At 72.6% G+C, this 56,068-nt stretch carries 55 protein-coding genes, 2 pseudogenes and 1 riboswitch (1 of these 58 cut by a window edge); of the genes and pseudogenes, 49 read left to right on the forward strand and 8 right to left on the reverse strand.

Features of this window, described 5'->3' with window-relative positions:
• The first annotated feature begins 201 nt into the window (after positions 1–201).
• The 11 genes from mihF (at position 202) to ACWD5O_RS23290 (ending at position 11,500) form a co-directional block, all read left to right on the forward strand.
• Complete coding sequence (gene mihF / locus ACWD5O_RS23240; RefSeq protein ID WP_030335662.1) at positions 202–519, forward strand: integration host factor, actinobacterial type; 318 nt, start codon at positions 202–204, stop codon at positions 517–519.
• Positions 520–544: 25 nt separating this feature from the next.
• Entirely contained in the window at positions 545–1,078 is a 534-nt protein-coding gene (locus ACWD5O_RS23245) for a nucleoside/nucleotide kinase family protein (protein ID WP_354964241.1), read from the forward strand.
• A gap of 64 nt (positions 1,079–1,142) precedes the next feature.
• Positions 1,143–1,406, forward strand: a complete 264-nt coding sequence (gene rpoZ, locus ACWD5O_RS23250) for a DNA-directed RNA polymerase subunit omega (RefSeq protein ID WP_030335666.1) — start codon at positions 1,143–1,145, stop codon at positions 1,404–1,406.
• Between the two features lie 14 nt (positions 1,407–1,420).
• Entirely contained in the window at positions 1,421–2,629 is a 1,209-nt protein-coding gene (gene coaBC / locus ACWD5O_RS23255; protein WP_450086539.1) for a bifunctional phosphopantothenoylcysteine decarboxylase/phosphopantothenate--cysteine ligase CoaBC, read from the forward strand.
• An 87-nt stretch (positions 2,630–2,716) separates the two neighbouring features.
• The gene (gene metK / locus ACWD5O_RS23260) at positions 2,717–3,910 is read left to right on the forward strand and encodes a methionine adenosyltransferase (RefSeq protein ID WP_450086540.1); all 1,194 of its coding nucleotides are present in this window, start codon (positions 2,717–2,719) and stop codon (positions 3,908–3,910) included.
• A 59-nt stretch (positions 3,911–3,969) separates the two neighbouring features.
• A complete protein-coding gene (locus ACWD5O_RS23265; protein ID WP_354964243.1) occupies positions 3,970–5,886 on the forward strand; it encodes a primosomal protein N' in 1,917 nt (638 codons plus the stop codon).
• 245 nt (positions 5,887–6,131) lie between these two features.
• Positions 6,132–7,115 (forward strand): AAA family ATPase, encoded by a 984-nt coding sequence (locus ACWD5O_RS23270; protein WP_450086541.1) that lies wholly within the window; start codon positions 6,132–6,134, stop codon positions 7,113–7,115.
• 144 nt (positions 7,116–7,259) lie between these two features.
• The gene (locus ACWD5O_RS23275) at positions 7,260–8,528 is read left to right on the forward strand and encodes a cytochrome P450 (protein ID WP_450086542.1); all 1,269 of its coding nucleotides are present in this window, start codon (positions 7,260–7,262) and stop codon (positions 8,526–8,528) included.
• 46 nt (positions 8,529–8,574) lie between these two features.
• Positions 8,575–9,135, forward strand: coding sequence for a peptide deformylase (gene def, locus ACWD5O_RS23280; RefSeq protein ID WP_450086543.1), 561 nt, complete (start codon positions 8,575–8,577; stop codon positions 9,133–9,135).
• 5 nt (positions 9,136–9,140) lie between these two features.
• On the forward strand, positions 9,141–10,067 hold the full coding sequence (fmt, locus tag ACWD5O_RS23285) for a methionyl-tRNA formyltransferase (protein ID WP_450086585.1): 927 nt from the start codon (positions 9,141–9,143) through the stop codon (positions 10,065–10,067).
• Positions 10,064–11,500 carry an RsmB/NOP family class I SAM-dependent RNA methyltransferase gene (locus ACWD5O_RS23290; protein WP_450086544.1) on the forward strand — a complete coding sequence of 479 codons (1,437 nt, stop codon included), beginning with the start codon at positions 10,064–10,066 and terminating at the stop codon, positions 11,498–11,500. The genes fmt and ACWD5O_RS23290 overlap by 4 nt, the downstream gene beginning before the upstream one ends.
• An 81-nt stretch (positions 11,501–11,581) precedes the next feature.
• Here ACWD5O_RS23290 and ACWD5O_RS23295 read toward each other — a convergent pair whose 3' ends face one another.
• Together ACWD5O_RS23295 and ACWD5O_RS23300 are read right to left on the reverse strand one after the other, a co-directional pair.
• A complete protein-coding gene (locus tag ACWD5O_RS23295; protein ID WP_450086545.1) occupies positions 11,582–12,472 on the reverse strand; it encodes a septum formation family protein in 891 nt (296 codons plus the stop codon).
• 85 nt (positions 12,473–12,557) lie between these two features.
• Complete coding sequence (locus ACWD5O_RS23300) at positions 12,558–13,448, reverse strand: septum formation family protein (RefSeq protein WP_450086546.1); 891 nt, start codon at positions 13,446–13,448, stop codon at positions 12,558–12,560.
• A 253-nt stretch (positions 13,449–13,701) separates the two neighbouring features.
• Here ACWD5O_RS23300 and rpe point away from each other — a divergent pair, with 253 nt between their 5' ends.
• The 17 genes from rpe to ACWD5O_RS23385 all read left to right on the forward strand — a co-directional run bounded on the left by rpe (position 13,702) and on the right by ACWD5O_RS23385 (position 28,651).
• Positions 13,702–14,382, forward strand: coding sequence for a ribulose-phosphate 3-epimerase (gene rpe, locus ACWD5O_RS23305; protein ID WP_354964249.1), 681 nt, complete (start codon positions 13,702–13,704; stop codon positions 14,380–14,382).
• 1 nt (position 14,383) lies between these two features.
• Positions 14,384–15,340, forward strand: a complete 957-nt coding sequence (locus ACWD5O_RS23310; RefSeq protein WP_354964250.1) for a response regulator — start codon at positions 14,384–14,386, stop codon at positions 15,338–15,340.
• A gap of 78 nt (positions 15,341–15,418) precedes the next feature.
• A riboswitch (FMN riboswitch) is annotated at positions 15,419–15,589 on the forward strand.
• A gap of 164 nt (positions 15,590–15,753) precedes the next feature.
• Positions 15,754–16,815: a bifunctional diaminohydroxyphosphoribosylaminopyrimidine deaminase/5-amino-6-(5-phosphoribosylamino)uracil reductase RibD gene (gene ribD / locus ACWD5O_RS23315; RefSeq protein ID WP_354964251.1), complete on the forward strand. Its 1,062-nt coding sequence runs from the start codon at positions 15,754–15,756 to the stop codon at positions 16,813–16,815.
• Between the two features lies 1 nt (position 16,816).
• A complete protein-coding gene (locus ACWD5O_RS23320; protein ID WP_354964252.1) occupies positions 16,817–17,461 on the forward strand; it encodes a riboflavin synthase in 645 nt (214 codons plus the stop codon).
• Entirely contained in the window at positions 17,461–18,150 is a 690-nt protein-coding gene (gene pnuC, locus ACWD5O_RS23325) for a nicotinamide riboside transporter PnuC (protein ID WP_450086547.1), read from the forward strand. Before ACWD5O_RS23320 ends, pnuC begins: the two co-directional genes overlap by 1 nt.
• Entirely contained in the window at positions 18,147–19,412 is a 1,266-nt protein-coding gene (locus ACWD5O_RS23330) for a bifunctional 3,4-dihydroxy-2-butanone-4-phosphate synthase/GTP cyclohydrolase II (protein WP_450086548.1), read from the forward strand. The genes pnuC and ACWD5O_RS23330 overlap by 4 nt, the downstream gene beginning before the upstream one ends.
• A 2-nt stretch (positions 19,413–19,414) precedes the next feature.
• The gene (ribH, locus tag ACWD5O_RS23335; RefSeq protein WP_354964339.1) at positions 19,415–19,912 is read left to right on the forward strand and encodes a 6,7-dimethyl-8-ribityllumazine synthase; all 498 of its coding nucleotides are present in this window, start codon (positions 19,415–19,417) and stop codon (positions 19,910–19,912) included.
• A gap of 26 nt (positions 19,913–19,938) precedes the next feature.
• On the forward strand, positions 19,939–20,202 hold the full coding sequence (locus ACWD5O_RS23340) for a phosphoribosyl-ATP diphosphatase (RefSeq protein ID WP_089016570.1): 264 nt from the start codon (positions 19,939–19,941) through the stop codon (positions 20,200–20,202).
• A gap of 46 nt (positions 20,203–20,248) precedes the next feature.
• A complete protein-coding gene (gene hisG / locus ACWD5O_RS23345) occupies positions 20,249–21,094 on the forward strand; it encodes an ATP phosphoribosyltransferase (RefSeq protein ID WP_354964255.1) in 846 nt (281 codons plus the stop codon).
• A 61-nt stretch (positions 21,095–21,155) separates the two neighbouring features.
• The gene (locus ACWD5O_RS23350) at positions 21,156–21,629 is read left to right on the forward strand and encodes a PH domain-containing protein (RefSeq protein ID WP_450086549.1); all 474 of its coding nucleotides are present in this window, start codon (positions 21,156–21,158) and stop codon (positions 21,627–21,629) included.
• Between the two features lie 383 nt (positions 21,630–22,012).
• Entirely contained in the window at positions 22,013–22,663 is a 651-nt protein-coding gene (gene infC, locus ACWD5O_RS23355) for a translation initiation factor IF-3 (RefSeq protein ID WP_354964257.1), read from the forward strand.
• A gap of 20 nt (positions 22,664–22,683) precedes the next feature.
• Complete coding sequence (gene rpmI / locus ACWD5O_RS23360) at positions 22,684–22,878, forward strand: 50S ribosomal protein L35 (protein WP_354964258.1); 195 nt, start codon at positions 22,684–22,686, stop codon at positions 22,876–22,878.
• 32 nt (positions 22,879–22,910) lie between these two features.
• The gene (gene rplT / locus ACWD5O_RS23365) at positions 22,911–23,303 is read left to right on the forward strand and encodes a 50S ribosomal protein L20 (RefSeq protein WP_030335718.1); all 393 of its coding nucleotides are present in this window, start codon (positions 22,911–22,913) and stop codon (positions 23,301–23,303) included.
• 83 nt (positions 23,304–23,386) lie between these two features.
• Complete coding sequence (locus ACWD5O_RS23370) at positions 23,387–24,184, forward strand: TrmH family RNA methyltransferase (protein ID WP_450086550.1); 798 nt, start codon at positions 23,387–23,389, stop codon at positions 24,182–24,184.
• 215 nt (positions 24,185–24,399) lie between these two features.
• Entirely contained in the window at positions 24,400–25,467 is a 1,068-nt protein-coding gene (gene pheS / locus ACWD5O_RS23375) for a phenylalanine--tRNA ligase subunit alpha (protein ID WP_450086551.1), read from the forward strand.
• Between the two features lie 40 nt (positions 25,468–25,507).
• Positions 25,508–28,054 carry a phenylalanine--tRNA ligase subunit beta gene (gene pheT, locus ACWD5O_RS23380; protein ID WP_450086552.1) on the forward strand — a complete coding sequence of 849 codons (2,547 nt, stop codon included), beginning with the start codon at positions 25,508–25,510 and terminating at the stop codon, positions 28,052–28,054.
• A gap of 9 nt (positions 28,055–28,063) precedes the next feature.
• A complete protein-coding gene (locus tag ACWD5O_RS23385; RefSeq protein ID WP_450086553.1) occupies positions 28,064–28,651 on the forward strand; it encodes a S26 family signal peptidase in 588 nt (195 codons plus the stop codon).
• Here ACWD5O_RS23385 and ACWD5O_RS23390 read toward each other — a convergent pair.
• Positions 28,601–28,981: an AfsR/SARP family transcriptional regulator gene (locus tag ACWD5O_RS23390; protein WP_450086554.1), complete on the reverse strand. Its 381-nt coding sequence runs from the start codon at positions 28,979–28,981 to the stop codon at positions 28,601–28,603. The two genes, ACWD5O_RS23385 and ACWD5O_RS23390, sit on opposite strands and share 51 nt — an antisense overlap.
• A 328-nt stretch (positions 28,982–29,309) precedes the next feature.
• On the opposite strand from ACWD5O_RS23390, the gene ACWD5O_RS23395 reads away from it, so the two are divergent.
• From ACWD5O_RS23395 to argH, 11 genes are all read left to right on the forward strand, one after another.
• Positions 29,310–30,521, forward strand: a complete 1,212-nt coding sequence (locus tag ACWD5O_RS23395; protein WP_354964263.1) for a nucleotide sugar dehydrogenase — start codon at positions 29,310–29,312, stop codon at positions 30,519–30,521.
• Positions 30,518–31,312, forward strand: coding sequence for a glycosyltransferase family 2 protein (locus ACWD5O_RS23400; RefSeq protein ID WP_354964264.1), 795 nt, complete (start codon positions 30,518–30,520; stop codon positions 31,310–31,312). The genes ACWD5O_RS23395 and ACWD5O_RS23400 overlap by 4 nt, the downstream gene beginning before the upstream one ends.
• 8 nt (positions 31,313–31,320) lie before the next feature.
• Positions 31,321–32,346, forward strand: coding sequence for an NAD-dependent epimerase/dehydratase family protein (locus ACWD5O_RS23405; RefSeq protein WP_354964265.1), 1,026 nt, complete (start codon positions 31,321–31,323; stop codon positions 32,344–32,346).
• A gap of 173 nt (positions 32,347–32,519) precedes the next feature.
• Positions 32,520–33,521: an N-acetyl-gamma-glutamyl-phosphate reductase gene (argC, locus tag ACWD5O_RS23410; RefSeq protein WP_450086555.1), complete on the forward strand. Its 1,002-nt coding sequence runs from the start codon at positions 32,520–32,522 to the stop codon at positions 33,519–33,521.
• 55 nt (positions 33,522–33,576) lie between these two features.
• Positions 33,577–34,749 carry a bifunctional glutamate N-acetyltransferase/amino-acid acetyltransferase ArgJ gene (argJ, locus tag ACWD5O_RS23415; protein ID WP_450086556.1) on the forward strand — a complete coding sequence of 391 codons (1,173 nt, stop codon included), beginning with the start codon at positions 33,577–33,579 and terminating at the stop codon, positions 34,747–34,749.
• Positions 34,746–35,687: an acetylglutamate kinase gene (argB, locus tag ACWD5O_RS23420; RefSeq protein ID WP_450086557.1), complete on the forward strand. Its 942-nt coding sequence runs from the start codon at positions 34,746–34,748 to the stop codon at positions 35,685–35,687. The genes argJ and argB overlap by 4 nt, the downstream gene beginning before the upstream one ends.
• Positions 35,684–36,955: an acetylornithine transaminase gene (locus ACWD5O_RS23425; RefSeq protein WP_450086558.1), complete on the forward strand. Its 1,272-nt coding sequence runs from the start codon at positions 35,684–35,686 to the stop codon at positions 36,953–36,955. Before argB ends, ACWD5O_RS23425 begins: the two co-directional genes overlap by 4 nt.
• Positions 36,952–37,899: an ornithine carbamoyltransferase gene (argF, locus tag ACWD5O_RS23430; protein ID WP_450086559.1), complete on the forward strand. Its 948-nt coding sequence runs from the start codon at positions 36,952–36,954 to the stop codon at positions 37,897–37,899. Before ACWD5O_RS23425 ends, argF begins: the two co-directional genes overlap by 4 nt.
• Entirely contained in the window at positions 37,896–38,411 is a 516-nt protein-coding gene (locus tag ACWD5O_RS23435; protein ID WP_450086560.1) for an arginine repressor, read from the forward strand. The genes argF and ACWD5O_RS23435 overlap by 4 nt, the downstream gene beginning before the upstream one ends.
• Positions 38,408–39,619 (forward strand): argininosuccinate synthase, encoded by a 1,212-nt coding sequence (locus ACWD5O_RS23440; RefSeq protein ID WP_387325634.1) that lies wholly within the window; start codon positions 38,408–38,410, stop codon positions 39,617–39,619. The genes ACWD5O_RS23435 and ACWD5O_RS23440 overlap by 4 nt, the downstream gene beginning before the upstream one ends.
• An 8-nt stretch (positions 39,620–39,627) precedes the next feature.
• Entirely contained in the window at positions 39,628–41,091 is a 1,464-nt protein-coding gene (gene argH, locus ACWD5O_RS23445; RefSeq protein WP_354964272.1) for an argininosuccinate lyase, read from the forward strand.
• 46 nt (positions 41,092–41,137) lie between these two features.
• Here argH and ACWD5O_RS23450 read toward each other — a convergent pair whose 3' ends face one another.
• Positions 41,138–41,491, reverse strand: a complete 354-nt coding sequence (locus tag ACWD5O_RS23450; RefSeq protein WP_210917209.1) for an MmcQ/YjbR family DNA-binding protein — start codon at positions 41,489–41,491, stop codon at positions 41,138–41,140.
• A 102-nt stretch (positions 41,492–41,593) separates the two neighbouring features.
• Positions 41,594–42,019 (reverse strand): DNA-binding protein, encoded by a 426-nt coding sequence (locus ACWD5O_RS23455; protein WP_450086561.1) that lies wholly within the window; start codon positions 42,017–42,019, stop codon positions 41,594–41,596.
• A 99-nt stretch (positions 42,020–42,118) separates the two neighbouring features.
• Between ACWD5O_RS23455 and ACWD5O_RS23460 the strand changes: the two genes are divergently transcribed.
• The 3 genes from ACWD5O_RS23460 (at position 42,119) to ACWD5O_RS23470 (ending at position 44,202) form a co-directional block, all read left to right on the forward strand.
• The gene (locus tag ACWD5O_RS23460; RefSeq protein WP_450086562.1) at positions 42,119–42,754 is read left to right on the forward strand and encodes a DNA-3-methyladenine glycosylase; all 636 of its coding nucleotides are present in this window, start codon (positions 42,119–42,121) and stop codon (positions 42,752–42,754) included.
• An 85-nt stretch (positions 42,755–42,839) separates the two neighbouring features.
• Positions 42,840–43,925, forward strand: coding sequence for a WD40/YVTN/BNR-like repeat-containing protein (locus ACWD5O_RS23465; RefSeq protein WP_354964276.1), 1,086 nt, complete (start codon positions 42,840–42,842; stop codon positions 43,923–43,925).
• A gap of 10 nt (positions 43,926–43,935) precedes the next feature.
• Positions 43,936–44,202, forward strand: a complete 267-nt coding sequence (locus ACWD5O_RS23470) for a ubiquitin-like small modifier protein 1 (protein ID WP_450086563.1) — start codon at positions 43,936–43,938, stop codon at positions 44,200–44,202.
• A 16-nt stretch (positions 44,203–44,218) separates the two neighbouring features.
• Here the strand turns inward: ACWD5O_RS23470 and ACWD5O_RS23475 are convergent.
• A pseudogene (locus ACWD5O_RS23475) lies at positions 44,219–44,479 on the reverse strand (DUF3224 domain-containing protein); the annotation flags it as partial.
• Between the two features lie 209 nt (positions 44,480–44,688).
• On the opposite strand from ACWD5O_RS23475, the gene ACWD5O_RS23480 reads away from it, so the two are divergent.
• A complete protein-coding gene (locus ACWD5O_RS23480) occupies positions 44,689–45,828 on the forward strand; it encodes an LLM class flavin-dependent oxidoreductase (protein ID WP_450086564.1) in 1,140 nt (379 codons plus the stop codon).
• Positions 45,825–46,523 carry an FMN reductase gene (locus tag ACWD5O_RS23485; protein WP_450086565.1) on the forward strand — a complete coding sequence of 233 codons (699 nt, stop codon included), beginning with the start codon at positions 45,825–45,827 and terminating at the stop codon, positions 46,521–46,523. Before ACWD5O_RS23480 ends, ACWD5O_RS23485 begins: the two co-directional genes overlap by 4 nt.
• Here the strand turns inward: ACWD5O_RS23485 and ACWD5O_RS23490 are convergent.
• Positions 46,453–47,334: a universal stress protein gene (locus ACWD5O_RS23490; RefSeq protein WP_450086566.1), complete on the reverse strand. Its 882-nt coding sequence runs from the start codon at positions 47,332–47,334 to the stop codon at positions 46,453–46,455. The genes ACWD5O_RS23485 and ACWD5O_RS23490 overlap by 71 nt on opposite strands.
• 312 nt (positions 47,335–47,646) lie before the next feature.
• Here ACWD5O_RS23490 and ACWD5O_RS23495 point away from each other — a divergent pair, with 312 nt between their 5' ends.
• Positions 47,647–48,108, forward strand: a complete 462-nt coding sequence (locus ACWD5O_RS23495; RefSeq protein ID WP_450086567.1) for a cyclic nucleotide-binding domain-containing protein — start codon at positions 47,647–47,649, stop codon at positions 48,106–48,108.
• 75 nt (positions 48,109–48,183) lie between these two features.
• On the forward strand, positions 48,184–48,684 hold the full coding sequence (locus ACWD5O_RS23500) for a GNAT family N-acetyltransferase (RefSeq protein WP_450086568.1): 501 nt from the start codon (positions 48,184–48,186) through the stop codon (positions 48,682–48,684).
• Between the two features lie 196 nt (positions 48,685–48,880).
• On the opposite strand, the pseudogene ACWD5O_RS23505 reads toward ACWD5O_RS23500, so the two are convergent.
• A pseudogene (locus ACWD5O_RS23505) lies at positions 48,881–49,048 on the reverse strand (hypothetical protein); the annotation flags it as partial.
• A gap of 174 nt (positions 49,049–49,222) precedes the next feature.
• On the opposite strand from ACWD5O_RS23505, the gene ACWD5O_RS23510 reads away from it, so the two are divergent.
• From ACWD5O_RS23510 to ACWD5O_RS23520, 3 genes are all read left to right on the forward strand, one after another.
• Positions 49,223–52,177 (forward strand): ATP-binding protein, encoded by a 2,955-nt coding sequence (locus ACWD5O_RS23510; RefSeq protein ID WP_450086569.1) that lies wholly within the window; start codon positions 49,223–49,225, stop codon positions 52,175–52,177.
• An 80-nt stretch (positions 52,178–52,257) separates the two neighbouring features.
• A complete protein-coding gene (locus ACWD5O_RS23515; RefSeq protein WP_450086570.1) occupies positions 52,258–52,419 on the forward strand; it encodes a hypothetical protein in 162 nt (53 codons plus the stop codon).
• A 14-nt stretch (positions 52,420–52,433) separates the two neighbouring features.
• Positions 52,434–56,068: the 5' portion of a S8 family serine peptidase gene (locus tag ACWD5O_RS23520; protein WP_450086571.1), read on the forward strand. Its footprint extends 2,554 nt past the window's final position; only the first 3,635 of its 6,189 coding nucleotides appear in the window; its start codon is at positions 52,434–52,436; the stop codon falls past the right edge of the window.

A 56,068-nucleotide genomic window follows, 5' to 3' on the forward strand; every position in this document is an offset into this window, starting at 1 on the left:
CCACTCCGGGCTAACTGCCGTGATCACCTGCACCCCCGGCATCCTGCCCGATCGTCCTCAACAGACAGACGCCAGGGTTACGAGACATCCCTTAGTTTTCCCCGCGCTGGGAACCATGGACCCCTTGGTTCACAGCGACACCACGTTTCACAGATGCGGCGGTGCGCCCCGCCCGCCGCGATAGGGACCTGAGGAGAACTGGTGCCGCTCCCGTCACTGACCCCCGAACAACGCGCTGCCGCGCTCGAGAAGGCCGCGGAGATCCGCAAGGCCCGTGCTCAGCTGAAGGAGCAGCTCAAGCAGGGCAAGACCACCCTCGGTGCTGTCCTCGAGCGCGCCGAGAGCGACGATGTCGTTGGCAAGCTCAAGGTGTCGGCCGTCCTGCAGGCCATGCCGGGCATCGGCAAGATCCGGGCTACCCAGATCATGGAGAAGCTCAAGATCGCCGACAGCCGTCGCCTGCGTGGCCTCGGCGAGCAGCAGCGCAAGGCACTGCTTGGAGAGTTCGCCGCCAACTGAACCTGGCAGCGTGTAGAAACAAGCAGTGAGCACGGATGACGAGGCGCGCCCGGCGGCTCGGCTCACTGTCCTGGCTGGACCTTCGGGTTCCGGCAGGGAGAGTGTCGTCGAGCTCGTCCGGGCGCGTTCTCCGTCCGTGTGGATCCCGGTGCAGGCGACCACCCGGCCGCGCCGGGAGCGGGAGATCGACGGGGAGGACCGGGTCTTCCTCGCTCCCGCCGAGTTCGACCGCCGGGTGGCCGCCGGCGAGCTGCTGGAGTGGTCCCGGATGGGCCCGCACTGTCGGGGCACCCCGTACCCACCGCTGCGCGCCCGGCTCGACGCGGGGCAGCCGGTGCTCCTCCCGCTCGACCTGACCGGCGCCCAACTGGTCCGGGCGCGACTGCCCGACGCGCGGCTGGTGCTGCTGAGCCCGCCCGGTCACCGACCCGACGCCGCCGTGGCGGCGACCTTCGAGCACGCCCTGACCCACGACCTCACCGATCGGGTGGTCGTCGAGCTGGTAGGCTTACTCGGTTCTTCTTATCCGGATCCGGCCTGGTCGCCTGTACGCGGCTGATGGCCGGCCGCCGTTGAGACTCAGCACCGCGTCCGCGCGGCTCGAAAGACGCAGAGGTTAATTCGTGGGATCCATCGCCAACCCCGAAGGCATCACCAACCCGCCGATCGACGAGCTCCTCGAGAAGACGACGTCGAAGTACGCGCTGGTCATCTTCGCCGCCAAGCGCGCGCGCCAGGTCAACGCCTACTACAGCCAGCTCGGCGAGGGCCTGCTGGAGTACGTCGGCCCGCTCGTCGAGACCACCCCCCAGGAGAAGCCCCTCTCCATCGCCATGCGCGAGATCAACTCGGGCCTGCTCACCGCTGAGCCGACCGACCAGCCGTAAGCCCCCACGCGTCGATGTCCGCCGGGATCGTCCTCGGGGTCGGCGGCGGCATCGCCGCCTACAAGGCCTGCGAGCTGCTGCGACTCTTCACCGAATCGGGTCACCGGGTTCGCGTCGTGCCGACCGCGTCGGCGCTCCGCTTCGTCGGAGCGCCGACCTGGGCAGCTCTCTCCGGTCAGCCGGTCGCCGACGACGTCTGGTCCGACGTGCACGAGGTGCCGCACGTGCGGCTCGGCCAGCAGGCCGACCTGGTGGTGGTCGCGCCGACCACCGCCGACCTGCTCGCCAAGGCCGCCCACGGGCTCGCCGACGACCTGCTGACCAACACGCTGCTGACCGCGCGCTGCCCGGTGGTGCTGGCTCCGGCCATGCACACCGAGATGTGGGAGCACCCGGCCACCGTGGCCAACGTCGCCACGCTGCGCGCCCGCGGTGTCCGGGTCATCGAGCCGGCCGTCGGCCGGCTCGCCGGCGTCGACACCGGCAAGGGCCGGCTGCCCGACCCGGCGGAGATCTTCGCGGTCGCGCGTCGGGTCCTGGCCCGGGGTGGGCCGGCACCCGCCGACCTGGCCGGCCGCCGGGTGGTGGTCACCGCGGGGGGCACCCGCGAGCCGCTGGACCCGGTCCGGTTCCTCGGCAACCGATCGTCCGGCAAGCAGGGCTACGCGTTCGCCCGGGCGGCCGTCGCCCGGGGCGCCCGGGTCACCCTGATCGCGGCCAACGTCTCCCTCGCCGACCCGGCCGGAGTCGACCTGGTCCGGGTGGGCAGCACCGGCGAGCTGCGGGAGGCGACGCTGAAGGCGGCCGTCGACGCCGACGCGGTGGTGATGGCGGCGGCTCCGGCCGATTTCCGGCCGGCGGCGTACGCGCCTGGCAAAATCAAGAAGTCGGACGACGGCGTCGCGCCCACCATCGAGCTCGTCACGAACCCGGACATCGCGGCAGAGCTCGGCCAGCGCAAACGACCGGAGCAGGTGCTGGTGGTGTTCGCCGCCGAGACCGGCGACGCGGAGGCCAACGGCCGGGCGAAACTCGCCCGGAAGCGGGCCGACCTGATCGTGGTCAACGAGGTCGGCGTGGACAAGGTCTTCGGCGCCGACACCAACACGGTGACGGTCATCGGCGCGGACGGCTCGGTCAGCCGGCTGCCCGAGCAGGCCAAGGAGGATGTGGCCGACTCCGTCTGGGATCTCGTCGTGGCGCGGCTGGCCGGCCGCTCCTGACGGGTGGAACAGGGCGCGACCGATCCCGACACCCACCGCAGCGGTGACTAGACTGCCGCGGAACGACCTCACACGCTTAGGAGTGCCGTGACACGCCGCCTCTTCACGTCCGAATCGGTCACGGAAGGCCACCCGGACAAGATCGCCGACCAGATCAGCGATGGCATCCTCGACGCGTTGCTCGCCGAGGATCCGCAGAGCCGGGTCGCGGTGGAGACCATGATCACCACCGGGCAGGTGCACATCGCCGGTGAGGTGACCACCAAGGCGTACGCCGACATCCCGACGATCGTCCGCCGGACCATCCTCGACATCGGGTACGACTCGTCGAAGAAGGGTTTCGACGGCGCCTCCTGCGGGGTCAGCGTCTCCATCGGCGCGCAGTCCGAGGACATCGCGCAGGGCGTTGACAACGCCTTCGAGCTGCGCACCGGAGCCTCGGAGAGCGCACTGGACGCGCAGGGCGCCGGGGACCAGGGCATGATGTTCGGCTTCGCGTGCTCGGAGACGCCCGAGCTGATGCCGCTGCCCATCGCGCTGGCACACCGACTGGCCCGCCGGCTGGCCGCGGTGCGCAAGGACGGCACCATCCCGTACCTGCGCCCGGACGGCAAGACCCAGGTGACCATCGAGTACGAGGGGCTGCGTCCGGTCCGGCTCAACACCGTGGTCGTGTCCAGCCAGCACGCCGCGGACATCTCGCTGGAGTCGCTGCTCACCCCGGACGTGCGCGACCACGTCATCGCACCGGAGCTGGAGAGCCTCGGTCTGGACACCGACGGCTACCGGCTGCTGGTCAACCCGACCGGCCGGTTCGAGATCGGCGGCCCGATGGGTGACGCCGGGCTGACCGGTCGCAAGATCATCGTCGACACCTACGGCGGGTACGCCCGGCACGGCGGTGGCGCGTTCTCCGGCAAGGACCCGTCCAAGGTGGACCGCTCGGCCGCGTACGCGATGCGCTGGGTGGCCAAGAACGTGGTCGCCGCCGGCCTGGCCGAGCGGTGCGAGGCCCAGGTCGCGTACGCCATCGGCAAGGCGCACCCGGTGAGCCTGTTCATCGAGACGTTCGGCACCGAGACCGTGCCGGTCGCCTCGATCGAGAAGGCCGTCACCGAGGTGTTCGACCTGCGCCCGGCCGCGATCATTCGGGACCTCAACCTGCTCCGCCCGATCTACCAGCAGACCGCCGCGTACGGCCACTTCGGCCGCGAGCTGCCGGACCTGACCTGGGAGAGCACCGACCGGGCCGCCGACCTCAAGTCGGCCGCGGGAGCCTGACCGCCACCAAGCGCAGCGACCGGCGACCCGCGGAAGGGTCGCCGGTCGCACGCGTCTGTGTGGATGTCCCGCTGGCTCACCTGGACCGGCCGTTCGACTACCTGGTGCCGGCCGAGCTGGACGCCTTGGCGGTGCCCGGCACCCGGGTGAAGGTGCGCTTCGCGGGGCAGCTCGTCGACGGCTGGCTGCTGTCCCGCGCCGACGACTCAGGGCACACCGGCCGGCTCGCCTACCTGGAGAAGGTGGTCTCTCCGGAGCCGGTGCTGGCGCCCGAGGTCGCCCGCCTGGCCCGTGCGGTCGCCGACCGGTACGCGGGCAGCCTCGCCGACGTGCTCCGGCTCGCCGTGCCACCCCGGCACGCCCGGGTCGAGAAGGAGGCCCACGGCGATCAGACCAGCACGCCGGCCTCCTCCGACGAGCCCGCCCTCGACCCGCGCGGGTGGCGGGACTACCCGACCGGTCCGGCTCTCCTGCGCGCGCTCACCGACGGCCGGGCGCCCCGGGCCGTCTGGTCGGCGCTGCCCGGCGAGGACTGGGCCGCCCGCTACGCCGACGCGGTCGCCGCCACGGTCGCCGGGGGCCGCGGAGCGGTGGTCGTGGTGGCCGACGCCCGCGACCTCGATCGGCTGGATGTCGCGCTCACCGGCGTGCTCGGCCCGGGACGACACGTCACCCTCTCCGCCGCGCTCGGTCCGGCCCGGCGCTACCGCGCGTTCCTCGCCGCCCGGCGGGGGGAGGTGCCGGTGGTGATCGGCACCCGGGCGGCGATGTTCGCCCCGGTGGACCGGCTCGGCCTGGTCGCCGTCTGGGACGACGGCGACGACCTGCACGCCGAGCCGCGCGCCCCCTATCCGCACGCCCGGGACGTGTTGCTCACGCGCGCACAGCTCGCCGAGGCTGGCGCGCTGGTCGGCGGGTACGCCCGCACCGCCGAGGCGCAGCTGCTGGTGGAGACCGGCTGGGCCCGGGAGGTGGTGGCCGACCGGGCGACCGTGCGGGCCCGTATCCCGGCCATCGCGCCGACCGGTGACGACCCGCAGTTGGCCCGCGACCCCGGAGCGGCCACCGCCCGGCTGCCCAGCCTGGCGTGGACGGCCGCCCGCGATGCCCTCCGGGCGGACCTGCCGGTGCTGGTGCAGGTGCCCCGGCGCGGCTACCTGCCCTCGGTCGCCTGCGCGGACTGCCGCACCCCGGCCCGCTGCGCGCACTGCGCCGGGCCGCTCGCGCTGCCCTCGGCCGGCGGCACCCCGGCCTGCCGCTGGTGCGCCCGGGTGGCCGCCGCGTACGCCTGCCCCGAGTGCGGTGGCCGGCGGCTGCGGGCCGCGGTGACCGGGGCCCGGCGTACCGCCGAGGAGCTGGGCCGGGCGTTTCCCGGCGTGCCGGTGCGCACCTCCGGCCGGGAGGAGGTGCTGAGCGACGTGCCCGGCGGCGCGGCCCTGGTGGTCGCCACGCCCGGCGCCGAGCCGGCCGCCGAGGGGGGCTACGGCGCGGTGCTGCTGCTCGACTCGTGGGCCCTGCTGACCCGGGCCGACCTGCGGGCCGGCGAGGAGGCGCTGCGCCGCTGGCTGGCCGCCGCGGCGCTGGCCCGCCCGGCCCCGGCCGGCCGGGTGGTGGTGGTCGCCGACGGCGCGCTCGCCCCGGTGCAGGCGCTGCTGCGCTGGGACGCCGGCTGGTTCGCCGGCCGGGAACTGGCCGAGCGCCGCGAGCTGGGCTTCCCGCCTGCGGTGCGGATGGCCAGTGTCACCGGCCCGGCCGAGGCGGTGGCCGACCTGCTCGCCGCGGCCCGGCTGCCCGACGACGCCGAGGTGCTCGGGCCGGTGCCGGCCGAGGAGGGCCGCGAGCGGATGCTGGTGCGGGTGCCCCGGGCCCGGGCCGCCGCGCTCGCCGAGGCGCTGCACTCGGCGGCGGGGGCGCGGGCGGCCCGCAAGGCCGCTGACCCGGTCCGCCTCCAGGTCGATCCGCTGAGCCTGTTCTGAGCCGGACGGCGGCTGGCGGGCCTGGTCGGAGGCGGTGTCCCCGCCCACCGCGTCCGGCAAAGCGCTGGTGCCTGGGTGGTAACATCGCCCGTCATGCCCGGGCGGACGACGGCTCCAGGTCGCGGCGCGGCGTCAGACGCGCCGAGCTGTAGCCTTCGCAGGGTGGCAGCGACGATGGCGGGAACGCGTCGGTCGGACGCGATGTCGATGATCTCAAACAGCCGGTGATCAGGGGTGGACCAGTCGTGACCGTTCGACACTCGATCGTCTTCAACGGCGACCTCGGCAGCGGCAAGAGCACCGTGTCGGTGGAGATCGCCAAACGGCTCGGCATGCGCCGGGTGAGCGTGGGTGACCTCTACCGGGAGATGGCGCAGCAGCGACAGATGACCGCGCTGCAGCTCAACCTGCACGCCGAGCTCGACCAGGCCGTCGACGGCTACGTCGACCAGCTCCAGCGGGACATCGCCGCCTCCGGCGAGCGCCTCATCATGGACTCCCGGCTGGCGTGGCACTTCTTCACCGACGCGCTCAAGGTGCACATGATCACCGAGCCCGGTGAGGCGGCCCGCCGCGTGCTGGCCCGGCCCTCCGGGCCGGCGGAGAGCTACGCCACGATGGAGGAGGCCAAGGCCAAGCTGCGCGAGCGCAGCGAGAGCGAGCGCAACCGGTTCATCATCCGGTACGGGGTGGACAAGGCCCGACTGCGCAACTATGACCTGATCTGCGACACCACCCGTGCCTCCGCCGCCGAGGTGGTCGAGCACATCGTGGCCGCGTACGAGGGGACGCTCGGCGACGAGGTGCTGCGCGACGACCCGCCGCTGCTGCTGCTGGACCCGGCCCGGGTCTACCCGACCGAGGACATCGCGACCCTGCGCGGGCTGTGGGACTCCGAGTTCGTCGGCGACGTGGCCGAGGCCGGTGACGCGGCCCTGGAGCCGCTGAAGATCGGGTTCACCGGTGAGTACTTCTTCGTCGTCGACGGTCACCGCCGGCTCAGCGCCGCCCTGCAGAACGGCTTCTCCCTGGTCCCCGCCCAGCTCGTGGCGGAGGTCGACGAGCCGGTGGTCGGCGGGATGAGCGCGATCGACTACTTCGCCGCGCAGGTGCGTCCGGGCCTGGTCTACGACTGGGAGGCCGCCCACAAGATCCAGCTGCCGCTGCCGGAGCCCGCGCTCCTCGGCGGCGACGCGGTCCTCGCGGGCGACCCGGGCGCCAGCGCCTGACCGCGCGGTCGCCCGCGTCCGGGCACGGCGGGGCGGGAGACTGACGCGGGCCGGTTCGGCGTCGTTTTCTCCGCTCCGGAGGATGCCAGGCGTCGGCGGCGTGGGCATGATGGAGCCTCCGACGCATCGACGGGGAGGCCGGCCATGGAGGCTGCCGAGGCGCTCACACTGCTCATGTCGCCGCAGGGGCGGGTCGACCCGTACCCGACGTACGAGCGGCTGCGGGCGCACGGGCCGGTGGTGCAGGCCCTGCCCGGCCTGTACGTGGTGACCGGCTACCCGGAGGTCGACGAGCTGCTGCGTGATCCCCGGCTCGGAGTGCTGGACGACGCCCTGCGGGACCAGGTCTGGCCGAACTGGCGCGAGAGCGCGGCGATCTCGTCGATCGCCCGGTCCATGTTGCGGACCAACCCGCCCGACCACAGCCGGATGCGCCGGCTCGCCGCAGGCGCGTTCAGCCCGCGCCGGATCGCCGGGATGCGCGACGTGGTGCGTGCCCAGGCCGAGGCCCTGCTCGACGACATGCTGGACCGTGCCGCGGACGGCGCGACCGTCGACGTGCTGGCCGACTTCGCGTACCCGCTGCCGGTGGGGGTGATCTGCGCGCTGCTCGGCGTGCCGGCAACCGACCGGCCGCTGTTCCGCCGCTGGGCCGGTGACCTGACCGGGGTGCTGGAGCCGGAGATCACCGCCGAGGAGCTGGCCGTCGCCGACGCCGGCGCCGCCGAGCTGCGCGCGTACTTCGCCGAGCTGGTCGCCGCCCGCCGCCGCGCGCCGGCCGACGACCTGACCACCGCGCTGGTCCAGGTGCACGACACCGACGGCGACCGGCTCACCGGCGACGAGCTGCTGGCCAACCTGGTGGTGCTGCTGGTCGCCGGCTTCGAGACCACCACCAACCTGCTCGGCAACGGGCTGGTGGTGCTGCTGCGGCACCCCGAGGCCGCCGCCGCGCTGCGTGCCGACCCCGGGCTCGCCCCGGCGTACGTCGAGGAGCTGCTGCGCTACGACTCGCCGGTGCAGCTGACCACCCGGACCAGCACCGCGCCGGTGCGCTGCGGCGGGTTGGACCTGCCGGCCGGCAGCACGGCGCTGCTGCTGCTCGGCGCGGCCAACCGCGACCCGCGCCGGTTCCCCGACCCGCAGCGCTTCGACCCGACCCGCGACCAGGCGCACCCGCTCTCCTTCGGCGCCGGCCCGCACTACTGCCTCGGCGCCGGGCTGGCCCGGCTGGAGGCGCAGCTGGCCTTTCCGATGCTGCTGCGCCGGCTGCCCGGGCTGGCCCTGGCCGGGACACCCCGACACCGCACCCGGCTGACCCTGCGCGGATACCAGAGCCTGCCGGTGACGCTGGGCACACCCGCGGTGGCCGATCGAGGTACGCCAGCCGGCGCCCACCCGGGCACTCCGTAGACTGGTACGGCACCGCTCGTCTCACCCCATGAAGGAGCCGTCCCGCGTGACCGTCCAGCCCATCCGTCTGTTTGGGGATCCGGTGCTGCGCACGCCGGCCGATCCGGTCGTCGACTTCGACGTCGAACTGCGTAGGCTCATCGCCGATCTGACCGACACGATGCGGGAGCAGAGTGGCGCCGGCTTGGCCGCGCCGCAGCTCGGTGTGGGCCTGCGGGTGTTCGCCTTCGACGTCGACGACGTGCTCGGGCACCTGGTCAACCCGGTGCTCGAATTCCCCGACGAGGAGGAGCAGGACGGCCCGGAGGGCTGCCTGTCCATCCCCGGGCTCTACTTCGACACCAAGCGCCGGCAGAACGTCATCGCCAAGGGCTTCAACGGCTACGGCGACCCGCTCCAGATCGTCGGCACCGGGCTGATGGCCCGCTGCGTGCAGCACGAGACCGACCACCTCGACGGCGTGCTCTTCCTGGACCGGCTCGACGCCGCCGGCCGCAAGGAGGCGATGAAGGCGATCCGCCAGGCCGACTGGTACGACCCGTCGACCCCGCCGGTGGTCAAGGTCAACCCGCACGCCGCGGGCAGCCCCTTCGGCCTGGGTCGGTGACCCGGATGCGTGTGATCTTCGCCGGTACACCGGCCGTCGCCGTCCCCGCCCTGGCCGCCGTCGCCGCCTCCCGGCACGAGCTGGTCGCGGTGGTCACCCGGCCGGACGCGCCCGCCGGACGCGGGCGCGGCCTGTCCCGCTCCCCGGTCGGCGAGTGGGCCGACGAGCACGGCATCGAGGTGCTCACCCCGGCCCGCCCCCGTGACCCGGAGTTCCTCGACCGGCTGCGCGAGCTCGCACCGGACTGCGTGCCGGTGGTCGCCTACGGCGCGCTGGTGCCGCCGGCCGCGCTGGAGATCCCCCGGTACGGCTGGATCAACCTGCACTTCTCGCTGCTGCCCGCCTGGCGCGGCGCCGCGCCCGTGCAGCACGCGGTGCTGCACGGCGACGAGCTGACCGGGGCCAGCGTCTTCCAGCTGGAGCAGGGTCTGGACACCGGTCCCGTCTTCGGCACCCTGACCGACGAGATCCACCCCGGCGACACCTCCGGTGACCTGCTGGAGCGCCTCGCCGGGTCCGGCGCCGGGCTGCTGGTGGCGGTGCTCGACGCGATCGCCGACGGCACCGCCCGCGCCGAGCCGCAGCCGGCCGACGGGGTGTCGCTGGCACCGAAACTGACCGTGGAGGACGCCCGGGTGCGCTGGACCGACCCGGCCTTCGCGGTGGACCGGCGGATCCGGGCCTGCACGCCGGCCCCGGGTGCCTGGACGACCTTCCGGGGCGAGCGGGTGAAGCTCGGCCCGGTGGTGGCGGCAGCCGACGGCCCCGATCTGAAGCCGGGGGAGTTGCTGGTGGAGAAGGCCCGGGTGCTGGCCGGCACGGCCACCGTGCCGGTGCGACTGGGCGAGGTCCGGGCCGCCGGCAAGCGGGCCATGCCGGCGACCGACTGGGCACGTGGCGTCCGGGTCAGCACCGGCGAGGACTTCGCGTGACCGCCCCGGAGGGGACGCGCCCCACGCGCTCCGGCCCGCCCGCCGGTCGCGGTGGGGACCGCCGGCCGGTACGACCGCCGCTGGACCGGCCGCGACGCGCGGCGTACGAGGCGGTGGCCGCGGTGCACCGCGACGACGCGTTCGCCAACCTGGTGCTGCCCACCATCCTGCGCGAGGAGGGGCTGTACGGCCGGGACGCGGCCTTCGCCACCGAGCTGACCTACGGCACCCTTCGCCACCTGGGCACCCTGGACGCGATCCTGACCGACGCGGCCGGCCGGGACGTGGCCCGGATCGACCCGCCGGTGCGCGACGCGCTGCGGCTCGGGGCGTACCAGCTGCTGCACACCCGAGTGCCCCCGCACGCCGCGGTCTCGTCGACCGTGGACCTGGTCCGCGCGGTCGCGCCGGGCGCCACCGGGTTCGCCAACGCGGTGCTGCGCGAGGTGTCCACCCTCGACGTGGACGGCTGGGTGGCGAAGCTCGCCCCGCCGATGGAGACCGACCCGGTCGGACACCTCGCCCTGGCGTACAGCCATCCGCAGTGGATCGTGCGGGCGTTCTCCGAGGCGCTCGGCGGTGATCTGGGCGAGACGGCCCGACTGCTGATCGAGGACAATGAACGCCCGCCGGTGCACCTGTGCGCCCGGCCCGGCCTGATCGACCCGGTGGAGCTGGCCGACCAGGTCGGTGGGGCGCCCGGCGCGTTCTCGCCGTACGCCGTCTATCTGCCCGGCGGCGCGCCCGGCGACATTCCGGCGGTGGTCGACGGCCGGGCCCACGTCCAGGACGAGGGCTCCCAGCTGGTGGCCAGCGCGCTCGCCGACGCGCCGCTGGACGGCCCGGACGGGCGCTGGCTGGACCTGTGCGCCGGTCCGGGCGGCAAGGCCGGGCTGCTCGGCGCGCTGGCCGCGCAGCGCGGCGCCCGGGTGACCGCGGTGGAGGTGGCCGAGCACCGGGCCCGGCTGGTTTCCCAGGCGACCCGGGGTCTGCCGGTGACCGTCCTGGCCATGGACGGCCGTGAGGTCGGCGCCGACCCGAAGCTGCCGGAGGGGCACTTCGACCGGGTGCTGGTGGACGCCCCGTGCACCGGGCTGGGGTCGCTGCGCCGCAGGCCGGAGTCGCGCTGGCGTCGCCAGCCCTCCGACCTGCCGCCGCTGACCCGGCTGCAACGGGAGTTGCTCGGTGCGGCGCTGCGTGCGGTTCGTCCGGGTGGGCTGGTCGCCTACGTCACCTGCTCGCCGCACACGGTGGAGACCCACGTGACGGTGACCGAGGCGGCTCGCCGCAGCGGGATGCCGGTGGACTTCGTGGACGCCCGGCCGCTGCTGCCGGCCGGTATGCCGGGCCTGGGCGACGGTCCCACCGTGCAGCTCTGGCCGCACCGGCACGGCACCGACGCGATGTTCCTCGCCGTGCTGCGCCGGGGCTGAGTCGCACCGCTTAGTTGAAAGGAAGGGCCCCTTATTAACGCCAGGCGTTAATAAGGGGCCCTTCCTTTCATTTGCGGTGGGTCAGGTGACCGGGAGGCCCTTGGTGCCGGCGCCCTTCATCGAGCGGGTCAGGTCCCGGTCGCTGATCCACAGGAAGCACTGCACGCCACGGTTGCCGTTCTTCCACTCCTGCTCGTACGGCTGGTAGTAGATCGTCCCGGCGCGGAAGTCGAGCTGGGAGTTGTCCGGCACCTTGGCGTATCTGGCGGTCACCGTCTGGCAGGCCCGGTGGGTCCGCTTGGTGGTGCGGTTGAACTCGGCGTAGCTGACGTCCGGGGCCTGCCAGACGCCGACGAACTCGGCGTGGTGCCGGCTGGTGCAGGAGACCGGCACCATCTCGTCGATGTCGTCCTTGACCAGCTTGGGGTTGAAGCAGCGGTACGCCAGCGGCGCCGCGCCGGTCAGCGCCCCCCGCAGGCTGCCGGTGCGCAGGCCGACGGAGGTGTCGTCGATGCTGGCGAGCTCGGTGACGTCACAGCGGTACCAGCGGGCCCCACCGGCCCAGGCCGGCGCGGACGGCAGCACGACGGTCAGGCCGAGGCGCCCGGAGCGCCAGTCGGCACCCACCGCCTTGCTGACCGCCTTGTCGCAGCTGGCCTGCGCGGTCCGCATGCCGACCGAGCCGGGCGGTGGGGGCGTCCCGCGGTTCGCGCCCGGGCCGCTGAGCGTGCCGACGTGCATGGTCTCCACCCGGTGCGACTCGGTGCACGCCACCGGGTTGTAGCCGGTCAGGTAGCCGACCTGCTGGGCGGCGTGGTGGCAGACCTCGCCGGCGGGAACGAACTGCTGCGCCGCGACGGGCGCCGGCCAGTCGTCGATGAGGTTCCGGTCGACTCCGGCGGGCGCGCCGCACCCGGCCAGCGCCAGGGCCGCCGTCGTGCCCGCGGCGAGCGCCGCCAACCACCGTCGCATCCCCCGACCTCCCGCCGCTGGTGGTCTCCGGCCGGCCCCCAGCCGCCCGGTAGCGCCACGGCGCAGCAGCATACGGCACCGGTGCTCAGATGGCGGGTAGTCCCTGTGGGCCCGCATTGCGCATCGAGCGGGTGAGTTTGCGGTCGTCACTCCACAGGAAACAGCGCACCCCACGGTCACCCTCCTCCCACTCCCGCTGTGACGGTGGGTAGTAGATGGACCCGGCCCGGTACGGCAGGTCGCTGTTGTTCGGCACCGCGGCGTACGTGGCGATCAAGGCCATGCAGCGTTGGTGCGTCTGCTCGGCGGAGCGGGTGAAGTCCGCCCAGCTCATGTCCCGTTCCAGGTAGACGCCGACGAACTCGGCGCGGTGCGGCTCCGTGCAGAGCACCGGCGCCATGTAGTTGAGGTTGTCGCCGATCAGCTTGGGGTCGAAGCACCGGTGCGTCAGTGGTGTGTCACCGATCAACGCGCCGCGCAGGCTGCCGGTGCGGTTCACCGGCCGGGTGTTGTCGATGCTGTCGGTCTCGCTGAGGTCGCAGCGGAACCAGCGCGCGCCGCCGGTCCAGGCGGGTGCGGAGGGCAGCGAGAGGGACAGGGTGAGCCGCGCCGTGTGCCAGTCGCCGCCGAGCACCTCCCGGGCCCGCTGGTCACATTCGGCGCGGGCGGTCCGCAGTGCCTGCGACCCCGGCTGCGGTCGGGTGGCGGCGCGTGCGGCGGGGCCGACGAAGGTGCCGACGTGGATCGCCTCGGCCAGGTGGCTGCGCGCGCAGTCCACCGTCTCGTACGTGCTGGCCTGCACGATGGAGGTGATCCGGGGCAGGCAGGTGTCGGTGGCGGGGGTGAACGGTTTCGGGGTCCGCAGCGCCGGCCAGTCGTCGGTGAGGTCACCGTCGGCGCCTCGCGCCGGCCCGCAGCCGGTCAGCAGGATCGTCGTGGCGCCGGCCAGCGCCAGCGCTCCGAGCCACCGTCGCATCGTCCGCCCTCCCGGGAGCTGGCGACCGGTCACCGCGCCCCGCGGCGAGACCCCGGCGGGCGTGCAGCCTACGGCACCGTCCCGGTTGGAGTGTCGTCGCGTTTCCGTCGATCGGCCAGCCGTTGATGTCTGTTCGTCCGGATTCGGCGGTCCGGACCGGCTAATTCTGCACCACTGGTCACTACTGGATCACAGCGCGTCCCCGATGGTGCCGCGGTGGGGCGGCGGGTTGCCGCGTTCGTACACTGGCCCCGTGACCGTACCGCCGCCCATCGTCGCGCCGAGCATCCTGGCCGCCGATTTCGCCCGTCTCGCCGAAGAGATCCGTGCCGTCGAGGACGCCGCGGACTGGTTGCACGTGGACGTGATGGACAACCACTTCGTGCCGAACCTGACCATCGGTCTGCCCGTGGTGCAGAGCCTGCGCGCCGTCACCGCGCTGCCGTTCGACGTGCACCTGATGATCGAGGACCCGCGTCGGTGGGCCCCCGGCTACGCCGACGCCGGGGCGTACAACGTGACCTTCCACGCGGAGGCGTGCGACGATCCGGTGGCGCTAGCCAAGGACCTGCGCTCCGCCGGGGCGAAGGCCGGGCTGGCCATCGACCGGGACACCCCGATCGAGCCGTACCTGGAGCTGCTGCCCAGCTTCGACACCCTGCTGATCATGACGATCAAGGCCGGTTTCGGTGGGCAGCGGTTCATCCCGCAACTGCTGGACAAGGTCCGCGCCGCCCGGGGGCACGTCGACGCCGGGCACCTGGAGCTGCGGATCGAGGTGGACGGTGGGATCGCCGCCGACACCATCGAGCAGGCCGCCGCCGCGGGCGCCGACGCGTTCGTGGCCGGCACCGCCGTCTACGGCGCCGCCGACCCGGCGGAGGCGGTACGTCACCTGCGGGCGCTGGCGGAACGCGCGGCTCCCGGGGCCTGAGATGGACCCCGAGGGCGACCGCAAGGACATCATCCTCGTCGTGGATGACGACGAGGACATCGCCCGTTTCGTCGAGTTCAACCTGCGGCTGCACGGCTTCGAGGTGATCCACGCCAGCGACGGCCAGGAGGCCCTCGAGGTCATCGAGCGGCAGCGGCCCGACCTGGCCGTGGTCGACCTGATGATGCCCCGGATCGACGGACTGGAGTTGACCCGGCGGCTGCGCGCCGACCCGATGACCTCCGCCCTGCCGGTGATCATGCTGACGGCCAAGGGGATGACCGTCGACAAGGTGCACGGGCTCAGCGCCGGCGCCGACGACTACCTGGTCAAGCCGTTCGACACCGCCGAGCTGGTGGCCCGGGTCTCGTCGACCCTGCGCCGCAACAAGGAGTTCCGGGAGGTCTCCCCGCTGACCGGGCTGCCCGGCAACAGCCGGATCCGTCGGGAGATCAGCGACCGGGTCCGGCACGGGGTGGACTACGCGGTCGGCTACGTCGACATCGACCGGTTCAAGAGCGTCAACGACCGGTACGGCTTCGTCCGCGGCGACGACTTCATCTCCGCGCTGGCCCGCAGCCTGCACCGGGCGGTGGTGGCGGTGGGCCTGCCCCCGGCCTTCCTCGGCCACGTCGGTGGCGACGACTTCGTCATCGTCTGCGCCCCGGACCAGGTCCGCTCGCTGACCTCCCGGGCGGTGGTCGACTTCGAGAAGGCGGCCGACACGCTCTACGATCCGACCGACCGGGAGCGCGGCTTCGTCGAGCTGAAGGACCGGCGCGGCACGATCCGCCGTGCGGCCCTGGTCACCCTCTCCATCGGCGTCTCCCTCTCCGACGCCGGCAAGCGGTTCACCGACCCGCTCGAGGTGATCGCGGTGGCCTCCGAGATGAAGACGGTGGCCAAGAGCCAGCCCGGGTCGTACGTGGCGGTGGACCGGCGGCGCGGCGTCACGTGAGCGTGATCCGGCTGTGAAGTAGCTCGCCTCGGTAGCGACGGACCCCCGTTTGCGTGTAAGACTGCCGGAGTACCCACCACGCGCTGGCGGGACTCGGTGAAATTCCGAACCGGCGGTGATCCACGGTCCGACCGTGGTAAGCCCGCGACCCGGACGGCTGTGCCGCCCGGTGGACCTGGTGAGAATCCGGGGCCGACGGTTGGGGGCGGTTCGTCCGCGCCCAGACAGTCCGGATGGGAGACAGCGCGCGGGACGGACGGGTCCGAGCTGGCCGCTGGCTTCAGCGTGCCGTGCCGACCCCCCCCGGGGCGGCTGTGCCGCACCCGGAATCCGCCGCCGCATGCCCTGCGGCCCATGCCGCCTCCCTGACCGCCCGCGCGCGGACCGGCGAGTGAGAGGGCAGGGACACGGCGATGGCCAGCGTCTCCGTCGATGAGGCGATGCGACGCGCGATCGAGCTGGCGGCGCGCGGGCTGGGAACCACCAGCCCCAACCCAGTGGTCGGCTGCGTGCTGCTCGACGCGGACGGCGCGGTCGTCGGTGAGGGTTTCCACGCCTACGCCGGCGGGCCGCACGCCGAGATCGTCGCGCTCGCCCAGGCCGGGGAGCGCGCCCGCGGCGGCACGGCGGTGGTCACTCTGGAACCCTGCGATCACACCGGCCGCACCGGTCCCTGCAGCACCGCGCTGGTCCAGGCCGGAGTGGGCCGGGTGGTGATCGCCGTACCCGACCCGAACCCGGTGGCCACCGGAGGCGCCGCCACGCTGCGTGCCGCCGGGGTTCGGGTGGACCTGGGAATACGCGGCGACGAGGCCGAGGCCGGCAACGTCGCCTGGTTGACCTCGATGCGCCGGGGCTGGCCGTACGTGATCTGGAAGTACGCCGCCACGGTCGACGGCCGGTCCGCGGCGGCGGACGGCACCAGCATGTGGATCACCTCGGAGGCGGCCCGGATCGACGTGCACGCGCTGCGCGGCACGGTCGACGCGGTCATCGCCGGGATCGGCACCGTGCTCGCCGACGATCCCCGACTGACCGCCCGCAACCTGCGCGACGGCAGCCTGGCCATCCGGCAGCCGCTGCGGGTGGTCGTGGACAGCTCGGGGCGTACCCCGGCCGACGCCCGGGTCCGCGACGGCGCCGCGCGGACCTGGATCGCGACCGCCGCCGAGGTGGGCGCCGGCTCGCACGGCGGGGTGGACCTACCGGCGCTGCTCGCGGCGCTGCACCAGCGCGGGGTCCGCGCGGTGCTGCTGGAGGGCGGCCCCCGGCTGGCCGGGGCGTTCCTCGCCGCCGGCCTGGTCGACAAGATTGTCGGGTACGTCGCGCCGCGGCTGCTCGGGGCCGGCCCGACCGCCCTGGTCGACGCCGGCGTGAGCACCATCGCTGAGGCAATTGATCTGGAGTTCGTCGACGTTACGCAGATCGGTCCGGATCTCCGGATCACCGCGCTGCCCCGTAAGAGGGAGGGCTGACATGTTCACCGGCATTGTCGAGGAGTTGGGCGAGGTCGTCCGGGTGTCGTCGACGGCGGGCGATTCGGCGCTGGTCGCCGTACGCGGCCCCCTGGTCACCTCCGACGCCCGCCATGGAGACTCCATCGCGGTCAACGGCGTCTGCCTGACCGTGGTGGAGGCGGCGGACGGTGTCTTCACCGCGGACGTGATGGGCGAGACGCTGCGCCGCTCCGCGCTGGGCGCGCTGCGCCCCGGCGACCCGGTCAACCTGGAGCGGGCCGCCGCGCTGGGCAGCCGGCTCGGTGGGCACCTGGTGCAGGGGCACGTGGACGGTGTCGGTGAGCTGATCTCCCGGGAGCCGGCCGAGCAGTGGGAGACGGTCCGGTTCCGGCTGCCCGCCGCCCTGGCCCGATACGTGGTGGAGAAGGGCTCGATCACCATCGACGGCGTCTCGCTGACCGTTGCCGAGGTGGGCGCCGACGAGTTCTCCGTCGGTCTGATCCCGACCACGCTGAAGCTGACCACGCTCGGCGCGAAGGGCGTCGGCGATCCGGTCAACCTGGAGGTCGACGTGCTGGCCAAGTACGTCGAGCGGCTGCTCGGCGCCCGGCTCACCGACGCCGACGGTCACGGGGTGGCCGCGAGCACGGGCGGGCTGGCCTGATGGGCCCGCTCGGCTGGCTGCTGGACGCCCAGGTGCAGGTGGCCGGCTCGCCGGTGCTGCTCCGGGAAATCGTCGGCAACGTGTTCGGGCTGGTCTCCGCGCTCCTCGGCCTGCGTCGACTCGTCTGGGCCTGGCCGGTTGGCATGATCGGCAACGCGCTGCTGTTGACCGTCTTCCTCGGCGGGGTCTTCGCCACCCCGCAGGAGCACGACCTCTACGGGCAGGCTGGCCGGCAGGTGTTCTTCTTCGCGGTCAGCGTCTACGGCTGGTGGCGCTGGCGGCGCAACCGCCGGGCCGACGCCGGGCAGGCAGCGGTCGTCCCACGGTGGGCCACCGGGCGGGAGCGGCTGGCGATGCTGCTGGTCGCCGCGGTCGGCACCGCCGCGGCGTACCCGGTGCTCGCCGCACTGGGCTCCTGGGGCCCGCTGCCGGACGCCTGGATCCTCACCGGCAGCCTGCTGGCCACCTACGGCATGGCCCGCGGCTGGGTGGAGTTCTGGCTGGTCTGGATCGCGGTGGACGCGGTCGGCGTGCCGCTGCTGCTGCGCGGCGGGTTCTACCCGTCGGCGGCCATGTACCTGGTCTACGGCGCGTTCTGCGCCTGGGGCTTCGCCGCCTGGTGGCGCACCTCGCGCGCCACGCGGCCCGCCGTCTCACTCCCGCCCACCTACAAGGAGGCCGTCGCATGAGCAGCTTCGCGAGCATTGAGCAGGCGGTCGCCGAGATCGCGGCCGGCCGGCCGGTCGTCGTGGTGGACGACGCCGACCGGGAGAACGAGGGCGATCTGATCTTCGCGGCCGAGCTGGCCACGCCGGAGGTGCTGGCGTTCATGGTGCGGTACACCTCGGGCTACATCTGCGTCCCGCTGACCGAGAGCGAGGCCGACCGGCTGGACCTGCCGCCGATGCACCACACCAACCAGGACCGGCGCGGCACCGCGTACACGGTGACCGTGGACGCCCGGGAGGGAATCAGCACCGGCATCTCGGCGGCTGACCGTGCGCACACCATCCGGCTGCTCGCCGACGCGGCCACCGACCCGACGGACCTGGCCCGGCCCGGGCACGTGGTGCCGCTGCGGGCTCGCGAGGGCGGGGTGCTGCGCCGGCCGGGGCACACCGAGGCGGCGGTGGACCTGACCCGGCTCGCCGGGCTGCGCCCCGCGGGCGTGCTCTGCGAGCTGGTGAACGACGACGGCACCATGATGCGGATGCCGGACCTGGAGAAGTTCTGCGCCGAGCACGGCCTCACGCTGATCACCATCGCCGACCTGATCGCGTACCGGCGGCGGAACGAGAAGCAGGTCGAGATGGTCGCCGAGGCCCGGATGCCGACCCGCCACGGGGTGTTCCGGGCGCTCGGCTACCGCGCCGAGCACGACCCTGCCGAGCACATCGCGATGGTCCTCGGTGACCTCGGTGACGGCCAGGACGTGCTGGTCCGGGTCCACTCCGAGTGCCTCACCGGGGACGTGTTCGGCTCGCTGCGCTGCGACTGCGGGCCGCAGTTGGACGCCTCGCTGGCCCGCGTCGCGCGGGAGGGCCGGGGCGTCGTGCTCTACGTGCGCGGACACGAGGGGCGCGGCATCGGGTTGCTGCACAAGCTCCAGGCGTACCAGTTGCAGGACCTCGGGCGGGACACCGTGGACGCCAACCTCGACCTGGGTCTGCCGGCCGACGCCCGGGACTACGGGACCGGCGCGCAGATCCTCTACGACCTGGGTGTGCGCTCGATGCGGCTGCTGACCAACAACCCGGCCAAGCGGGCCGGGCTGGAGGGCTACGGGCTGACGATCACCGGCCGGGAGGGGCTGCCGGCCGGCGCGCACCCGGAGAACATGCGCTACCTGCGCACCAAGCGGGACCGGATGGGTCACCTGCTGGACGAGTTGGACGAGGTGAGCGAGGCGCCGCTGGGGCGTCCGGTCGCCAACGACGAGATCGGAGCATGACGATGGCGGGGTTCGGTGAGCCGGGGGTCGACGCGGTGGACGCGGCGGGGCTGACCGTCGGGGTGGTGGCGGCCCGGTGGCACGGGGAGCTGACCGACCACATGCTGGAGCGGGCGGTGGCCGCCGCCGAGGCGTGCGGCGCCCGTTCGGTGGTGGCCCGGGTCGCCGGCTCGGTCGAGCTGCCGGTGGTCGCCCAGGCCCTCGCGCGCCGCTGCGACGTGGTGGTCGCGCTCGGCGTGGTGGTCCGTGGCGCCACCGCGCACTTCGACTACGTCTGCCGTTCGGTGACCGACGGGCTGACCCGGGTGGCGCTGGACGAGGGCAAGCCGGTGGCGCACGGCGTGCTCACCGTGGAAAACATCGAGCAGGCCCGGGACCGGGCCGGGCTGCCCGGGTCGGCGGAGGACAAGGGCTGGTCCGCCACCGTCGCCGCGCTCGACGCCGCGCTGGCCGTCCGGACGCTCGCCCACAACGGCCAGCGGGTCGGCTTCAGCGGCTGACCGGCCGGCTGGAAGAATCGCGTTCCGTGAAGACGTTCGAGGAGTTGTTCGCCGAGCTGCAGGCCAAGGCCGCCGCCGGCACCCCGGGCTCGGGCACCGTCGCCGCCCTGGACAAGGGGGTGCACTTCATCGGCAAGAAGGTCGTCGAGGAGGCGGCCGAGTCGTGGATGGCCGCCGAGCACGAGGGGCCGCAGCGCACCGCCGAGGAGATCTCCCAACTGCTCTACCAGGTCCAGGTGCTGATGCTGGCCAGCGGTCTCGAACTCAAGGACGTCTACCGACATCTGTGAGTGCCCCACCCGTTGATCGCCATCCGGATCGAAGGAGCACTCCGTCATGCTGCGTGTCGCCATTCCCAACAAGGGCACCCTGGCCGAGCCGGCCGCCCAGATGCTGCGCGAGGCGGGCTACCGCCAGCGCACCGACCCCAAGGATCTCGTCTGCCGGGACGAGCCCAACGACGTCGAATTCTTCTACCTGCGTCCCAAGGACATCGCCACCTACGTCGGCTCCGGTGACCTCGACCTCGGGATCACCGGCCGGGACCTGCTGATCGACTCGGCCGCGCCGGCCGAGGAGGTCGTCGACCTCGTCTTCGGTCAGGCCACCTTCCGCTTCGCCGCCCGCCCCGACGACATCGCCTCGGTACGGGACCTGGGCGGGCACCGGATCGCCACCGCGTACCCGGGGCTGGTCGAGCGGCACCTCGGCGAGCTGGGCGTCAAGGCCGACGTGATCCGCCTCGACGGCGCGGTGGAGAACGCCGTCCGGCTCGGCGTCGCCGACGTGGTCGCCGACGTGGTGGAGACCGGCGCCACCCTGCGCCAGGCGGGCCTGGTGGTCTTCGGCGAGCCGCTGCTGCGCTCCTCGGCGGTGCTGGTGCGCAGGGCCGGAGCGCCGGGGCACCCGCAGGCCGAGCAGTTGCTGCGCCGTCTGCACGGCGTGCTGGTGGCCCGCCGTTACGTGATGCTCGCCTACGACGTGCCCGCCGGCCTGCTGGACCGGGCCAGCGGGCTGACCCCCGGCATCGAGTCGCCCACGGTGTCGCCGCTGCACCGCGAGGGATGGGTGGCGGTGCAGGCGATGGTGCTCCGCGACGACGTGCACCGGATCATGGACGAGCTGTACGAACTGGGCGCCCGGGCCATCCTGGTCACCAACATCCACGCCTGCCGGCTCTGACGGCTGCGGTGGCTCGGCGGGTGGTACTCGGCCGGGCGGGTGCGGGTGGCAGACTGGCGGGGTGAGTGAAACGGAGCTGGTCCGCCTGAAGCCCCGCCGTATCCGGGTGGTCTGCTGGTCCTCGGCGGTCGCGTTGGTGGTGGTGTTCGCTCTGGTGGCCACCTCGCTGAGCGGCCCGACCGGCGACGGCTACGGCAGTTTCCAGCGCGGCGACCAGGTCGCCATGATCGGTCTGGGCATCTTCGGTGCGCTGGGCTTCCTGCTGTTCACCCGCCCACGGGTGGAGGCCGACGCGCGCGGCGTCCGGGTGCGCAATGTCATCAGTTCGTACACGCTGCCCTGGGAGGTCGTCCGCGGCGTCCGCTTCGATCGCGGCGCGCCCTGGGCGAGCCTGGAGCTGCACGACGACGACCTGCTGCCGATGGTCGCCCTGCAGGCCGCCGACAAGGAACTGGCTGTCGACGGGGTCCGCGCGCTGCGCCGGCTGCACGAGGCGCACCAGAGCCGCCTCGCCGAGCGCGCCTCCGGCCGCTGACCCGACCAGGCCGGCACGATCCGGGCGACGGCACCGAAAGTGTGCGGATTCCCGGTCGGGGATCCGGGTCCGGTTTCGGGTCGGCCGGAGCCCGGGTGTAGAGTTGTCGAGTCGACCAGGCTGTCTCCGCGTGCGAGCAGACAGCCATGAAAGCGGAGCGCCTGCTCCCACCCGAGTCGCCGCTACGGTGGCCGGGTCCGGTCCCCGGTTTCGGGCACGTCCCGGTTCCGGATGCGCGATCCTGTGATCGTGCCGACCGGTCGAGCGGGCCCTGGCATACGCCGGGGCCTTCTGCTTTCCGGGTCGGTTCCCACCCGGGAGCCGCGGGGGTCGGTGACAGAGCAGAAACGACTCGAGGAGGCCCCATCAGCGTCGAACCACGCGTGAACGAGCAGATCCGGGCACGTGAGGTCCGACTGGTCGGCCCCGAGGGTGAGCAGGTGGGCATCGTCCCACTGGAGCGCGCCCTTCAGCTGGCCGCGGACGTCGATCTGGACCTGGTCGAGGTTGCGCCGATGGCGCGCCCGCCGGTGTGCAAGCTCATGGACTTCGGCAAGTTCAAGTACGAGAGCGCACTTAAGGCGCGCGAAGCGCGGCGTAACCAGCAGCAGACCGTCATCAAGGAAATGAAGCTCCGCCCGAAGATCGACCCGCACGACTACGAGACCAAGAAGGGTCACGTGGTGCGGTTCCTCAAGGCGGGCGACAAGGTCAAGGTGACGATCATGTTCCGCGGTCGCGAGCAGAGCCGCCCGGAGCTGGGTTACCGGCTCCTGCGTCGGCTCGAATCCGAGATCACGGAACTGGGATACGTCGAGGCCGCTCCGAAGCAGGACGGCCGAAACATGATCATGGTTCTCGCTCCGCATCGTGCCGTCAAGGCCTCCGCGGTCGCCGCTACGGCGTCTCGCGGTGCACCTCGGGACCGGGCAGGGGACGAGTCCGCCGCTCCGGTAGCCGATGAGACCGCGGCGGTCGGCGAGACCGCAGCAGCCGGTGACACCGGCCTCGCCGCCGATACCAGCGGCGAGTAACAGGGGAGAAGACGTTCCACATGCCGAAGATGAAGAGCCACTCGGGTATGGGTAAGCGGGTCAAGGTCACCGGCAAGGGCAAGATCGTTGCTCAGCAGGCCGGCCTCCGCCACAACCTGGAGAAGAAGCCCTCCACCCAGACCCGCCGGCTGACCGGCACGGTCGTGCTGGCCAAGGCCGACGTCAAGCGCATCAAGAAGCTGCTCGGCCGCTGACGCGCGCCACCTTTACGTAAGAAGGAGTTGAGATGGCACGCGTCAAGCGGGCTGTGAACGCCCAGAAGAAGCGTCGTACCCTGCTGGAGACCGCGAGCGGTTACCGCGGTCAGCGCTCCCGGCTGTACCGCAAGGCCAAGGAGCAGGTGCTGCACTCGATGCAGTACGCCTACCGGGACCGTCGTGACCGCAAGGGCGACTTCCGGCAGCTGTGGATCCAGCGGATCAACGCGGGCGCCCGGGCCAACGGGATGACCTACAACCGTCTGATCCAGGGCCTGCGTCTGGCCGGCATCGAGGTCGACCGCAAGATCCTGGCCGACCTGGCCGTCAACGACGCCGCCGCCTTCGCGGCGATCGTCGAGCTGGCCCGGGCCGCGGTCGCGGCCGAGGGCACTGGCGGCGCGGCGGCCCAGGCCGCCTGATCCCCGCGCACAAGAGCGAGGCGTCTCCCGTGTCGGCACCGCCGTCCGGGGGGCGCCTCGATCGTGCCGGAGGACCGCACACCATGGCCTTCACTCCGCGTACACCCAGGGTGGTCGCCGCCCGCCGGTTGCAGCGCCGTCGGGACCGCGAGGCCACCGGCCGTTTCCTGGCCGAGGGCCCGCAGGCGGTCCGCGAGGCCCTCGCGCGGCCCGAGGTGGTCACCGAGCTGTTCGGTACGCCCACCGCCCTCGACCGGTACGCGGAGCTGGCCGCCGCCGCGGCCCGCGCCGACGTGCCGGTCTCCGAGGTGACCGACGAGGCGCTCGCCGCGCTGGCCGAGACCGTGGCCCCGCAGGGGCTGGTCGCCGTCTGCCGGCACGTGGACGTGCCGCTGGAGCAGGCCCTCGCCGGTACGCCCCGTCTGGTGGCGGTGCTCGCCGAGATCCGTGACCCGGGCAACGCCGGCACCGTGCTGCGCACCGCCGACGCCGCCGGAGCGGGCACGGTGGTCTTCGCCGGCGACGCCGTCGACCCGTACAACGGCAAGTGCGTCCGGGCGTCCGCCGGCAGCCTCTTCCACGTCGACGTGGTCCGGGCCGCCGACCCGGTCGAGGTGGTCGAAGCGCTCCGTACCGCCGGTCTGACCGTGCTCGCCACCACCGGCTACGGCGACAGCGACCTGGACGACCTGGCCGATTCCGGACGGCTCGCCGAGCCCACCGCCTGGCTGTTCGGCTCCGAGGCGCACGGGCTGCCGGAGGAGCTGGCCGCCGCGGCCGACGCCCGGGTCCGGGTGCCGCTGCACGGGCGCGCGGAGAGCCTGAACCTGGCTGCGGCCGCCGCGGTCTGCCTGTACGCTTCAGCGAGAGCACAGCGCTGAGTGTCCACACCGGCGCACCTACCGCAGGGGAGAGCGTCCGTCGATGAACGCGCCACGGCGTTCGTTTAGCCAGCCCGCCGGTGTCGGCGGGCGGCGGGCCTGACCTGCTCCCTGCACGACTCCTACCGGCGGGCTGCGGCACAGCCGCGCGTCCGTAGACTCGCTTAGCCGCCCCGGTGAGGGCTGGCGCCGCCGTGAGGGAGTGCCCGTACGCCATGAGCTACCGCAACGATCCGTACGACCCGAAGCAGGTCGCCCTGCTCGACCCCGCCGCCCTGGCCGCGGCCGTCGCCGACGCCACGAAGGCGTTCACGGCGGCCACCGACCCGGACGCGCTGACCGCGCTGCGCCCCGCGCACCTCGGTGACCGGTCCCCGGTCTCGCTGGCCCGCCGGGAGATCGGCGCGTTGCCACCGGCCGCGAAGTCCGATGCCGGCAAACGGGTCAACGAGGCCCGCCGGGCGATCGAGACCGCCTACGCCGACCGCGCCGAGGTCGTGGAGCGCGAGCAGGCCGAGCGGGTGCTGGTGGAGGAGCGGGTGGACGTCACCCTGCCCTACGACCGGCGTCCGCGCGGCGCCCGGCACCCGCTGAGCACCCTGATGGAGTCGATCAGCGACCTGTTCGTCGGGATGGGCTACGAGGTGGCCGAGGGCCCCGAGGTCGACCTGGAGTGGGTCAACTTCGACGCGTTGAACATTCCCGCCGACCACCCGGCGCGCGGGCTGATGGACACCTTCCACATCGCACCGGAGGGCTCCGGCCTGGTGCTGCGGACGCACACCTCGACGGTGCAGACCCGCACGATGCTCAGCCGCAAGCCGCCGATCTACGTGATCGTGCCGGGCCGCGTCTACCGCACCGACGAGATCGACGCCACCCACAGCCCGGTGTTCCACCAGGCCGAGGGTCTGGTGGTCGACAAGGGCATCACGATGGCGCACCTGCGGGGCACGCTCGACCACTTCGCCCGCGCGATGTTCGGCCCGGAGGCGAAGACCCGGTGGCGGCCGCACTACTTCCCGTTCACCGAGCCGTCGGCGGAGTTCGACGTCTGGTTCCCGGAGCACCGCGACGGCCCCCAGTGGGTCGAGTGGGGCGGCTGCGGGATGGTCAACCCGCGGGTGCTGCGCGCCTGCGGCGTGGACCCGGAGGTCTACTCCGGATTCGCTTTCGGGATGGGCATCGACCGGACCCTGATGGTCCGGCACGGGGTCCGCGACATCCGCCATCTCTTCGAGGGCGACGTGCGGTTCAGCCGGGCGCTCGGGACCGGGGCGTAGGCGATGCGGGTACGAGACACGGGAACGGTGGTCTGAAGTCATGCGAGTTTCTGTCAGTTGGCTGCGGGAGTACGTCGACCTCCCCGCCGACCTGCCCACCGGTGACCTGGAGCAGGCCCTGATCGACCTCGGCATCGAGGTCGAGTCCGTGGTGGACCTGCGGGCGAGCGTCACTGGCCAGTTGGTCGTCGGCGAGGTACGGGAGATCGAGGAGCTCACCGGCTTCAAGAAGCCGATCCGGTTCTGCCGGGTCGACGTGGGTGACGCCAACGGCACCGGCGAACCGCAGGAGATCGTCTGTGGGGCGCGCAACTTCGCGCCCGGCGACCGGGTGGTGGTGATCCTGCCCGGCGGCGTACTGCCCGGCGGCTTCGCCATCGGCGCCCGCAAGACCTACGGGCACAACTCCAACGGCATGATCTGCTCGGCGAAGGAGTTGGGCCTGGGCGAGGACCACTCCGGCATCATCGTGCTGCCGCCGGACGTGGCGGCCAAACCGGGCGACGACGCGCGGCCGGTGGTCGGCCTCGACGACGTGGTGCTCGAGCTGGAGATCACCCCCGACCGGGGGTACGGGTTGAGCCTGCGCGGCCTGGCCCGGGAGCTGTCGCACGCCTTCGACGTGCCGCTGCGCGACCCGGCCCTGGTGCCCGCGCCGGCCGGCACCGAGGCGCCGGCGTACCCGGTGGAGGTGCGCGACCCGGTCGGCTGCGACCGTTTCGCCGCCCGCCTGGTCCGCGGCGTCGACCCGACGGCGCCCACGCCGTCGTGGATGCAGCAGCGGCTCGTCACCGCGGGCATCCGCAGCATCTCGCTGCCGGTCGACATCACGAACTACGTGATGCTGGAGCTGGGCCAGCCGATGCACGCCTTCGACGCCGACCGGATCGCCGGGCCGCTGGTGGTCCGCCGCGCCGAGCCGGGGGAGAAGCTGACCACCCTGGACGGGGTGCAGCGGGTGCTCGCCGGCGACGACATGGTGATCTGCGACGACACCGGTCCGATCTCGCTGGCCGCGGTGATGGGCGGTGAGACCAGTGAGGTCATCGCCGGCACCACCAGCGTGCTCTTCGAGGCGGCACACTGGGACCCGGCGATGGTCGGGCGCACCGCCCGCCGGCACAAGCTGTTCAGCGAGGCCGCGAAGCGCTGGGAGCGGGGCGTCGACCCGGCCCTGCCGCTGGTCGCGCTGGAGCGGGCCGTTCGGCTGCTCACCGAGCACGGTGGCGGCACCCCGGGTGCGGAGATCCTGGACATCGACCACGTCCGTCCGCGTACCCCGATCACCCTGCCGGCGGACCTGCCGACCCGGCGGGTCGGCGTCGAGTACCCGCCGGCGCGGGTGGTCGCCCTGCTGGAGCGGGTCGGCTGCACGGTGGCGCAGGGCGCGGACCGGTTGGCCGAGGACCCGGGCGCGGTCGGCGTCGCCAGCGGCGCCGGGGTGGCGCTCAGCGTCACGCCACCCAGCTGGCGGCCCGACCTGACCGACCCGGCTGACCTGGTCGAGGAGGTGGTCCGCCTCGACGGGTACGACCGGGTGCCGTCGGTGCTGCCGACCGCGCCGCCGGGCCGTGGGTTGACCCCGCGGCAGCGCCGGCGCCGGGCGGTCGCCGGGTCGTTGGCCGAGCGGGGGTACGTGGAGGTGCTCGCGCACCCGTTCGTGTCGCCGGAGCTGGCCGACCTGCTCGGCCTGCCGGCCGACGACCCGCGCCGGCCGGCGGTGCGGCTGGCCAACCCCCTGTCCGAGGAGGAGCCGCTGCTGCGCACCACGCTGCTCGGCCCGCTGCTCGGCATTCTCAAGCGCAACCTCGGCCGGGGGCACCGTGACGTGGCGCTCTACGAGATCGGGGCGGTGTTCCACCCGCGCGTCGGGGCTGGCAGCCCGCCGGCGATGGGCGTGGACCGGCGCCCCACCGACGAGGAGTTCGCGGCCGCCGACGCGGTGGTGCCGGCGCAGCCCGTGCACGTCGCGGTGGTGGTGACCGGTGACCTCGACCCGGCCGGCTGGTGGGGTCCGGGCCGGGCGGCCGGCTGGGCGGACGCCATCGAGGCGGCCCGCGACGTGCTGGCCGCCGTCGGCATCCCCGACGAGCGGGTCGAGGTGCGCGCCGCCGAGTACGCCCCGTGGCACCCCGGCCGCTGCGCCGAGCTGCGGGTCGACGGCACGGTCGTCGGGCACGCCGGCGAGCTGCACCCCGCAGTGGTGGCGGCGCTGGAGCTGCCCCGCCGGACCTGCGCGATGGAGCTGTCCCTGGACGCGCTGCCGTCCGCCCCGGTGACGCCCGCCCCGGCGGTGTCCGGCTTCCCGCCGGCGCTGATCGACGTGGCGCTGGTGGTGGACGGGTCGGTGCCGGCGGAGCAGGTGCGCCGGGCGCTGGAGGCGGGCGCCGGGGAGTTGCTGGAGGACGTGCGGCTGTTCGACGTGTACTCCGGTGAGCAGCTCGGCGCGGGTCGCCGGTCGCTGGCGTACAAGCTCACCTTCCGCGCGCCGGACCGGACGCTCACCGTCGAGGAGGCGGTGGCCGCCCGGGACGCGGCGGTGGCCGTGGCCGCCGAGCGCTTCGGCGCCACCCTGCGCGGCGCCTGAGGGGTGCCGGTGCTGGGATGGCTCGCGGTGGCCGCCGTGCTCGCGGTGGCCACCGCCGGCCTGCTCTGGGCCCGCCGGCACCTGCTGCTGGTCGCGGTGGTGGGGCGCAGCATGGAGCCGACGCTGCGCTCCGGTGACCGGGTGCTGGCCCGGCGGCTGCCGCTGGCCCGGGTCCGCCCCGGCGACGTGGTCGTGGTGGTGGCCCCGGCCTGGATGACCGCCGGTCACCCCACCCGTCCGGACGCGCCGGGCGGGCCCGGCCTGCTGATCAAGCGGGCGCACGCGGTGCCGGGCGATCCGGTGCCGGTGGACCGGGTGCCGCTGCTGCGCCAGTTCGGCGAGCGGGTGGTGCCACGGCGCGGCTGGTCGTGCTCGGTGACAACCCGCCGCAGAGCTACGACTCCCGCGAGTGCGGCTACATCCCTGAGCCGGACGTGCTCGGGGTGGTGGTCCGGCCGCGCCTGCGCGCGGACTGACCGCCGACGTACGCGGCGGCTCAGTACAGGGGACGGCGTGCCGCCCGGCCGAGGGCCGGACGCCACGCCGTCACCGCCTCAGCAGAGAGCGGTCATCGTGCTCGCGCCCGCGCTGCAGTAGTACCCGCAGCTGCCGCAGAACGTCTTGCAGCCCAAGTTCTGGCTGCACCGCTTGAAGTAACCCGCCATGGTCGGCGGGCAGCCGGACCGGTTCGTCGGGGGAGTCCAGCAGGTGGCGCAGCTGGCTGGCGTGGCTGCGCAGATTCGCCACCGCCGAAGCGGGTGCCCGCTCACCCCACAGCTCCTCCCGCAGCCGTTCGACGGGGACCGCCGTGCCGGCGTGCAGCAGCAGGGTGACCAGCAGGGCGGTGGGTCGGCCGGCCGGCGTCCGTACGGGCTGACCGTCGCGGCGTATCCGAACCGGACCGAGGATCTCGAACGACAGGCCCACTGCGTCCTCCGTCGGGTGCCCCCGTGGGCCGGACGGGCCGGCCCCACCACCGTCAGGCAGTCATGTTAGCCGATTTAACGAAGGTTCAGGTGCGGTCGGGACGACGGATCCGTCGATGCGCCGGCGGACCGCGGGCCGTGCCGCGGCTCCCGAGGGCGCTCAGCCCGTCGCGCTACGTCACCGGCTGCGTTCACCGCGGGGGCTATCGGCCGAAAGGGCACCGGCCTCGGCATGTTTGGCTACCCGCGAGTCACCTCCGAGCGGTTAGCCTGCTTGGATTCCGGCGACCACCGGAACACACCCCCACCACCCCCATGGGAGTTGATCCATGTTCGAGGATCAGGCCGCGCAGGTCACGACGGCCGACGTCTGCATCGTCGGTGGCTGCGGTCGGGTGGGTCTGCCGCTGGGCATCGCCTTCGCCGCCCGCGGCCTCTCCGTGGTTCTGTACGACATCAACGCCGAAGCGGTGGCCACGGTGAACTCGGCGCAGCTCCCGTTCGCCGAGCCCGGTGCGGCGGAGCCGCTGGCGGAGGCGGTCGCCGCCGGGCGACTGCGGGCGACGACCGATCCGGCCAGCGTGGGCGGCTCCGAGCACCTGGTGGTGGTCGTCGGCACGCCGGTGGACGAGCACCTCAACCCGGACCTCGGCGCGGTGCCCCGGGCCTTGGAGCGGTGCGCCGAGCACCTGCGCGACGGGCAACTCGTGGTGCTCCGCAGCACCGTCTACCCGGGAGTGACGGCGCTGACCGAGAAGCTGCTGGTCGGCAAGGGCATCCGGGCCGACGTGGCGTTCTGTCCGGAGCGGATCGCCGAGGGCCGGGCGATGACCGAGCTGTTCGCGCTGCCGCAGATCGTGGCGGCCCGGACGCCGGCGGCGCTGGCCCGGGCCGAGAAGCTCTTCCGGCACCTGACCGAGGAGATCGTGCCGCTGGAGCCGGAGGAGGCGGAGCTGGCGAAGCTGTTCACCAACACCTGGCGCTACATCAAGTTCGCCACCGCCAACCAGTTCTGGATGATGGCCAACGACTTCGGGCTCGACTTCGCCCGGATCCGGCACGCCGTGGCGTACGACTACCCGCGCGCGGCGGACCTGCCGATGCCGGGCTTCGCCGCCGGGCCGTGCCTGTTCAAGGACACCATGCAGCTGGCCGCGTTCAACCGCAACAACTTCGTCCTCGGCCACTCGGCCATGCTGATCAACGAGGGGCTGCCGCTTTACCTGGTGTCCCGGTTGGAGGACCGGTTCGACCTGTCTGAGATGACCGTCGGGATCCTCGGCATGGCGTTCAAGGGTGGTAGCGACGACCCGCGGGAGAGCCTGGCGTACAAGCTGCGCAAGATTCTGGCGTTGAAGACCCGGGAGACGCTCTGCACCGACCCGTACGTGGTCGACGAGCGCTTCGTCGACCTGGACGAGGTGCTGCGCCGGGCCGACCTGCTGGTCATCGCCGCCCCGCACGAGCAGTACGCGCGGCTGGAGACCGACACCCCACTGATCGACATGTGGGGGCTGACCGGGCAGGGAGTGCGGGTATGACGCCGCGGGTGTCGGTCATCGTCCCGGTCTACAACGAGGGCGAGGCGATCGTCCGCTGCCTTGAGCGGATGCTGCGGGAGATGCTGCTCCCGGCCGAGGTGCTCATCGTGCACGACATGCCGGAGGACACGACAGTTCCGTACGCCGAGCAGATCGCCCGGCAGGATCCCCGGGTCCGGGCCGTGCTCAACACCTACGGTCGGGGGCCGGCGAACGCGATCCGGTTCGGCGTCGACGCGGCCCAGGCTCCCGTCGTGGTGGTCACCATGGCCGACGGCTGCGACGACCCGCGCCAGATCGACGAGCTGGCCCGGCTGGTGGACCGGGGCGTGGTGGTGGCCGCCGCCTCCCGGTACATGCCGGGCGGCCAGCAGGTGGGCGGGCCGCGGCTGAAGCGGATGATGTCCCGGTGGGCCGGGCGCAGCCTCTACACCTTCGCCCGGGTCGGCACCCGCGACGCCACCAACAGCTTCAAGGCGTACGACACGGCCTTCGTCCGCGAGGTGGGCATCGAGTCCCGGACCGGGTTCGAGATCGGCCTGGAGTTGACCGCCAAGGCCACCCGGCTGCGGCTGCCGGTGGCCGAGATCCCGACCATCTGGCTGGACCGGCCGCTGGGCGAGTCCCACTTCGACCTGGGCCGGTTCCTCCCCGGGTATCTGCGGTGGTACTTCTTCGCCTACGGTCGGCGGCTGGGCCGGGCGAAGCCCGTCGCGGGCACCGTCACGGCGGACGTACCGGCCCCGCGCGACCCGCAGGACAACAGCACCGAGTACGAGAAAACCGCTTAGGAGCGCACGTGGCGAAGGTCCTGGTAACTGGTTCGGCCGGATTCATCGGTGGCTACCTCGTGGAGGAGCTGTTGGACCGGGGCCACGAGGTGGTGGGGGTGGACAACTTCTCCAAGTACGGCCCCGTGACGCACAGCTACGACGATCATCCCGGCTACCGCTTCGTCGAGGGTGACGCCCGCGACGTCGACCTGCTCACCGATCTGCTGGACGGTTGCGACCACCTGGTGGCCGGGGCGGCGATGATCGGCGGCATCTCCTACTTCCACGCGTACGCCTACGACCTGCTGGCCACCAATGAGCGGATCATGGCGGCGACCTGCGACGCGGCGATCCGGGCGCACCGGGAGGGGCAGTTGGCGAAGGTCACCTACCTCTCCTCGTCGATGGTCTACGAGTCGACCGAGCAGTGGCCGAGCCGGGAGGGCGACGAGCGGCGCGTCCCACCGCCGCTGTCGTCGTACGGGTTCCAGAAGCTGGCCGTGGAGTACTACGCCCGCGCCGCCTGGGAGCAGTACCAGGTGCCGTACACGATTGTCCGGCCGTTCAACTGTGTGGGCGTTGGCGAGGGGCGGGCGCTCGGCCAGGCCGAGGTGCTCTCGGGCAACGTCAAGCTGGCCATGTCGCACGTCGTTCCGGACCTGGTGCAGAAGATCGTCAAGGGGCAGGACCCGCTGCACATCCTGGGCGAGGGCAACCAGGTGCGGCACTACACGTACGGCGGCGACCTGGCTCGGGGGATCGCCACCGCGATCGAGCATCCGGCCGCCCGGAACGAGGACTTCAACCTCTCCACCGCGGAGTCGACCAGCGTGCTGGAGCTGGCCGAGCTGATCTGGCACAAGATCAAGGGGCCTGACGTGCCATTCCGGTACGTCAGCGACGAGCCGTTCCGCTACGACGTGCAGAAGCGGGTGCCGGACGTCACCAAGTCCCGTGAGGTGCTCGGGTTCACCGCGACCACGTCGCTGGACGTGATGCTCGACGAGGTCGTCCCCTGGGTGACCCGTGCCGTCGCGGAGGGTCGCCTCTGACCGTCGTCCCGTTCCGTTCCATTTCCGCCCGTCCGGCCCGGTGTCGCCCCCGCGACCCGGGCCGGACGTGTGTCCGGCGACACGCACCCCATTCCCATGCAATGGACTGCATGAACTTGCAGTGCCGCGATCATGGCTGCTAACCTTCGTTGCATAGTCATGCGGAGGTGAGTATGGGAATCCGAGTCGCGGTCGCCGGAGCGAGCGGCTACGCCGGGGGCGAGCTGCTGCGCCTGGTCACCGGGCACCCGGAGTTCGACCTGGTCGCCGCCACCGCGCACCGCCAGGCCGGGCACCGCGTCGACGTGGTGCACCCGCAGCTCACCGGGCTCGACCTGGTGCTCGGCGAGACCGACCCGACGACGCTCATCGACGCGGACCTGGTCTTCCTGGCGCTGCCGCACGGCGAGTCGGCGGTGCTGGCCGCCCAGATCCCGCCGCACGTGCGGATCGTCGACCTGGGGGCGGACCACCGGCTCGCCGACGCGTACCACTGGGCCCAGTACTACGGCGGCCCGTACGCCGGCCAGTGGACCTACGGCCTGCCCGAGCTGCCCGACCAGCGGGAGCTGATCGCCGCCTCCACCCGCGTGGCGAACACCGGCTGTTACGCCGCCGCGATCACCCTGGCGCTCGCGCCGCTGATCGCGGCCGGTGCGGCCAACCCCGCCGACGTCGTGGTGGTCGCCGCGTCCGGCACCTCGGGCGCCGGACGGGCGGCCAAGCCGCACCTGCTGGCCAGCGAGGTGATGGGGGACCTGTCGCCGTACCGGGTCGGCACCCACCAGCACGTGCCGGAGATCAAGCAGGCGTCCGGGGCGACCGGTCTGTCGCTCACCCCGGTCCTGGCGCCGATGCCACGCGGCATCCTGGCCACGGTCACCGCGGCGCCGACGCACGGCGTCGACCCGCAGCACGTGCTGGCGCAGGCGTACGCGGACGCGCCGTTCGTGCACGTGCTGCCAGAGGGCAGGTGGCCGCACACCGCGGCCACGCTGGGCTCGAACTCCTGCCACCTGCAGGCAACCGTCGACGTGGACTCCGGCCGCCTGATCGTGCTCAGCGCGCTGGACAACCTCGGCAAGGGCGCTGCTGGCCAGGCCGTCCAGAACGCCAACCTGATGTTCGGCCTGCCGGAGACCACCGGCCTGTCGGTCTGGGGGGTCACCCCGTGAGCGCGAGGAGTGCAGCGCAGCGGAGCCCCGCAGTCGCGAACGAAAGGCCAGCACCGTGAGCGTCACCACCCCACGCGGGTTCCGGGCCGCCGGCGTGGCCGCCGGCCTCAAGGCCAGCGGTGGCACCGACATCGCGCTGGTGGTCAACGACGGCCCGGACGCCGGCGTCGCCGGTGTCTTCACCACCAACCGGATCAAGGCCGCGCCGGTGCTCTGGACCCAGCAGGTCGTGCACGGCGGCGTGGTCCGCGCGGTCGTGCTCAACTCCGGTGGCGCCAACGCCTGCACCGGCCCGGCCGGCTTCCAGGACACCCACGCCACCGCCGAGCACGCCGCCGCCGCGCTGACCTCGGTCAGCCCGCGGCTGATGCTCGGCGCGGGGGAGGTGGCGGTCTGCTCCACGGGGCTGATCGGTGAGCGGCTCCCGATGCCGAAGCTGCTGCCCGGCGTCCGCTCGGCGATCCGGGGGTTGTCCCGCGACGGCGGCACCGCCGCCGCCGAGGCCATCATGACCACGGACACCCGATCGAAGACCACGGTGGCCCGGGGCAGCGGCTGGACGGTCGGCGGGATGGCCAAGGGCGCCGGGATGCTCGCGCCGGGGATGGCCACCATGCTCTGCGTCCTGACCACCGACGCGGTGGCCGGGCCGGCGATGCTGGACGAGGTGCTGCGCGCGGCCACCCGGGTCAGCTTCGACCGGGTCGACTCCGACGGCTGCATGTCGACCAACGACACGGTGCTCCTGCTGTCCAGCGGCGCGAGCGGCATCGAGCCGACGCCGGCCGAGCTGGCCGCCGCGGTCACCGCGGCCTGCCACGACCTGGCCCAGCAGTTGGTCGCCGACGCCGAGGGCGCCACCAAGCAGATTGCCATCGACGTGGTCGGCGCCGCCGACGAGGACGACGCGGTCGAGGTGGGCCGCACGGTGGCCCGCAACAACCTGGTCAAGACCGCGCTGTTCGGCAACGACCCGAACTGGGGGCGGATCCTCGCCGCGGTCGGCACCACCACCGCCGCGTTCGAGCCGGACGGGGTGGACGTGGCCGTCAACGGGGTGTGGGTGTGCCGGGGCGGCGGCGCCGCCGAGGACCGCTCGAAGGTCGACCTGACCGGGCAGGACGTGACCATCCGGATCGACCTGCACGCCGGCACGTCGGCCGCGACGATCTGGACCAACGACCTGTCCCACGCGTACGTGCACGAGAACTCGGCGTACTCCACATGAGCCTCAGCACCGACCTCACCCGCGCCCAGGTCAAGGCGGAGACGCTGATCGAGGCGCTGCCCTGGCTGGCACGCTTCTCCGGCTCCACGGTGGTGGTCAAGTACGGCGGCAACGCCATGACCGACCCCGAGTTGCAGCGGGCGTTCGCCGCCGACATGGTCTTCCTGCGGTACGCCGGTCTCAGGCCGGTGGTGGTGCACGGCGGCGGCCCGCAGATCTCCGCCATGCTGGGCCGGCTCGGCATCGCCAGCGAGTTCCGTGGCGGCCTGCGGGTGACCACCGCGGAGGCGATGGACGTGGTCCGGATGGTGCTGGTCGGGCAGGTGGGCCGGGAACTGGTCGGGCTGATCAACTCGCACGGGCCCTTCGCCGTCGGCCTCTCCGGCGAGGATGCCCGGCTGTTCACCGCGGTGCGCCGCCCGGCGTACGTGGACGGGCTGCCGGTCGACGTCGGCCAGGTCGGCGACGTCGAGTCGGTGGACGTGTCGGCGGTGACCGACCTGATCACGGCCGGCCGGATCCCGGTGATCTCCACGGTCGCGCCGGACGCCGACGGGGTGCTGCACAACCTCAACGCGGACACCGCCGCCGCCGCGCTGGCCGTCGCGTTGCAGGCCCGCAAGCTGGTCGTCCTCACCGACGTGGCCGGCCTGTACGCCGACTGGCCGGACACCACCAGCCTGGTCTCCGAGATCGCCGCGGACGACCTCGCCACGCTGCTGCCCAGCCTCGAGTCGGGAATGGTGCCGAAGATGGAGGCCTGCCTGCGGGCGGTGCGCGGGGGAGTCCCCGCCGCGCACGTCGTCGACGGTCGGGTGGCGCACTCCACGTTGCTCGAGGTGTTCACCTCGGAAGGGTTCGGAACGATGGTCGTGAGCGCGAGGAGTGAGCTTGCGAGCCCCGCAGTCGCGAACAAGGAAGGCTCGGTTCCGTCATGAGTACGCTCGTACAGCGTTGGTCGCAGTCCATGATGGACAACTACGGCACGCCGCCGATGGCGCTGGTCTCCGGCGCCGGCGCCGTCGTGGTCGACGACGCCGGCCGGGATTACCTCGACCTGGTGGGCGGGATCGCGGTGAACGCCCTCGGCCACGCCCACCCGGCCGTGGTGGCCGCCGTCTCGAAGCAGGTCGCCACCCTCGGGCACGTCTCCAACCTCTACGTGGCCGAGCCGCCGGTCGCGCTGGCCGAGCTGCTGCTGGCGCTCGCCGGCCGGCCCGGCCGGGTCTTCTTCGCCAACTCCGGCGCGGAGGCGAACGAGGCGGCGTTCAAGCTCTCCCGACGCACCGGCCGCAGCCACGTGGTGGCCACGCGGGGCGGGTTCCACGGCCGGACCATGGGGGCTCTCGCGCTGACGGGCCAGCCAGCCAAGGCCGACCCGTTCCGGCCGCTGCCCGGTGAGGTGACCCACGTCGACTACGGCGACGTCGCCGCCCTCGAGGCCGCGGTCACCGACGCGACCGCCATGGTGATCCTGGAGCCGATCCAGGGTGAGAACGGCGTGGTCGTACCGCCGGCCGGTTACCTCGCCGCCGCGCGGCGGATCACCGCCAGGCACGGGGCACTGCTGGTGCTCGACGAGGTGCAGACCGGCATCGGCCGTACCGGGCACTGGTTCGCCCATCAGGCCGAGGGCGTGGAGCCGGACGTGGTCACCCTGGCCAAGGGGCTGGGCGGCGGGCTGCCGCTCGGCGCCACGCTGGCGTTCGGCCGGGCCGCTGATCTGCTCACCCCCGGCTCGCACGGCACCACCTTCGGCGGCAACCCGGTCAGCTGCGCCGCCGCGCTCGCCGTGGTGGCGACCATCGCCAACGAGGGGTTGCTCGATCACGTGAAGAGGGTCGGCGAGCGGCTGCGCAGCGGGATCGAGGCACTGGGTCACCCGCTCGTGGCCGGTGTGCGCGGCGCCGGTCTGCTGCTCGGTGTGGCGCTCACCGCGCCGGTGGCGAAGGTGCTCAGCGAGGCGCTGCGCGAGGCCGGCTTCCTGGTCAACCCGGTGCAGCCGGGCGTGGTCCGGCTGGCCCCGCCGCTGATCCTCACGACCGCCCAGGTGGACGCCTTCCTCGCCGCGCTACCCGCCGCCCTGGCCGCGGCGGCTCCGGCAGCCGCCGGCAGCGCAGATCTTGGAGGGAAAGCGCCCCTGCAGGGGTCGGCATCTTCCAAGATCTCGACGCCGACCACGACCACGACGGGAACGACCGCATGAGCCGGCATTTTCTGCGCGACGACGATCTCTCGCCCGCCGAGCAGTCCACCGTGCTCGACCTGGCGGCGCGGATGAAAGCGGACCGGTTCGGCCATCGGCCGCTGTCCGGGCCGCGCTCGGTGGCGGTGCTCTTCGACAAGCAGAGCCTGCGCACCCGGATCTCGTTCGACGTCGGGATCGCCGAGTTGGGCGGGCACCCGCTCGTGGTGGACACCCAGGTCACCCACTTCGGCCGGGGCGAGTCGCTGGCCGACGCCGGGCGGGTGCTGTCCCGTTACGTCGCGGCCATCGTGCTGCGCACCGACGGCGACGACCGGATCGCCGAGGTGGCGGCGGGCGCGAGCGTGCCGGTGATCAACGCGCTCACCGACGGTTTCCACCCCTGCCAGCTGCTGGCCGACCTGCTCACCGTGCGCGAGCGGTGTGGCGGCACGGCCGGCCGCACCCTGACCTACGTGGGGGACGGCGCGAACAACATGGCGCAGTCGTACCTGCTGGCCGGGGCGACCGCCGGGATGCACGTGCGGGTCGCCGGGCCGGCCGGCTTCGCACCGGATCCGACCGTGGTGAGCCGGGCGGCGGAGATCGCCGCCGGCACCGGCGGGTCGGTGCGGGTGCTGACCGATCCGGCCCAGGCGGTACGCGACGCCGACGTGGTGGCCACCGACGCCTGGACCTCGATGGGGCAGGAGGACGACGGGCTGGACCGGATCACCCCGTTCCTGCCCTACCAGGTCAACAAGGAGCTGCTCGGCCAGGCCGCGCCGGAAGCGATCGTGCTGCACTGCCTGCCCGCGCACCGCGGCGAGGAGATCACCGACGAGGTGCTCGACGGCCCGCAGAGCGCGGTCTTCGATCAGGCGGAGAACCGGCTGCACGCCCAGAAGGCGCTGCTGGCGTTCCTGGTGGGCGCCGGGGCCGCGACGATCGGGGAGCCCCGGTGACCGCCCCGCTGACCCGCGCCGCGCGGCACGCCCGAATCGTGGAGCTGATCCGTGACAAGGCCGTCCGCTCGCAGACCGAGCTGGCCGACCTGCTCGCCGCCGACGGCGTCGGAGTCACCCAGGCCACCCTCTCCCGGGATCTGGAGGAGCTGGGCGCGGTCAAGGTGCGCGGCGGCGACGGGCCGGCGGTCTACCTGATCCCCGAGGACGGCCACCGGCCGCTGCGCGACGCCGAGGCGGCCCCCGCCCGGCTGGTGCGGCTGCTGCGCGAGCTGCTCAACGGGGTCGACTCCAGCGGCAACATCGCCGTGCTGCGTACCCCGCCGGGCGCAGCCCAGTACCTGGCCAGCGCGTTGGACCGAGCGGGCCTGCCCGAGATCGTCGGCACCATCGCCGGCGACGACACCATCCTCGTCGTGGCCCGCGAGGCCGTCGGCGGGGCCGCACTCGGCGAGAAGCTCGCCGGCTGGGCCCGCGGGGAAGACAACGTTGAAGGGAGCACGACACCATGACCGAGCGGGTCGTCCTGGCATACTCCGGAGGTCTCGACACCTCCGTCGCCATTCCTTACCTGGCCGAGCAGACCGGCGCCGAGGTGATCGCGGTGGCGGTCGACGTCGGGCAGGGCGGTGAGGACCTCGACGCCATCCGGCAGCGTGCGCTGGACTGCGGCGCCGCCGAGTCGGAGGTGGTCGACGCGCGCGACGAGTTCGCCGCCGACTACTGCCTGCCGGCCATCCGGGCGAACGCCCTCTACATGGACCGCTACCCGCTGGTATCGGCGCTGTCCCGGCCGCTGATCGTCAAGCACCTGGTGGCCGCGGCGCGCAAGCACGGCGGGACGATCGTCTCGCACGGTTGCACCGGCAAGGGCAACGACCAGGTCCGGTTCGAGGTCGGCCTGAACGCGCTCGCGCCCGACCTGAAGATCATTGCGCCGGCCCGGGACTTCGCCTGGACCCGGGACAAGGCGATCGCGTTCGCCGAGGAGAAGGGGCTGCCGATCGACGTGTCGGCCAAGTCTCCGTACTCCATCGACCAGAACCTGTGGGGCCGCGCGGTGGAGACCGGCTTCCTGGAGGACATCTGGAACGCGCCGATCGAGGACCTCTACTCGTACACCTCCGACCCGGCGCAGGACCGCGACGCCGACGAGGTCGTGATCACCTTCGACGGCGGCGTGCCGGTCGCCATCGACGGTGAGACGGTCACCCCGTACCAGGCGATCCTGGAGCTGAACCGGCGCGCCGGCGCGCAGGGTGTGGGCCGGCTCGACATGGTCGAGGACCGGCTGGTCGGCATCAAGAGCCGCGAGGTGTACGAGGCTCCCGGCGCGATCGCGCTGATCACCGCCCACCAGGAGCTGGAGGCGGTCACCGTGGAGCGGGACCTGGCCCGGTTCAAGCGGGGCGTCGACCAGCGCTGGGGTGAGCTGGTCTACGACGGCCTGTGGTTCTCGCCGCTGAAGGACTCGCTGGACGCCTTCATCGACGACGCGCAGCGGCACGTCAGCGGCGAGGTGCGGATGACCCTGCACGGCGGTCGGGCCACCGTCACCGGTCGGCGCTCCGAGGCGAGCCTCTACGACTTCGGAATGGCCACCTACGACACCGGCGACACCTTCGACCAGTCCCTCGCGAAGGGTTTCGTGCAGCTGTGGGGCCTGCCGAGCCGGATGGCCGCCGCGCGGAACGCCCGGCTGGGCGACTCCGGCCAGTGAGCCCCACAATGGGCGGCGTGGACGACAAGAGCCTGACCGAGAACAGCGCCGCCACCAACCGGACGAGCCTGTGGGGTGGCCGGTTCGCCGGCGGTCCCGCCGAGGCGCTCGCCCGGCTGTCGGTGAGCGTGCAGTTCGACTGGCGCCTGGCCCCGTACGACATCGCCGGTTCCCGGGCGCACGCCCGGGTCCTGGCGGGCGCCGGCCTGCTCGACCCCGAGGAGCTGGGCCGGATCCTGGCGGCCCTGGACGACCTGGAGGCCGCCTGCGCGTCCGGGTCGTTCCGGCCCACCGTCGACGACGAAGACGTGCACACCGCGCTGGAGCGCGGGCTCCTGGAGCGGCTGGGCAGCCTCGGGGGCAAGCTGCGCGCCGGCCGGTCCCGCAACGACCAGGTCGCCACGGACCTGCGGCTCTACCTGCGCGACCACGCCCGGGGTGTGGCCAGCCGGCTGGTGGAGCTGGCCGAGGCGCTGGTCGAGCAGGCCGAGCGGCACGTCGACACCGCCGCGCCCGGCATGACCCACCTTCAGCACGCCCAGCCGGTCACCTTCGGGCACTGGCTGCTCGCCCACGTACAGCCGCTGCTGCGCGACCTGGAGCGGCTGCGCGACTGGGACCACCGCGCGGCGATCAGTCCGCTCGGCGCCGGCGCGCTGGCCGGCTCCGGGCTGCCGCTGGACCCGGTGGCGGTGGCGAAGGAGCTCGGCTTCCGCACGTCGTTCGCCAACTCGATGGACGCCGTCGCCGACCGGGACTTCGTCGCCGAGTTCCTCTTCACCACCGCCATGATCGGGGTGCACCTGTCCCGGCTCGGCGAGGAGGTGGTGCTCTGGACCTCGCACGAGTTCGGCTGGGTGGAGCTGGACGACGCGTTCGCGACCGGTTCGTCGATCATGCCGCAGAAGAAGAACGCGGACATCGCCGAGCTGGCCCGGGGCAAGTCCGGTCGGCTGGTCGGCGGGCTGATGACCGTGCTGACCATGCTCAAGGGTCTGCCGATGACCTACGACCGGGACATGCAGGAGGACAAGGAGCCGGCCTTCGACGCGGTCGACACGCTGGAACTGTTGCTCCCGGCCCTGGCGGGAATGATCTCCACGATGACGGTCCACGTGGACCGTCTGGTGGCCGCCGCGCCGGTTGGCTTCTCGCTGGCCACCGAGGTGGCCGACTGGCTCGTCCGCAAGGGCGTGCCGTTCCGTGACGCGCACGAGATCACCGGACGTCTGGTGGCGCTCTGCGCTGTCCGGGACTGCGAGCTGGAGGAGGTCTCCGACGCCGATCTGGCCGCGGTCAGCGACCACCTCGACCCGTCGGTGCGCGACGTGCTCTCGGTCCGTTCGGCCCTCGCGGCCCGGACCACCCCCGGCTCGACCGGCCCCGGGCCGGTCGCCGACCAGCTCGCCGCCGCCGCGGACCGGCTGGTCGGCTGGCGGGAGTGGGCCACCGAGCGGGTCGTCCCGCGCTGATCTCGCCGTGGCGCCGGAGCTGCCCGCTTCCGGCGCCGCGGCCGGCTCAGGCCGTCGGGCGCTCCCGCTTCGGAAGCTTGGCGACGACCATGTCGTACGACGCGTCGACGGCCTCGGAGAGCTCCTCCTCGTCGATCCCGCCGTCCAGGCGCAGCGTGTTCCACCCGGACCGGCCGATGTAGGCCATCACCCGGGCGTCGTCGGGGTGCCGGTGCAGCCACTCGTCGGCCACCTCGCGGGTCGGGCCGCACTTCACGCCGATGGTCGGGTTGCCGTCCCCGTTGCCGAGGAACGCGAAGATCCGGCTGCCCACCTTCACCACCTCGTCGCCCTCCCACGGCCGGTCCAGCCACGCTCCCGGCTTGGCAAGGCAGTACGCCAGCATCTCCGCGCGCTCCATGGTGCCTCCTCCCGGAATCGTCGTGCGCACAGTCTGCCCGCCCGGCCGCTGGTCGGCGCGCGCCGTGCCGGTCGGGTCGCCACCTCTGAGGGGGTGGCGGGGTCAGCCGGTCTGGTCGGCCGAGCGGGCGGCGACCCGCTCGTAACGCTGCCGGGCGGCCTGCGCGCTGCCCAGGCCCAGTCCGTACGCGATGGCCTGCCAGGTCAGCCCCCGGTCGCGGGCCAGCGTCAACAGGCCGGCCTCCAGAGCGTCCAGCTCCGCGCGGACGTGCGGCAGCAGGGTCAGCGCGGCGGTGAGGTCGGCGCCGTCGACCGGCTCCTCCGTGGGCTCGCGCTCGGCCCCGCCCGCGGCCAACGCGGTGACCAGGGCCACCGCCTCCCACGGATCCAGCACGTACGGGTGGGCCCAACGCACTCGTCGGGCTTCGGTGCCGGCGTGCCGCTCGCTGATCCGTCGCAGCGCCTCGTGGGTGCGGTGGGTGCGGGCGCGGGCCGGGTCCGGCGCGGTGAACGGGTCGTCCGTCGTCATACCCCGATCACAACCCATCAACGAGGCATTGTCAACAGGTTGTTGAAAGACCTGCGCCCGGCTGCGGCGACCGGGCGGTGGGCTGGGTACCGTCGGGCCATGGACCTGCTGCCCGGTGACCGTGACGCCGACCTGGCGACGCTGGCGGATCTGCTCGCCGGCCCGCTGCTGCCGGCCGCGCGCGGGCTGCTCGGCTGTCTGCTGCACGCCGGCGGGGTCACCGTCCGGATCACCGAGGTCGAGGCGTACGCCGGGACGGCCGGGGACCCGGCCTCGCATGCGCACCGCGGGCGCACCCCGCGCAACGCCGTGATGTTCGGGCCGGCGGGGCACACCTACGTCTACTTCACCTACGGCATGCACTGGTGCATGAACGTGGTCACCGGGGTCGAGGGGGAGGCCGCCGCGGTGCTGCTGCGCGCCGGCGCGGTGGTCGACGGGCTGGACACGGCACGGGCCCGCCGACCGGCCGTACGTCGGGACGTGGACCTGGCCCGGGGGCCGGCTCGGCTCTGCGCCACGCTCGGCATCGACCGCGCCGCGTACGGCGGGTACCTGCTCGGCGACGGGCCGGTCCGGTTGCGCCCTCCGGCGGGACCGGTGCCGGCGGAGGCGGTCGCCGCCGGTCCACGGGTCGGCGTGACCGGAGCGCACGACCTGCCGTGGCGGTTCTGGCTGGACGGCGACCCGACGGTCAGCGCGTACCGCCGGCACGTGCCCCGCGCCCGGCGCTGAGCGACTACGGCGTGTGCCCTGGCGAATCTGTCGGTGGGTGTGGCCATAATCACCGCACCTGCTCACCGACGGTTCGGAGGACGTCATGGCAACGCTGCTCGCGATCGGCACGGCCAAGGGATTGTTTCTCGCCACCAGCGCCGACGACCGGCGCAGTTGGGAGATCACCGGCCCACACTTTCCGATGACCGGCGTCTACGCGGTCGCGGTCGACACCCGCCGCCCCACCCCGCGGCTGCTCGCCGGGGTGACCAGCTCACACTTCGGGCCCAGCGTGGCCACCAGCGACGACCTCGGCGCCTCATGGGACGAGCCCGACCAGGCCCCGGTCGCCTTCCCGGCCGACACGGGCGCGACCCTCGGGCGGGTCTGGCAGCTGATGCCGGCCGGCCCCGACGAGCCGGACGTGGTCTGGGCCGGCACCGAGCCCTCGGCGCTGTTCCGGTCCACCGACGGTGGCCGCAGCTTCGAGCTGGTCCGTTCGCTCTGGGACCATCCGCACCGCCCCGAGTGGGGGGCCGGGTTCGGCGGCCAGGCCGTGCACACCGTGCTGCCCCACCCGCGTGACCCGGCTCGGCTGCTGGTCGCGATGTCCACCGGCGGGGTCTACCGCTCGGAGGACGCCGGGGCGAGCTGGGCGCCGGGCAACACCGGCATCCGCGCCTACTTCATGCCCGACGAGTGGCCGGAGTTCGGCCAGTGTGTCCACAAGGTCGCGCGGGACGCCGGCAACCCCGAGCGGCTCTACGCGCAGAACCACCACGGCGTCTACCGCTCCGACGACGACGGCCGCACCTGGTCCTCGATCGCCGACGGGCTCCCCAGCGACTTCGGCTTCGCGATGGTGTCCCACCCCGGGCGTGCCGGGACGGTGTGGACGTTCCCGCTGGTGGCCGACAGCGAGCGGTTCCCCACCGACCACCGCTGCCGGGTGTTCCGCTCCGCGGACGCCGGCGGCAAGTGGGAGCCGCTGTCGGTGGGGCTGCCCGAGGGCCCGTTCTACCCGGCGGTGCTGCGCGACGCGATGTGCGCCGACGACGCCACCCCGGGCGGGGTCTACTTCGGCACCCGCTCCGGCGAGGTCTACGCGAGTCGCGACGAGGGCGACTCCTGGTCGTTGGTGGCGGCGCACCTGCCCGACGTGCTCAGCGTCCGGGCCGCGGCGGTGTGAGGTGGTCACCGTGCTGCTGCCCGGTCCGCTGCGCGGCGAGGCCGGCGGCGCCAGCCGGTTGAGCGTCACCGCGGTCGGGACGCTGGGGGCGGTCCTCGACGAGCTGGCCGCCGACCACCCGCGGCTGGCCCGGCGGATCCGCGACGAGCGCGGCGAGTTGCGCCGCTACGTCAACGTCTACGTCGACGGGGAGGATTGCCGGCACTCCGGCGGGCTGGCCACCCCGGTCGGCGATGACGCCGAGGTGCAGGTGCTGCCCTCGGTCGCCGGCGGCTGAGCCGGCCGGGCGGCGGTCAGGCCAGGTCGTAGTCGAGCAGGTGGGCGTGGCCGCCGTCCGGGCCACCGATGATCTGCCCGCCGCCGCGCAGGCCACGCAGCTCGCCGGTGCCCGAGTCCGGCACCACGGTCCAGGCCAGGGCCGAGCCGTCGCTGCCCGCGGTGTGGTGCAGCACGAAACCGCCGACCCGGCCGGCGAGCGAGCCGGTGAACCGCTCGAACCCCACGTACGCCGCCGGCGTCTCCACCGGCGTGCGGCACATCAGGATCCGGGTGCGGCTGGTGCCCCTCGGCGCGTTCGGTCATGCCGACATCCTGTCCCCGAGTGGCTGACACCTTCCGTCACGTTCCGGGCGGCGTGACCGGCCGCGGACGTGACCGGCGCCACCGGGGAACCGTCCGCCAGCGGAATAGTTGCGCCGTCAAATAAGTTGTGCGCAATGTTCGGGTACCACGACGGACCCGGTAGTCACGCGAGGAGCTGGTCATGCAGTTCGGAGTCTTTACCGTCGGCGACGTCACGGTCGACCCGACCACCGGTCGGGAGCCGACCGAGCATGAGCGGATCAAGGCGATGGTCGCCATCGCGTTGAAGGCCGAAGAGGTCGGTCTGGACGTCTTCGCCATCGGCGAGCACCACAACCCGCCGTTCGTGCCCTCGTCGCCGACCACCATGCTCGGTTACATCGCGGCGCGTACCGAGCGGCTGTTGCTGTCGACCGCGACGACGCTGATCACCACGAACGACCCGGTGAAGATCGCCGAGGACTACGCGATGCTCCAGCACCTCGCCGACGGCCGGGTGGACCTGATGATGGGCCGTGGCAACACCGGCCCGGTCTACCCGTGGTTCGGCAAGGACATCCGCGCCGGCATTCCGCTGGCGATCGAGAACTACGACCTGCTGCGCCGGCTGTGGCGCGAGGACGTGGTCGACTGGAAGGGGCGCCATCGCACTCCGCTGCAGTCGTTCACCTCGACGCCGCGCCCGCTCGACGGGGTGCCCCCGTTCGTCTGGCACGGCTCGATCCGCAGCCCGGAGATCGCCGAGCAGGCCGCCTACTACGGTGACGGCTTCTTCGCCAACCACATCTTCTGGCCCAAGGAGCACACCCAGCGGATGATCGAGCTCTACCGCGAGCGGTACGCGCACTACGGCCATGGCTCCGCCGACCAGGCCATCGTCGGCCTCGGCGGGCAGGTGTTCATGCGGCGCAACTCGCAGGACGCGCTCCGGGAGTTCCGTCCGTACTTCGACAACGCCCCGGTCTACGGCCACGGGCCGTCGATGGAGGAGTTCACCCGGGAGACCCCGCTGACCGTGGGCAGCCCGCAGCAGGTCATCGACCGCACGCTGGGCTTCCGGGAGTACGTCGGCGACTATCAGCGGCAGCTGTTCCTGATGGACCACGCCGGGCTGCCCCTCAAGACGGTCCTGGAGCAGCTCGACCTGCTCGGCGAGGAGGTCGTGCCGGTGCTGCGCAAGGAGTTCGCCGCGCTGCGTCCGGCGCACGTGCCGGAGGCGCCCACGCACGCGTCGCTGGTCGCCACGGCGGGCGGCGCCAAGGACAGCACCGTCCACGCCGTCGACGACGTGACGGGCAAGGCGCCGGAGGTGGCGCGATGACCCACCGCACCCTGGCCGTGGTCTCCGCGGGGCTGAGCCAGCCCTCGTCGACCCGGCTGCTCGCCGACCAGCTCGCCGCGGCCACCCGCGACGAGTTGGTCCGGCGCGGCTCCGAGGTGGAGCTGCGCGTCGTCGACCTGCGGGAGTACGCCCACGACGTGGTGAACAACATGCTCACCGGTTTCCCGCCGACCGCACTGCGCGGGGCCATCGACGCGGTGACCGGTGCTGACGGGATCATCGCCGTGACCCCGATCTTCAGCGCGTCGTACAACGGGTTGTTCAAGTCCTTCTTCGACGTGCTGGACGCCGAGTCGCTGGTCGACCGGCCGGTGTTGATCGGGGCCACCGGCGGCACCGCCCGGCACTCGTTGGCGCTGGAGCACGCCGTCCGCCCGATGTTCAGCTACCTGCGGGCGGTCGTGGTCCCCACGGCGGTCTTCGCCGCCCCGGAGGACTGGTCCGACGGCACCGCCGACGGCGCGCTGCGGGCCCGGATCAGACGTGCGGCCGGGGAGTTGGCCGACCAGGTCGAGCGCCGGCTACCGGCTACCGGCCCGGCCGACCCGTTCGCTCTCACCACCGACTTCCTGCAGATGCTCGGCCGGGCCGACGACGCCCCGGTCACCCCGCCCGGTCGTACGGGTGCGCCACCAGCACCGGGCAGTGCGCGTGCTGGATCGCCGCCTGACTGACCGAGCCGAGCAGCATTCCGATGAATCCGTGCCGGCCCCGGGTGCCCACGACCAGCAGCGACGCGGTGCCGCTGGCCTCGATGAGCCCCTGGGCCGGCCCGGCCGCCCGGACCGGATGTTCTCGCACCAGCAGGCCGGGATGCTCCGCCCGAACGGTGAGGGAGGCGTCGGCCAGCAGCCGTACCGCCTCGGCCTGGTACGCGGCCTGAGACTCCTCCACCCCGTCCGGCACCGACCGGTCGCCGGCCGCCGGGCTGACATGCACCAGCACCAGCGGGACCTCGCGACGTGCCGCCTCGTCGGCGCCGTACCCCACGGCGAGCCGGGATGACTCCGACCCGTCCACGCCGACCAGCACCGGCGCGTCCACCGGGATCGGCTGCTCATCCGGGCGCACGACCAGCACCGGGCAGTGCGCGTGCGCGGCCACCTGCGCGCCGACCGAGCCGAGCAGCAGGCCGGCGAACCCGCCAATCCCTCGGCTGCCCACCACGACGAGCTCGGCCCGGCGGGATTCCTCGACCATCGTCGCGCCGGGGCCGCCGGCGATCTGGCGCACCTCGACGGTGAGGCCGGGCCAGCGGTCGGTCAGGTCGGCCGCCGTCCGCTCCAACATCTTCTGCGCCTCCTCGGAGGGCGCCGGCACCCCGAGGTCGTACGGGTTGAGCGGCACGCCGTACCCGAGTGGGTGCAGGTAGCCGTGCACCAGAAGCAGCGGCCGGGCCCGGAGCAGGGCGGCGCGGGCCGCGTGCTCCGCGGCGACGAGGCTGGACGGGGATCCGTCCACACCCACCACGACAGGTCGGTTCATCGGCACTCCCAGGGTCGGTCAGGTCATTGTCGACCGCGCACCACCGCCGCGGTGCAGGGACGCGCCGTCTGGCCGGCGCAGGACGCGGTGTCACGCCCGGTCCGGCGTGGGTCCGCGCCGGCCGGGAAGGGGCCGGCGCGGACGAGGGAACAGCGGAAGGATCCCGCCTCGTCCCACCCTCCCGCCGCGGAATCACGCACGGCAGAGGCGTTGCGCCCGTGGTGCCCGGGACCAATGGCCCTCGCGCCGTGTACCCGGAAGGAGTCGGATGGAGCAGGGACCGGCGATGGCCGCGACGGAAGGGACCGCACCATGACCCCACTGGATCTGCTCCGGGAGCATCCCTTCCTGGCCGGCCTGCCCCAGGAGTGGCTGCCGAGACTCACCGGGTACGCCCGACCGGTGGTGTGGCACCCCGGGCACCGGGTGTTCCGCGCCGGACAGCCGGCCGAACGGTTCTGGCTGATCTCCGGTGGAGAGGTGGCGCTGGACTTCCCGGTGCCCGGTCGGGGCGACGTCGGCATCGAGACCATCGGCGCGGGCGGAGTGCTCGGCTGGTCCTGGATCTTCCCGCCGTACCGGTGGCAGTTCGGCGCGGTCGCGGTGCGCCGCACCACGACGCTCGAGTTCGCGGCTGAGGGTGTTCGGCGGCTGATCGAATCCGATGATGCCCTGGCTCGGCAGGTCAACCTCCGGTTCATGGCCGTCGTGGTGGACCGCCTCCAGGCGTCGCGGGGCCGACTGCTGGAGCTGTACGGCTACCCGAGTCAGTAGACGCACCGGTCCGCAGGTACCCCCGCCGGACGGTACGGTCGGCGGGCCGGAGGTCCCGCCGCGTACCCTCGCCCGATGACCTCCGACGTGCAGCTGCGCCCGGTCCGCGAGGACGACCTCGTCGAGTTCTTCCTGCACCAGCAGGATCCGGAGGCCAACCGGATGGCCGCGTTCGGCCCCGTCGACCCGTCCGACCACCGCGAGTTCGCCCGGCACTGGGCGCGGGTGCTCACCGACCCGGCGAACCGGGTCCGCACCGTCGAGGTCGCCGGCGAGGTGGTCGGCCACGTCACCGCCTTCCCGGTGGGTGACCGCACCGAGGTCAGCTACTGGATCGACCCGACCCGCTGGGGTCGGGGTTACGCCACCGCAGCCCTGGCCGCCCTGCTGCGCGAGCTGCCCCGGCCGGTGTGGGCCCGCGCCGCCAAGGACAACGCCGCGTCGCTCGCGGTGCTCCGCAAGTGCGGCTTCGTGGTGGTCGCCGAGGACTCGGGGTACGCCAACGGCCGCGGCGCCGAGGTCGAGGAGTGGCTGCTGGAGCTGCCCGCCGACGCCCCTGAGCAGGGTGGGCACTAAGGCGTGTTGCATAAGCCGGTCAGAGCCACTCGGTGATGATCGTGATGTCCGGCTGGCCCGGGTCCAGGTCGGCGCATCGGCGGATGAGCTTGGGGCTACTGAGCCCGGTCATCGAGTCGCACAGCGCCGGGTCGGCGTCAACGAGGACGGCTTTGAGCTGGTTGATGGCCTGCGCTCGTGATTTGGTGGCCGAGGCTTTGGCCAGCTTGAACAGCCGTATCCGCTCGACATGGCCGTCGCCTGCCTTCGCGAGGGCGGTAGCTCTGCCGGAAAGGACTGCTCGAGCTGCTGCTTCGGCATCGATGGCGTCGGTCTTGCCGCGGCGGCGCCGGGCCTCGGTGAGGCCTGCGCCCTGCCGCGTCAGCTCCCGATAGGTCCGGCCTGTATCCGGCGGTGGTGGGAAGCGTCTGACGTCCGGTGTCGGGCAGGCTGGCGAACAGGTGTGGGTACGGCGGGGTGCCGCACAGGTCGAGCGCGAGGGCCTTCAGTCGCCGCGATGCTACTTGCGCACGAGCATCGAAAAGCGAGATCATCACGCATGCTCGACCCCTCGCCCGAGGACGACCGGGCTTCACCGACGGTTTCTACGCCGGATTTCGTGGGTCGTGATCGGGAGCTGGCGGCGCTCAGGGCCGCCTTGGCCCGGCCACCGGCGATCGTGCTGGTAGAGGGCGAGGCGGGGATCGGGAAGAGCCGACTGCTGCGAGAGTGGTTGGCCGCGCCGGACCAGCGCACTGCCTTGGTCTCGGTGTGCCCACCGCTTCGCGAGTCGCTGACGTTGGGGCCGATCGTCGACGCGTTCCGTGGGATCGACCGCCCGGTGTCGCGATTGCCGCTCACCGAGCTTGCGGGTGCGTTACGGCCCCTGTTCCCTGAATGGTCCTCGGACCTGCCGCCCGCACTGCCGCCCTTGGACGATGCGAAGGCGGCACGGCATCGCCTGTTCCGCGCCCTGGACGAGCTGCTGCGGGCCCTGCGTGTCGACGTTCTCGTGCTCGAGGACGCGCACTGGGCCGACGAGGTGACCTTGGAGTTCCTGCTGTTCGTCACCTCCCGACAGCAATCGGACGGGCCGAGCCTCGTGATCTCCTATCGGCCGGAGGAGGTGGACGTCGGATCGCTGTTGCTGCGGCTGACGTCCCGGTTGCCTGCTGGCGTGACCCAGCTGAGGATCGCCCTGGCGCCGATGCGACCCAACGACACGGCAGCGCTGGTGTCCTCGATGCTGGACGGCAACCCGATATCGCAGGAGTTCACGACGTTCATGCACGAGCGGACCGGTGGCGTTCCTCTGGCGCTGGAGGAGTCGGTTCGCCTCATGTGCGACCGCGCCGACCTGGTCTTCCGCGACGGACAGTGGGTCCGGCTGAAGCTGCGCGAGCTACAGGTGCCGCCAACGGTGCGCGACTCCACCCGGGAGCGGGTGGGCCGTCTGTCGCCGACGGCGCAGCAGGTGTTGCGAGCCGCGGCGACGTTGGCTGAGCGGACATCGGTGGCCACGATCGCGGTGACCGCCGGTCTGTCACCAGCTGCGTGCCGCGGCGCTATCGCGGAGGCGGCCAACGCCGGCGTCCTGGACGGAGACGACCGCGGCCAGTGGCGATTCCGGCATGTGCTGGCCGCCACGGCTGTCTACGAAGCGATCCCGTTGACCGACCGCAGACACTTCCACCTGCTGGCCGGCCGGGCCTTGGAGGACATCCATCCGCCGCCTGTCGCACGCCTTGCCCACCACTTCCGTGAGGCGGGCGAGACGCAGTCCTGGGCGCGGTACGCCGAGCAGGGTGCCGAGCTGGCCATGGCCTCGGGTGACCACACCAAGGCGGTCGACTTGCTGGTCGATCTGTTGTCGTGGGCCGTGTTGCCGCCGACGGATCGGGCACGAGTCGCGCGCATCGCCGGAGTTGCCGCACTGGGCCGTCGTGAACCGGTCGACGAGGTCTACCACCGCGTGATCCGTACCTTGCGCTCGGTGCTGGAGACCCCCGGTCTCTCCGCCCGCCAGCAGGCCGAGATCCGCAACCCCCTGGGTCGGCTCCTGATCACCGGGGGTGAGGCGCAGGCCGCACTCAGCGAGCTCGAGCAAGCGGTGGCCAACCTCGACCATGACCCGGTCGAGGCGGCACGGGCAATGACCTATCTAGGATGGGCCTATGCGGGACCGTGGCCGGCGTCGACCCATCGGCGTTGGCTGGATCGCGCCGCTGAGCTCACCGCCGAATCCGATTCTCCCGCAGAGCGGCTGAACCTGGCCGGCAACCGAGCCGCTGCGTTGCTCATGCTCGGCGAAGAGGAGGCCTGGGACGTCGTCGCTGACCTGCCCATCGACGGCGCGACCTCGGCGGAGCGTCTCGACGTGGCCCGCATCCACGCAAATGTCGGGACCGGCGCACTGATCTGGGGTCGGTACGCCGACGCGGAAAAACACCTCGCCGTGGCCATGCGCCTTGCCGAGGCCGAGCAGGCGTCCCGACTGCAACACAACGTCCGACTCGAACAGGCCAACCTGGCGTGGCTCACCGGCCGGTGGGAGGGTCTCGCGGAGCGAAGCGCGGCACTCGCCGATGCCGACCGAGACCGGCCGGCGTACTACCTCGGCAGCATCCGCCTCGCGGCCCGGCTGGCAGCCGCAGCCGGACGGCGGCGCGCTGCGGAGGAGCAGTTCCGGCTGGTCCTCGAGGAGTCTGCCCGTCTCGGCGCAGCCGACGACACGATGGAGGCCGCCGCTGCGCTGGCCAGACTGTGGCTGACGGACGGAAACAGCGGCCGGGCGCTGCAGATCACGAACGAGCCGATGGACACCGTCCGGAGAAAAGGCATCTGGGTCTGGGCGACGGACCTCGTCCCCGCCCGGATTGAGGCGCACCTCGCCGCGGGCGACCTGAAGGCCGCTGCACGCCTGGGCGACCAGTTCGCCAGAGGACTGCGTGGCCGTACGGCGCCTGCGCCTCGCGCCGCCCTCACCGTATGCCGTGCTCTGCTGGTCGCCGCAGCCGGAGACCACGCCCGCGCGGCGACGGCATACGACCGGGCGGCGCGCGCCTGGAACGCGTTGCCGCGCCCCTACAACGCCATGCTCGCCCGCGAGCGTCAAGCCGAGGCGCTCATGGCGCAAGGCCAGATCGAACAGGGCCGAGAGCTGCTGGCCGCACAGTACGAGCAACTGTTCAGGCTCGGAGCCCGCGGCGATGCGGACCGTGTCGCACAGCGGCTTCGCGAACACGGCGCCGAGGTTCCGCGATTGTGGCGCGGCGGTCGACGGGGGTACGGCGACCGGCTCTCACCTCGTGAGCTCGACGTGGTCCGACTGGTTGTCGCCGGCATGACGAACCGGGAGATCAGCCGGATTCTGGCCAAGTCACCGGCCACGGTGGATCAACAGCTGCGTGCGGCGATGCGCAAGTTGAAGGTGACCTCCCGGACCGCGCTCGCGGTCAAGGCAGTGGAGGCCGGAGTGTTCGCAGAAGAGGACTCCCTCGACGACCCGTCGTGAAAATTGACGTATCCACTGGATAGCGACGGCCACTCGTCCCCCCGAGCATGACTCCATGTTCCATAGCCCTACGGCAATGCATGCCTGAGCGACCTGTCGCGCGTGACGACTCCGCCATCGAGCACCAGCCACCACCCGAGCTGTCCCGCGAGCCGCGCGTCAGCGCCCCCGACGCCCCCGACGCCCCCGACGCCGACGGTGCCGACGACCACAAGAACCACGACCCCTATCAACCCCTGTAGGTCAAAGGACCCATATGAGACTCAAAGCCCTCGCGGCTTCGCTGGCCGTAGCGGTCAGCCTGAGCATGATCTCGCCACCACCGGCGTCGGCCGCTGAGCCGGATCCCGGTGCGGCCGCCAGCAAGATCGCGTCGGACCTGAAGGGCCGCTTCCGCACGGAGCCGGTCTCCGACTTCTGGATCACGTTCGACACCAAAGCCGACCTCGGGCCGGCGAAGAAGATCGCCGACTGGACCACTCGCGGTCAGTTCGTCTACGACGCGCTGAAGGCCTCGGCCAAGGTCTCCGCGGCGTCCGTCTCCGCCGAGCTCGACGCGGCGGGCGTGAAGTACACGTCCTACCCGCTCGTCAACGCCGTGCTCGTCAAGGGCGGCACGCAGAAGCTCGCGCTCGACGTCGCCTCGGTCGGGCAGGTCGCCAAGATCCACGCGTCGCCACAGGTCGCGCTGGTCGAGCCCGTGGACGAGAAGAGCCCAGCTGACCAGGCTGCGCGCCCCGCCGCCCCGAAGGCCGCCGCCGAGGCAGGCACCGCCACATGGGGTCTGGACGCCATCCACGCCCCCCAGGCCTGGGCCATGGGAGCCACCGGTGCGGGCATCACCGTGTCCAACCTCGACTCGGGCGTCCAATTCGACCACCCCGCTCTGATGCACCAGTACCGCGGCACGAAGCCCGACGGCACCGTCGACCACAACTACAACTGGATGGCCACCCGGGGCACGTGCACCGGCGCACCGTGCGACGACAACGGACACGGCACGCACACCATGGGCACCATGGTCGGCGACGACGGCACCAACCACGTCGGCGTCGCGCCGGACGCGCAGTGGATCGCGACAAACGGATGCTGCGACAGCAACGGCGTCGAGTCGTTGCTCCAGTCCGGCTGGTGGTTGCTCGCCCCGACCGACGTCCAGGGGAACAACCCTGACCCGTCCAAGCGCCCCCACGTCATCAACAACTCGTGGGGCCAGACCGTCGAGCACAACTTCGACGACTTCTTCCAGGCCATCGACGAGGCCTGGAGCGCCGCGGGCATCTTCAGCGCCTGGTCATCGGGCAACACCACGCCGTACGCGGCCTGCGACACCGTCTCCTCGCCCGGCTCCGCCGAGAGTGCCTACTCCGTCGGCGCGTACGACTCGAGCGGCACGCTCGCGTCGTTCTCCCGCAAGGGCGAGGGTGAAGGTGGCCGGATCAAGCCCGAGATCTCCGCTCCGGGCGTCGCCGTCCAGTCGTCCTACCCGAACAACAGCTACACCGAGATGTCCGGCACATCGATGGCGGCTCCCCACCTCGCTGGCGCCGTCGCGGCGCTGTGGAGCTATGACCCGACCCTCATCGGACAGGTCGAGGAGACCCGCCGCCTGCTCGCCGAGTCGGCCGTCGACGTCGATGACACCGAGTGCGGCGGCACCGCCGCCTTCAACAACAAGTACGGCGAAGGCCGGCTCGACCTAGTCCGCCTGCTCGAGCTCGCGCCCCGGCAGGGCGGCACCCTCACCGGTGTTGTCACCGCCAACGGCGCCCCGGTCCCCGCCGCCGAGGTGACGATCAGCGGACCGTTCAGCCGGTCGATCGGAACCGACAAGGACGGCCGGTTCACGACAAACCTCCCGGTCGGCGACTACCAGCTCAGCACCAAGGTCTTCGGCTACCTGACCGCGACCGCCAACGTCACGATCTCCCTCGGCCAGGACACCTCCGTCAAGCTGCCGCTCACGGCCGCCGCGAAGCACGACATCAGCGGCAGGGTCGTCGACGACAAGAAACAGCCCGTCCCGAACGCCGACGTCTCCGTCAAGGACACGCCGCTGAAGCCGGTACGCACGGATGCCAACGGCGCGTTCACGATCGCCGCTGTCCCCGAGGGCGGGTACACGCTGAACATCAAGCCCAACGCCTGCTACTCGCCCACGACCGTCCCGCTGACCGTCGGCGCGCAGAACGAGTCGCGCGAGATCCCCGTCGGGCTCGTCGTCGACAAGGGCGGCTACAGCTGCGCCGTCTCCGAAGGCGAGTACCTGCGCGGCACCGACCCGGTCGCGTTCACCAGCGGCGTGTGGGCGACGGTGAAGCTGCCGTTCCCGATCGCGCTCTACAACGGCAGCCACGACACCCTCGGTATCAGCCTGCGCGGCGTGATCTCCCCGGACACCGGCACCGGACCCGGCAGCGGCGGTGCGGGCATCTTCCCGTTCTACGTCCAGACCCCCGTCGAGTTCGCCCCCGGCGGGGGAGTCTTCACGGCAGCCACCAAGGTCAACGGCGAGGACGCGTTCGTCGTCGAGTTCCGCAACGCCAAACTCTGGGCCTATCCGACCCGGTCGGAGTACACGGAGCCGGTCAACTATTCGGCCACGCTCACCCGCTCCGGCACGGTGATCTTCGGGTACGGCGACGGCATCGGGACCAACGACCTGGTGACCGCCGGCGCGCACGCCATCACCGGCATGCAGGGCTGGGCCGGCGTCGACGGCATCCGGTTCTCCGACAGCGCCCCGGTGCTGCACGACGAGATGATCGTCACCTACGACATGCCTGACTTCGGGTACCTCGACGCGACCGTCGTTGACCAGAACGACGGGCTGCCGGTGGCCGGGGCCAAGGTCTCTTTCACGAACAAGAATGGGCTCGTCGAGACCGTCACGACCAACGGCACCGGCATCGTGCATCGCCAGCTTCCGGTTGGCGACTACACCATGACGGTCGACGCGCCGAACTACACGACCGCGGCATACCCCTTCTCCCTCGACAAGCTCTACGCGAAGGCCAAGATCGACGCGCGTCTGACCACGAGTGTCGCCGGCCTGAAGGCTGACGGCCTCGACGCGCTGTTGGGTACCGACCAGAACGGTGTGGGCTCGCTGACGCTGACCAACAACGGTTCCGCCCCACTCACGTACAACCTGGGCGAGGCCGCGCGCCACCCTGACCTTGACGACGCCGGCGCCACCGGGCGCACCGGGAAGGGTGCGGCCAGCACGATCGACCTCACCACGTGGAAGGCCGGTGCGAGCGGCATGAAGCCGTCGAACGTCGACGGCAAGGCTGCGACGGCGAAGGCTGCGGAAGCACAGGCGGCCGGCAAGGTCGGCCCGACCTCCGGCGGGGACGTCATCACCCGGATCGCCATCCCGGGCACGATCGCTGAGAAGGAGCCCTCCGGCGTCGGGTACGACGGCGACGTCTGGGTCCACGACTACAACGCGCGGACCAACACCGCCTACAAGGTGACGGGCAAGCCGACCGGGAAGGTCTTCGACGCGTCGTGGAACCCCGCGTACCGGGCGTTCGACATGGCGCTCGACACCAAGACCGGTGACATGTGCCAGATGGAGGACAGCCCGGCCAGCTACATCCACTGCTTCGACCGGGAGACCGGGAAGGAGACCCGGCAGATCAAGGGTGACTGGTCCACGCTGCAGCTGACCGGACTCGCCTACAACCCGACGGAGGACGTGTTCTACGTCGGCGGCCGGGCGAACGGCATGATCGGCACGGTCGCCGGGACGTCGCACGACAATGCGGGTGCGCTGCTGTCCTTCTGCGCGCCGCCGCTGCCCGAGGTGATGGGCCTGGCCTACAACCAGGCGTCCGACACCATCTGGTACACGGACCTCACCTCGAACAGGCCCACCCGCCTGCT

Source organism: Micromonospora sp. NPDC005161 (genome assembly GCF_053599855.1).

Bases quoted from the DNA above. Each gene is read 5' to 3' on its own strand.
- ACWD5O_RS23455 (WP_450086561.1), bottom strand. From the start codon at position 42,019: ATGACGACGGACGACCCGTTCACCGCGCCGGACCCGGCCCGCGCCCGC.
- ACWD5O_RS23310 (WP_354964250.1), top strand. From the start codon at position 14,384: ATGGACCCCGAGGGCGACCGCAAGGACATCATCCTCGTCGTGGATGAC.
- fmt (WP_450086585.1), top strand. From the start codon at position 9,141: ATGCGTGTGATCTTCGCCGGTACACCGGCCGTCGCCGTCCCCGCCCTG.
- ACWD5O_RS23425 (WP_450086558.1), top strand. From the start codon at position 35,684: ATGAGTACGCTCGTACAGCGTTGGTCGCAGTCCATGATGGACAACTAC.
- ACWD5O_RS23500 (WP_450086568.1), top strand. From the start codon at position 48,184: ATGACCTCCGACGTGCAGCTGCGCCCGGTCCGCGAGGACGACCTCGTC.
- rpmI (WP_354964258.1), top strand. From the start codon at position 22,684: ATGCCGAAGATGAAGAGCCACTCGGGTATGGGTAAGCGGGTCAAGGTC.
- ACWD5O_RS23480 (WP_450086564.1), top strand. From the start codon at position 44,689: ATGCAGTTCGGAGTCTTTACCGTCGGCGACGTCACGGTCGACCCGACC.
- ACWD5O_RS23465 (WP_354964276.1), top strand. From the start codon at position 42,840: ATGGCAACGCTGCTCGCGATCGGCACGGCCAAGGGATTGTTTCTCGCC.
- rplT (WP_030335718.1), top strand. From the start codon at position 22,911: ATGGCACGCGTCAAGCGGGCTGTGAACGCCCAGAAGAAGCGTCGTACC.
- ACWD5O_RS23300 (WP_450086546.1), bottom strand. From the start codon at position 13,448: ATGCGACGGTGGCTCGGAGCGCTGGCGCTGGCCGGCGCCACGACGATC.
- ribD (WP_354964251.1), top strand. From the start codon at position 15,754: ATGGCCAGCGTCTCCGTCGATGAGGCGATGCGACGCGCGATCGAGCTG.
- argC (WP_450086555.1), top strand. From the start codon at position 32,520: ATGGGAATCCGAGTCGCGGTCGCCGGAGCGAGCGGCTACGCCGGGGGC.
- ACWD5O_RS23515 (WP_450086570.1), top strand. From the start codon at position 52,258: ATGCCTGAGCGACCTGTCGCGCGTGACGACTCCGCCATCGAGCACCAG.
- ACWD5O_RS23395 (WP_354964263.1), top strand. From the start codon at position 29,310: ATGTTCGAGGATCAGGCCGCGCAGGTCACGACGGCCGACGTCTGCATC.
- argF (WP_450086559.1), top strand. From the start codon at position 36,952: ATGAGCCGGCATTTTCTGCGCGACGACGATCTCTCGCCCGCCGAGCAG.
- coaBC (WP_450086539.1), top strand. From the start codon at position 1,421: ATGTCCGCCGGGATCGTCCTCGGGGTCGGCGGCGGCATCGCCGCCTAC.
- ACWD5O_RS23460 (WP_450086562.1), top strand. From the start codon at position 42,119: ATGGACCTGCTGCCCGGTGACCGTGACGCCGACCTGGCGACGCTGGCG.
- ACWD5O_RS23510 (WP_450086569.1), top strand. From the start codon at position 49,223: ATGCTCGACCCCTCGCCCGAGGACGACCGGGCTTCACCGACGGTTTCT.
- ACWD5O_RS23330 (WP_450086548.1), top strand. From the start codon at position 18,147: ATGAGCAGCTTCGCGAGCATTGAGCAGGCGGTCGCCGAGATCGCGGCC.
- ACWD5O_RS23320 (WP_354964252.1), top strand. From the start codon at position 16,817: ATGTTCACCGGCATTGTCGAGGAGTTGGGCGAGGTCGTCCGGGTGTCG.
- ACWD5O_RS23450 (WP_210917209.1), bottom strand. From the start codon at position 41,491: ATGGAGCGCGCGGAGATGCTGGCGTACTGCCTTGCCAAGCCGGGAGCG.
- ACWD5O_RS23485 (WP_450086565.1), top strand. From the start codon at position 45,825: ATGACCCACCGCACCCTGGCCGTGGTCTCCGCGGGGCTGAGCCAGCCC.
- argB (WP_450086557.1), top strand. From the start codon at position 34,746: ATGAGCCTCAGCACCGACCTCACCCGCGCCCAGGTCAAGGCGGAGACG.
- pnuC (WP_450086547.1), top strand. From the start codon at position 17,461: ATGGGCCCGCTCGGCTGGCTGCTGGACGCCCAGGTGCAGGTGGCCGGC.
- hisG (WP_354964255.1), top strand. From the start codon at position 20,249: ATGCTGCGTGTCGCCATTCCCAACAAGGGCACCCTGGCCGAGCCGGCC.
- ACWD5O_RS23400 (WP_354964264.1), top strand. From the start codon at position 30,518: ATGACGCCGCGGGTGTCGGTCATCGTCCCGGTCTACAACGAGGGCGAG.
- ACWD5O_RS23295 (WP_450086545.1), bottom strand. From the start codon at position 12,472: ATGCGACGGTGGTTGGCGGCGCTCGCCGCGGGCACGACGGCGGCCCTG.
- pheT (WP_450086552.1), top strand. From the start codon at position 25,508: ATGCGAGTTTCTGTCAGTTGGCTGCGGGAGTACGTCGACCTCCCCGCC.
- argH (WP_354964272.1), top strand. From the start codon at position 39,628: ATGGGCGGCGTGGACGACAAGAGCCTGACCGAGAACAGCGCCGCCACC.
- ACWD5O_RS23495 (WP_450086567.1), top strand. From the start codon at position 47,647: ATGACCCCACTGGATCTGCTCCGGGAGCATCCCTTCCTGGCCGGCCTG.
- ACWD5O_RS23370 (WP_450086550.1), top strand. From the start codon at position 23,387: ATGGCCTTCACTCCGCGTACACCCAGGGTGGTCGCCGCCCGCCGGTTG.
- ribH (WP_354964339.1), top strand. From the start codon at position 19,415: ATGGCGGGGTTCGGTGAGCCGGGGGTCGACGCGGTGGACGCGGCGGGG.
- ACWD5O_RS23440 (WP_387325634.1), top strand. From the start codon at position 38,408: ATGACCGAGCGGGTCGTCCTGGCATACTCCGGAGGTCTCGACACCTCC.
- ACWD5O_RS23490 (WP_450086566.1), bottom strand. From the start codon at position 47,334: ATGAACCGACCTGTCGTGGTGGGTGTGGACGGATCCCCGTCCAGCCTC.
- pheS (WP_450086551.1), top strand. From the start codon at position 24,400: ATGAGCTACCGCAACGATCCGTACGACCCGAAGCAGGTCGCCCTGCTC.
- ACWD5O_RS23275 (WP_450086542.1), top strand. From the start codon at position 7,260: ATGGAGGCTGCCGAGGCGCTCACACTGCTCATGTCGCCGCAGGGGCGG.